Annotated in this window: 46 protein-coding genes and 2 pseudogenes (2 of these 48 only partly in view); 23 read left to right on the top strand and 25 right to left on the bottom strand. The window is 69.8% G+C overall.

Going from position 1 to position 57,020, the window contains the following annotated elements:
• The 4 genes from ABFX55_RS28555 to ABFX55_RS28540 all read left to right on the top strand — a co-directional run.
• Positions 1-1,203 carry the 3' portion of an AAA family ATPase gene (locus tag ABFX55_RS28555; RefSeq protein ID WP_346125850.1) on the top strand. 1,014 nt of this gene lie to the left of the window's left edge, so 1,203 of the gene's 2,217 nt are visible here — the last part of the coding sequence; the start codon falls outside the window, past its left edge; its stop codon occupies positions 1,201-1,203.
• Between the two features lie 201 nt (positions 1,204-1,404).
• Positions 1,405-2,361: a hypothetical protein gene (locus ABFX55_RS28550; protein ID WP_346125849.1), complete on the top strand. Its 957-nt coding sequence runs from the start codon at positions 1,405-1,407 to the stop codon at positions 2,359-2,361.
• 87 nt (positions 2,362-2,448) lie between these two features.
• Positions 2,449-3,636 (top strand): MFS transporter, encoded by a 1,188-nt coding sequence (locus ABFX55_RS28545; RefSeq protein WP_346125848.1) that lies wholly within the window; start codon positions 2,449-2,451, stop codon positions 3,634-3,636.
• Between the two features lie 6 nt (positions 3,637-3,642).
• Positions 3,643-4,461 (top strand): nucleotidyltransferase domain-containing protein, encoded by an 819-nt coding sequence (locus tag ABFX55_RS28540; protein WP_346125847.1) that lies wholly within the window; start codon positions 3,643-3,645, stop codon positions 4,459-4,461.
• Between the two features lie 49 nt (positions 4,462-4,510).
• Here the strand turns inward: ABFX55_RS28540 and ABFX55_RS28535 are convergent, their stop codons facing one another.
• Complete coding sequence (locus ABFX55_RS28535) at positions 4,511-5,392, bottom strand: sugar kinase (RefSeq protein WP_346125846.1); 882 nt, start codon at positions 5,390-5,392, stop codon at positions 4,511-4,513.
• 171 nt (positions 5,393-5,563) lie between these two features.
• On the opposite strand from ABFX55_RS28535, the gene ABFX55_RS28530 reads away from it, so the two are divergent.
• The 3 genes from ABFX55_RS28530 to ABFX55_RS28520 all read left to right on the top strand — a co-directional run bounded on the left by ABFX55_RS28530 (position 5,564) and on the right by ABFX55_RS28520 (position 7,540).
• Positions 5,564-6,283 (top strand): hypothetical protein, encoded by a 720-nt coding sequence (locus tag ABFX55_RS28530; RefSeq protein ID WP_183649414.1) that lies wholly within the window; start codon positions 5,564-5,566, stop codon positions 6,281-6,283.
• A 168-nt stretch (positions 6,284-6,451) separates the two neighbouring features.
• Positions 6,452-7,150, top strand: coding sequence for a maleylpyruvate isomerase family mycothiol-dependent enzyme (locus ABFX55_RS28525; protein WP_346125845.1), 699 nt, complete (start codon positions 6,452-6,454; stop codon positions 7,148-7,150).
• A gap of 153 nt (positions 7,151-7,303) precedes the next feature.
• A complete protein-coding gene (locus ABFX55_RS28520) occupies positions 7,304-7,540 on the top strand; it encodes a DUF6343 family protein (protein ID WP_346125844.1) in 237 nt (78 codons plus the stop codon).
• Positions 7,541-7,610: 70 nt separating this feature from the next.
• Here ABFX55_RS28520 and ABFX55_RS28515 read toward each other — a convergent pair whose 3' ends face one another.
• From ABFX55_RS28515 to ABFX55_RS28505, 3 genes are all read right to left on the bottom strand, one after another.
• Positions 7,611-9,128, bottom strand: a complete 1,518-nt coding sequence (locus tag ABFX55_RS28515; RefSeq protein ID WP_346125843.1) for an FAD-dependent monooxygenase — start codon at positions 9,126-9,128, stop codon at positions 7,611-7,613.
• A complete protein-coding gene (locus ABFX55_RS28510) occupies positions 9,107-10,051 on the bottom strand; it encodes an MBL fold metallo-hydrolase (RefSeq protein ID WP_346125842.1) in 945 nt (314 codons plus the stop codon). Before ABFX55_RS28510 ends, ABFX55_RS28515 begins: the two co-directional genes overlap by 22 nt.
• 117 nt (positions 10,052-10,168) lie before the next feature.
• On the bottom strand, positions 10,169-13,699 hold the full coding sequence (locus ABFX55_RS28505) for a galactose-binding domain-containing protein (RefSeq protein ID WP_346125841.1): 3,531 nt from the start codon (positions 13,697-13,699) through the stop codon (positions 10,169-10,171).
• 185 nt (positions 13,700-13,884) lie between these two features.
• On the opposite strand from ABFX55_RS28505, the gene ABFX55_RS28500 reads away from it, so the two are divergent.
• The 6 genes from ABFX55_RS28500 to ABFX55_RS28475 all read left to right on the top strand — a co-directional run bounded on the left by ABFX55_RS28500 (position 13,885) and on the right by ABFX55_RS28475 (position 20,890).
• Positions 13,885-14,922 (top strand): LacI family DNA-binding transcriptional regulator, encoded by a 1,038-nt coding sequence (locus tag ABFX55_RS28500; protein WP_346125840.1) that lies wholly within the window; start codon positions 13,885-13,887, stop codon positions 14,920-14,922.
• 454 nt (positions 14,923-15,376) lie between these two features.
• Positions 15,377-16,759 carry an ABC transporter substrate-binding protein gene (locus tag ABFX55_RS28495; protein WP_346125839.1) on the top strand — a complete coding sequence of 461 codons (1,383 nt, stop codon included), beginning with the start codon at positions 15,377-15,379 and terminating at the stop codon, positions 16,757-16,759.
• Positions 16,760-16,864: 105 nt separating this feature from the next.
• Positions 16,865-17,770, top strand: coding sequence for a carbohydrate ABC transporter permease (locus tag ABFX55_RS28490; protein WP_346125838.1), 906 nt, complete (start codon positions 16,865-16,867; stop codon positions 17,768-17,770).
• On the top strand, positions 17,767-18,693 hold the full coding sequence (locus tag ABFX55_RS28485; RefSeq protein ID WP_346125837.1) for a carbohydrate ABC transporter permease: 927 nt from the start codon (positions 17,767-17,769) through the stop codon (positions 18,691-18,693). Before ABFX55_RS28490 ends, ABFX55_RS28485 begins: the two co-directional genes overlap by 4 nt.
• Before the next feature lie 7 nt (positions 18,694-18,700).
• A complete protein-coding gene (locus ABFX55_RS28480) occupies positions 18,701-20,218 on the top strand; it encodes a glycoside hydrolase family 13 protein (protein WP_346125836.1) in 1,518 nt (505 codons plus the stop codon).
• A gap of 159 nt (positions 20,219-20,377) precedes the next feature.
• Positions 20,378-20,890 (top strand): carboxymuconolactone decarboxylase family protein, encoded by a 513-nt coding sequence (locus tag ABFX55_RS28475; RefSeq protein WP_346125835.1) that lies wholly within the window; start codon positions 20,378-20,380, stop codon positions 20,888-20,890.
• Between the two features lie 6 nt (positions 20,891-20,896).
• On the opposite strand, the gene ABFX55_RS28470 is transcribed toward ABFX55_RS28475, so the two are convergent.
• The 10 genes from ABFX55_RS28470 to ABFX55_RS28425 all read right to left on the bottom strand — a co-directional run bounded on the left by ABFX55_RS28470 (position 20,897) and on the right by ABFX55_RS28425 (position 32,549).
• Entirely contained in the window at positions 20,897-22,456 is a 1,560-nt protein-coding gene (locus ABFX55_RS28470; protein WP_346125834.1) for a sigma factor-like helix-turn-helix DNA-binding protein, read from the bottom strand.
• Positions 22,457-22,480: 24 nt separating this feature from the next.
• Entirely contained in the window at positions 22,481-23,476 is a 996-nt protein-coding gene (locus ABFX55_RS28465) for a LacI family DNA-binding transcriptional regulator (protein WP_346125833.1), read from the bottom strand.
• Positions 23,473-24,375 (bottom strand): carbohydrate ABC transporter permease, encoded by a 903-nt coding sequence (locus ABFX55_RS28460; RefSeq protein WP_346125832.1) that lies wholly within the window; start codon positions 24,373-24,375, stop codon positions 23,473-23,475. Before ABFX55_RS28460 ends, ABFX55_RS28465 begins: the two co-directional genes overlap by 4 nt.
• The gene (locus tag ABFX55_RS28455; RefSeq protein ID WP_346131274.1) at positions 24,372-25,343 is read right to left on the bottom strand and encodes a carbohydrate ABC transporter permease; all 972 of its coding nucleotides are present in this window, start codon (positions 25,341-25,343) and stop codon (positions 24,372-24,374) included. Before ABFX55_RS28455 ends, ABFX55_RS28460 begins: the two co-directional genes overlap by 4 nt.
• Before the next feature lie 90 nt (positions 25,344-25,433).
• Entirely contained in the window at positions 25,434-26,768 is a 1,335-nt protein-coding gene (locus ABFX55_RS28450; protein WP_346125831.1) for an ABC transporter substrate-binding protein, read from the bottom strand.
• 119 nt (positions 26,769-26,887) lie between these two features.
• On the bottom strand, positions 26,888-28,291 hold the full coding sequence (locus ABFX55_RS28445; protein ID WP_346125830.1) for a GH1 family beta-glucosidase: 1,404 nt from the start codon (positions 28,289-28,291) through the stop codon (positions 26,888-26,890).
• Positions 28,288-29,097: a carbohydrate ABC transporter permease gene (locus ABFX55_RS28440; RefSeq protein ID WP_346125829.1), complete on the bottom strand. Its 810-nt coding sequence runs from the start codon at positions 29,095-29,097 to the stop codon at positions 28,288-28,290. Before ABFX55_RS28440 ends, ABFX55_RS28445 begins: the two co-directional genes overlap by 4 nt.
• A complete protein-coding gene (locus tag ABFX55_RS28435; protein WP_346125828.1) occupies positions 29,094-30,047 on the bottom strand; it encodes a carbohydrate ABC transporter permease in 954 nt (317 codons plus the stop codon). Before ABFX55_RS28435 ends, ABFX55_RS28440 begins: the two co-directional genes overlap by 4 nt.
• Before the next feature lie 61 nt (positions 30,048-30,108).
• Positions 30,109-31,416 (bottom strand): ABC transporter substrate-binding protein, encoded by a 1,308-nt coding sequence (locus ABFX55_RS28430; RefSeq protein WP_346125827.1) that lies wholly within the window; start codon positions 31,414-31,416, stop codon positions 30,109-30,111.
• Positions 31,417-31,649: 233 nt separating this feature from the next.
• Positions 31,650-32,549 (bottom strand): serine/threonine-protein kinase, encoded by a 900-nt coding sequence (locus ABFX55_RS28425; protein WP_346125826.1) that lies wholly within the window; start codon positions 32,547-32,549, stop codon positions 31,650-31,652.
• A gap of 239 nt (positions 32,550-32,788) precedes the next feature.
• On the opposite strand from ABFX55_RS28425, the gene ABFX55_RS28420 reads away from it, so the two are divergent.
• Entirely contained in the window at positions 32,789-33,700 is a 912-nt protein-coding gene (locus ABFX55_RS28420) for a hypothetical protein (RefSeq protein WP_346125825.1), read from the top strand.
• A 157-nt stretch (positions 33,701-33,857) separates the two neighbouring features.
• Here ABFX55_RS28420 and ABFX55_RS28415 read toward each other — a convergent pair whose 3' ends face one another.
• From ABFX55_RS28415 to ABFX55_RS28400, 4 genes are all read right to left on the bottom strand, one after another.
• Complete coding sequence (locus ABFX55_RS28415; RefSeq protein ID WP_346125824.1) at positions 33,858-37,319, bottom strand: methylmalonyl-CoA mutase family protein; 3,462 nt, start codon at positions 37,317-37,319, stop codon at positions 33,858-33,860.
• A gap of 54 nt (positions 37,320-37,373) precedes the next feature.
• Positions 37,374-38,384 (bottom strand): CHAP domain-containing protein, encoded by a 1,011-nt coding sequence (locus ABFX55_RS28410; RefSeq protein ID WP_428834792.1) that lies wholly within the window; start codon positions 38,382-38,384, stop codon positions 37,374-37,376.
• A 233-nt stretch (positions 38,385-38,617) separates the two neighbouring features.
• The gene (locus tag ABFX55_RS28405; protein ID WP_346125823.1) at positions 38,618-39,112 is read right to left on the bottom strand and encodes a hypothetical protein; all 495 of its coding nucleotides are present in this window, start codon (positions 39,110-39,112) and stop codon (positions 38,618-38,620) included.
• 75 nt (positions 39,113-39,187) lie between these two features.
• On the bottom strand, positions 39,188-39,958 hold the full coding sequence (locus tag ABFX55_RS28400; protein WP_346125822.1) for a PP2C family protein-serine/threonine phosphatase: 771 nt from the start codon (positions 39,956-39,958) through the stop codon (positions 39,188-39,190).
• A 75-nt stretch (positions 39,959-40,033) separates the two neighbouring features.
• Here ABFX55_RS28400 and ABFX55_RS28395 point away from each other — a divergent pair, with 75 nt between their 5' ends.
• A complete protein-coding gene (locus tag ABFX55_RS28395; RefSeq protein WP_346125821.1) occupies positions 40,034-41,890 on the top strand; it encodes an N-6 DNA methylase in 1,857 nt (618 codons plus the stop codon).
• Between the two features lie 46 nt (positions 41,891-41,936).
• On the opposite strand, the gene ABFX55_RS28390 is transcribed toward ABFX55_RS28395, so the two are convergent.
• Positions 41,937-43,265 (bottom strand): LCP family protein, encoded by a 1,329-nt coding sequence (locus ABFX55_RS28390; protein ID WP_346125820.1) that lies wholly within the window; start codon positions 43,263-43,265, stop codon positions 41,937-41,939.
• Between the two features lie 219 nt (positions 43,266-43,484).
• On the opposite strand from ABFX55_RS28390, the gene tpx reads away from it, so the two are divergent.
• The 3 genes and pseudogenes from tpx (at position 43,485) to ABFX55_RS28375 (ending at position 45,405) form a co-directional block, all read left to right on the top strand.
• Entirely contained in the window at positions 43,485-43,985 is a 501-nt protein-coding gene (gene tpx / locus ABFX55_RS28385) for a thiol peroxidase (RefSeq protein WP_183649315.1), read from the top strand.
• Positions 43,986-43,993: 8 nt separating this feature from the next.
• A pseudogene (locus ABFX55_RS28380) lies at positions 43,994-44,738 on the top strand (helical backbone metal receptor).
• Positions 44,739-44,754: 16 nt separating this feature from the next.
• A complete protein-coding gene (locus ABFX55_RS28375; protein WP_346125819.1) occupies positions 44,755-45,405 on the top strand; it encodes a phosphatase PAP2 family protein in 651 nt (216 codons plus the stop codon).
• Here the strand turns inward: ABFX55_RS28375 and ABFX55_RS28370 are convergent.
• The 4 genes from ABFX55_RS28370 to ABFX55_RS28355 are packed head-to-tail and all read right to left on the bottom strand — an operon-like array spanning position 45,350 to position 49,623.
• Positions 45,350-46,486, bottom strand: a complete 1,137-nt coding sequence (locus tag ABFX55_RS28370; protein WP_346125818.1) for an ROK family transcriptional regulator — start codon at positions 46,484-46,486, stop codon at positions 45,350-45,352. The genes ABFX55_RS28375 and ABFX55_RS28370 overlap by 56 nt on opposite strands.
• 2 nt (positions 46,487-46,488) lie before the next feature.
• Entirely contained in the window at positions 46,489-47,334 is an 846-nt protein-coding gene (locus ABFX55_RS28365) for a carbohydrate ABC transporter permease (RefSeq protein WP_346125817.1), read from the bottom strand.
• Positions 47,315-48,262, bottom strand: a complete 948-nt coding sequence (locus ABFX55_RS28360) for a carbohydrate ABC transporter permease (protein ID WP_346125816.1) — start codon at positions 48,260-48,262, stop codon at positions 47,315-47,317. Before ABFX55_RS28360 ends, ABFX55_RS28365 begins: the two co-directional genes overlap by 20 nt.
• Positions 48,259-49,623 carry an ABC transporter substrate-binding protein gene (locus tag ABFX55_RS28355; protein WP_346125815.1) on the bottom strand — a complete coding sequence of 455 codons (1,365 nt, stop codon included), beginning with the start codon at positions 49,621-49,623 and terminating at the stop codon, positions 48,259-48,261. Before ABFX55_RS28355 ends, ABFX55_RS28360 begins: the two co-directional genes overlap by 4 nt.
• 288 nt (positions 49,624-49,911) lie before the next feature.
• Here ABFX55_RS28355 and ABFX55_RS28350 point away from each other — a divergent pair, with 288 nt between their 5' ends.
• The 3 genes and pseudogenes from ABFX55_RS28350 to ABFX55_RS28340 form a co-directional block, all read left to right on the top strand.
• A complete protein-coding gene (locus ABFX55_RS28350; RefSeq protein WP_183649298.1) occupies positions 49,912-50,961 on the top strand; it encodes a zinc-binding dehydrogenase in 1,050 nt (349 codons plus the stop codon).
• On the top strand, positions 50,958-51,743 hold the full coding sequence (locus ABFX55_RS28345) for a sugar phosphate isomerase/epimerase family protein (RefSeq protein WP_183649295.1): 786 nt from the start codon (positions 50,958-50,960) through the stop codon (positions 51,741-51,743). The genes ABFX55_RS28350 and ABFX55_RS28345 overlap by 4 nt, the downstream gene beginning before the upstream one ends.
• Positions 51,740-52,918, top strand: a pseudogene (locus ABFX55_RS28340) (MGH1-like glycoside hydrolase domain-containing protein); the annotation flags it as partial. The gene ABFX55_RS28345 and the pseudogene ABFX55_RS28340, both read left to right, overlap by 4 nt.
• An 18-nt stretch (positions 52,919-52,936) precedes the next feature.
• Here ABFX55_RS28340 and ABFX55_RS50000 read toward each other — a convergent pair.
• Both ABFX55_RS50000 and ABFX55_RS28330 read right to left on the bottom strand, forming a co-directional pair.
• A complete protein-coding gene (locus ABFX55_RS50000) occupies positions 52,937-54,028 on the bottom strand; it encodes a zinc-binding dehydrogenase (protein WP_379478945.1) in 1,092 nt (363 codons plus the stop codon).
• Complete coding sequence (locus tag ABFX55_RS28330) at positions 54,007-54,960, bottom strand: Gfo/Idh/MocA family protein (RefSeq protein ID WP_346125813.1); 954 nt, start codon at positions 54,958-54,960, stop codon at positions 54,007-54,009. The genes ABFX55_RS50000 and ABFX55_RS28330 overlap by 22 nt, the downstream gene beginning before the upstream one ends.
• A 108-nt stretch (positions 54,961-55,068) precedes the next feature.
• On the opposite strand from ABFX55_RS28330, the gene ABFX55_RS28325 reads away from it, so the two are divergent.
• Together ABFX55_RS28325 and ABFX55_RS28320 are read left to right on the top strand one after the other, a co-directional pair.
• A complete protein-coding gene (locus tag ABFX55_RS28325; protein WP_346125812.1) occupies positions 55,069-55,974 on the top strand; it encodes a glucosyl-3-phosphoglycerate synthase in 906 nt (301 codons plus the stop codon).
• Positions 55,971-57,020 carry the 5' portion of a glycosyltransferase gene (locus ABFX55_RS28320; protein ID WP_346125811.1) on the top strand. The gene runs 96 nt beyond the window's last position, so 1,050 of the gene's 1,146 nt are visible here — the first part of the coding sequence; the start codon lies at positions 55,971-55,973; the stop codon falls past the right edge of the window. Before ABFX55_RS28325 ends, ABFX55_RS28320 begins: the two co-directional genes overlap by 4 nt.

Below are 57,020 nucleotides of genomic sequence, written 5' to 3'. Positions count from 1 at the left end.
GCCGCTCGGCAGGCCGCCGAAAGAGCCGCCGCCGCGCTGCCCGCCCTCGCCGACGCCGCGAGGCGCGCCGCGGGCGCGCTGTCGGCGGCCGAGGTCGAGCGCGACAGGCTCCGTGACGCGCACACCGCCGCCGACCTGGCCGCCAGGCTGACGGTGGGGGAGCCGTGCCCGGCCTGCCTGCGCCCGCTGACCGAGCTGCCGCACCACCCGGAGCTGGCCGACGTCGGCACGGCCGAGCGCGCCATGGCCGTCGCCAGGGGAGAGGCCGAGCACGCCAGGACCACGCTCGGCAAGGCGGAGACCGAGGCCGCCATGCTCGACTCGCAGGCCACGGCGCTGTCGGCCAGGCTCGCCGAGCTGCCGCCGCCCGTCGATCGGGCCGTCCTGGAGGAGCGCATGGCCGCCATGCGCAAGGCCGACGAGGTGGTGTCGGAGGCGCGCAAGGCCGTACGGGCCTGCCGCGCCAGGATGGAGAGGGCGCAGCGGGCGGCCGAGTCCGCCGCGCGCAAGAGCGAGCAGGGCTGGCGCGACCTGGAGCTGGCCCGCGACCGCGCCCTCACCCTCGGCGTACAGCAGGGCGGCGCGCCGCCGCCCGTCGACCGGGAGGACCTGCACAGGGCGTGGACGGCGCTGCTCGAATGGCGCAACCAGGCAGGGCGCGCCGCGCGGGCCGAGCTGAACGAGCGCGACGCCGAGCTGGCGGAGGTCGAGGCAGGCCGTACGAGGGAGCGGACCAGGCTGGTCGCGCAGCTGGCCGAGCACCAGATCGGTGTGGCCGCGCAGGCCACGCCCGAGCAGATCGGCGGCGCCATCGCCACCGCCGTCGCCCGCGCGGAGAGCAGGCTCGAGCGGGTCAGGGAGGATCGCGAGCGCGCCCGCGCGCTGGAGACGCACGCGGTCGACAAGGAGCAGGAGGCAAGGGTCGCGCACGAGCTGACCCTGCTGCTGAGGGCCAACGCCTTCGAGAGGTGGCTGTGCGCCGAGGCGCTCGAACTCCTCGTCGTCACCGCCTCCGACACGCTGCGTGAGCTGTCCGACGGGCAGTACGAGCTGGCGCTCGGCGGCAAGGGCGACATCGAGGTCATCGACCACGGCGAGGCGGGCCTGCGGCGCAGCGCCCGCACGCTGTCGGGGGGGCGAGACCTTCCAGGCCGCCCTCGCGCTGGCCCTCGCGCTGTCGGGAACCGTCGCGCGCAGCCTTGACTCGATCTTCCTCGACGAGGGGTTCGGCACGCTCGACCCCGCCACGCTCGACACCGTCGCCACCACGCTCGAACGCCTCGCCGCGGGGCAGGACCGCATGGTCGGCGTCGTCACACACGTTCCCGCGCTGGCCGACAGGGTGCCGGTGCGCTTCGAGATCGGGCGCGACGCCAGGGGCTCGCACCTGCGGAAGGTGGGCCCATGACGGCGGCCGTCGCCGAGTTCACCGTCGATCCGTGGGATCCGGGCTACGCGGCCGCGCTGGCCGTCGAGGCGCTGGCCGAGCTGGGCCCCACCAGCGCCGAGCTGGTCCTCGACGTCGAGAGGGACGCCGCCGACTGGAAGCCGATCGACCCGCCGCCCGGCACGGAGACGCCCGAGGTGCTGCTGATCGCCGACGGCGTGCGCAGGATCGACGCCCGCGTGTGGGTCCACGATCCCTCCTCGCCGATGCCGACGCCGGGCATCGCGGCCTCGTTCGCCGCGGGCATCGTCGAGTGCGGCCCGGCGGGCGCCTCGCTGGCCGCTGTGGAGGTGGGCAGGGCGCTGTTCAGCGCCTCGGCGCAGACGCCCGAGGTCAAGACCCCGCACGCCACCTACCGGGCCGAAAGGGCGTCGGGCCCCAGCATGGACGAGCTCTCGCTGGCGCTCCAGCGGCAGGTCACGCAGCTCGAGGTGGATCTCGCGGTGCGGCACCGCTCGCGCGCCGACGACCTCCTGCTCGTGGACGGTCCGCTGCGCGGGCGCACCCACCTGCCGCGCACCGTCGGCTACATCAAGACCCACCACGCCGCCTACCTGCCTGGCCCGCAGAGCTCGGTCGTCTCGGCGCTCTCGCCCGGCCAGCGCACCCCCGTCTTCCTGATGGGCACCAGCTGGCGGCGGCACGCCTGGTACGTCCGCCTGCCGGTCGGCTCGGCCGCCCCGTGGGCGGGCATCGCCAGGTGCGAGGCGGGCGCGGAGCTGCCCGCCGACGAGGTGGTACGGCTGGCCGACGCGCTCACGCTGGTGCTGCCCTCGCTGGCGGGGGTCGACTACAAGGATCCGCGGGCGCCGCAGAACCTCGTGCCGATCGGCGGGCTGGAGAAGCTGCTGCGTCACCGCCTCGGCGACCCCCGGCTGCTCTACCGGGCGTTGCGCGGCGCCGCCGGTTCTTGACCGCCCGGTTTTCGCGTGTTTCGGTGGTGACCGACCCCCACCTCCCGGAATGGATGCCATGCCCGAGTTATCCGCCGGGTCGCTGTGATGAGGGCCGTCCTCGGCAGGCGAGACGTCCGTCCTGTCTTCCTGGGCATGGCCGCCAGCCTGCTGGGTGACGCGTCCCTGCTGCTGATCCCTTCGATCCTGGCCAAGAAGCTGACGGGCTCCGACGGCGCGGCCGGGCTCGCGCTGTTCTTCTTCACCGCGCCGATGTGCCTGGCGCCGCTGTTCGGCATGGTGATCGACAGGGTCGACCGGCGTCGCTTCCTGATCGGCTCCTGTGTCGTCTCCGCCGTCGCGCTGCTGCCCCTGGCGCTGGTGAGCGGGCAGGAGACCTTCTGGCTGGTGTACCCGGTGTCCATGGCGATGGGCTGCTCCTACACCGCGATCTTCGGCGCCCTGAGCGGCCTGTTGAAGACCATGCTTCCCTGCGAGCTCCTCGCCCAGGCCAACAACGCCCTGCAGACCGCCAGGCACGGCGCCCGCCTGATCGGGCCGCTGCTGGGCATGGCCATCTACACCGGCGCGGGGCTGTGGGCGGCCGTGGCCTTCGACATGCTCACCTTCGCCGTCGCCGCGGCCGCCTTCGCGCTGCTGCCCACGACGGCTCCCGTCCCCCGTCCTCCGTTCGGCAGGTGGCGCGACGAGGTCACCGCGGGGCTGCGGCACATCAGGGCCGAGCCCGAGATCAGGTCCGCGGCCCGCGCCTTCGTGCTGATGTTCCTGGCCGCGGGGCTGACCGAGTCGCTCATCTTCGCCGTCATCGAGAGCCTGGGGCGCTCGCCCGAGTTCACCGCGGTCACCTCCACCGCCATGGGCCTGGGCGCCATCGCGGGCGGCTTCGTCGTGGCCCGCGCGGTCGACACGCTGGGCGAGCTGCGCATGGTCGGCGCGGGCATCGTCCTGTACGGCCTGGCGATCGCGATGTGGCTGGTGTCGGCCGAGGCGGTGATGGTCGCCTCGATGGCGCTGGCAGGGGCCAGTCTCACGCTCTCGAGCGTCGCGGTCCGCACGCTGCTGCAGCGCCGCAGCCCCGACGAGGTCGTGGGCCGCGTCTCGACCGCCTTCGACGCGCTGGGCGGCGGCGCGCAGCTGCTGTCCGTCGCGGCGGGCGCCGCCATGGTGACGCTGGTCGACCACCGGCTGCTGCTCGTCACGGTCTCCACGGCGGTCATGCTCGCCGGCTTCCAGGCCGTCCGCGCGTCAGGCGGGCGGCAGCCCGTGCTCGAATAGTCCGTCATGGACGATGTGAAGCTGCGGGAACTGGCAGGACGGTTGTCGGCGGTCGACGGAGTGGCGGGGGTGGTGCTCGGCGGCAGCAGGGCCAGAGGGACGCACAGGCCGGACTCCGACATCGACCTCGGGCTCTACTACAGGGGCTCGCTGGACGTGGAGGCGCTGCGCGAGCTCGCGGCCCAGGTGGGCGGCGAAGGAACGCAGGTGACGGCGCCAGGCGGATGGGGGCCGTGGGTGAACGGCGGCGGCTGGCTGACGATCGGCGGACAGCGGGTCGACTGGATCTACCGCGACCTGGACAGGGTGCGCCGCGTCTGGGCGGACTGCGAGCAGGGCCGTTACGAGGTCGCCACGCAGGCGGGCCATCCGCTCGGCTTCTACTCCCACGCCTACGCGGGGGAGGTGGCGCTGTGCAGGGTGCTGGAGGATCCCACGGGCGAGCTCGGTGAACTGCGGGAGGAGACGCAGGCCTACCCCGAGCGGCTGGGGCGGGCGCTCGCCGAGGGGCTGTGGGAGGCGGAGTTCTCCGTCCAGCTGGCCAGGTACGGAGTGAAGGGCGACGACCCCGCGTACACGGCCGGATGCCTGTTCAAGGCCGTGGGGGTGGCCTGCCACGCGCTGCACGGCAGGGCGGGGCGGTGGCTGATCAACGAGAAGGGGATGGTCGCGTCGGCGGGGCGGCTGGAGATCACGCCGCAGGGGTTCGCCGAACGCGTGGGGGCGGTCTTCGCGGCCTGCTCCGACGACGAGCCCGCCCTCTCGGCCCGAGCGGTGGACGAGGCCGCGACTCTCGTCGAGGAGGTCAGGGCATTGACACGATGACCCTATTCCCCACCTTTGTGTAGGTAATATGCTCGGCAAGCGGGGCTGCCTATCGGTTGAACAGCTCGGCGCGGGTGGGCAGGCCCTGCCAGTCGCTCGCGCTCGTGACGGCGGCCGCGCCGAGCAGGGTGCCTCTGGTCAGGCGCTCCTGCGGGGTCAGGCCGTCGAGCACGGCGCTGAGGTAGCCCGCCACGAACGCCTCCTGCGCGCCCGTCGGGTCGACCACCGGTACGGACACGCTCGCCGCGTCGTGGCGCATGCCCGCCGAGCGCACGCTGGCGCCCTTCTCCCCGCGCGTCACGACGACCTCCCTGTCGGGGGTGAGAGCGGGCTTGACCAAATCGAGCTCGTCCTGCCTGACGAAGAGCAGAGCCGCCTTGCGCGCCAGGTCACCGAGCACCTGCTCCGCCTCCGCCAGCGAAGGCCACAGCTCCGGCCGGTAGTCGACCGAAACCGACACAGGGACGCCTGCCGTCAGCGCCGCGCCCACGGCCGACTCGACGGCGTCGCGGGGGTCGCGGCCGAGCGCGGGCGTCACGCCGGTGACGTGCAGGAGGCGGGAGGCGGCGATCCTGTCGATCGGCACGTGCCCTGGCGAGAGCCTGGAACCGGCCGAGCGGTGCCGGTAGTGGACGACGTGCGGGCTCTGCCCGACCCTCGACTCCTTCAGCAGCAGCCCGGTGGGCGCCGTCTCGTCCTCGCGCAGGTCGGACAGGTCGACGCCCTCGCCGCGCAGCACCGTGACGATCCTGGCGCCGAGCTCGTCCGCGCCCACCTTGCCGAGGTAGCTCACCCGGTGGCCGAGCCTGGCCAGGGCGATCGCCAGAGTCAGCTCGGCACCGCCCACGTCGAGCCTGGCCTCGCTGTCGTGACGGACCCTTCCACTGGCCACCACGCCCAGGGGCTCACCCAACGTATAGACATCGCTCATGTCACAATTTTTCACATAAGAACCCCAGGTCACACCTATGTCGAGTTTGTGATCAAAACTTTTCCGCATCTTGAGCCAACCTTTTCTGGCTAAGGTGCCTCTAAGTGATAGAGGGGGTCGGGCAATCCCGAGCCTGACCCCATCGACACGGGGAGAGGAATCAGCACCCTCATGAAGAAGATCGCAGCAGGACTCATCGCCGCCACCATGGGTGGCGCTCTGCTTGTCACCGGCGGAGCGGCCGCGCAGGCCACCGCTCTGGACGTGCAGATCGAGGACATCAACCCTGACCCGGTAGTCGTCGCCAAGGGCGGCGAGGCCACCGCGAGCTTCTACGTCGACGTCACCAAGGGCGCCAACGTCGAGCTCAAGGTCGAGCCGGTCGGCGATGTGCGCACGTTCGCGGCCAAGAACGTCACCGCCATCCCTGACGGCGACCACTGGAAGTTCACGGTGCCGTTCAACTCCGGCGACGCGGGCAAGTGGCGGGCCACCGCCACCGCCAAGAAGGACGGCGAGACCGACCGCGACAAGGCCTACTTCGAGGTCGAGATCCAGGCCGGCAAGGCCGACACCCGCATCTCCAGCTTCAAGGCCAGCCCCGACCCCGTGAAGAAGGGGCGCACCATCTGGTTCTCCGGTCGCCTCCAGGCGGACGAGGACGGCTGGGAGGGCGTGCGCGGGGGCGACGTCGAGATCTACTTCCGCGCCAGCGGCTCCAGCGGCTGGAAGTACGTCACCCGCACCGAGAGCCGGTGGGGCGGCAAGTTCTCCGCGAAGACCCGCGCCTGGAAGAGCGGCACGTTCAAGGCCGTGTACGAGGGTGACGACGAGACCAACGGCTCCGAGAGCCGCAGCGACTGGGTGCGCGTCTACCGCTACCACCGCTAAGCACCACCACTGGTTCTCACCGAGAACTGGGTCTCTGTGAGAACTGGGTCTCACTGAGAACGCCGGTCCGCTCTCCAGCGGGCCGGCGTTCTCGCGTTCGCGGCAGCGTTCGCCTTCGCGGGCTGCGGGGCGATGAGTGACGGCGGACACCCTGGGTAACGGGTTCATATGAAGCAGTTGGAGGATTTCGACCCCTTCGACCTCTTTGACGCCGAGGCGGCCAGGCTCGACCGGCACTTCGCCTCGCTCGACGAGGAGGGGTGGAACCGGCCCTCGCGCTGCGACGGCTGGTCCGTGCGCGACGTGCTGGGGCACCTGGCGGGCGAGGAGCTCTACAACCACGCCTGCCTCGACGGCGACCTGAAGGGCTTCTTCGCCATGCTCGAGGGCGAGGGTGTCACGGGGTTCGACGGGTTCAACGAGTGGTGCGTGCGGCAGCGCCGCGCCTTCCCCGTCGAGCAGGTGCTGGAGGAGTGGCGGACCAAGAACGGCTGGACGCGTGAGCGGATGAGGGCGCTCGGCCGCGAAGGGACACTGCAGACCTCCGCCGGACCCTACCCCGCCGGCCTGCAGACCTTCCACTACGACTCGGAGTACGCCACCCACGCCGACGACGTGGGCGCGCCCGTCTCGGACGCCGAGCTCGACGACCGCACCTGGTGGCGGCTGATGCTGGCCAGGCACGTGCTGGCCGAGCAGGGGTCCAAGGCGCAGGTGGAGCCGACGGCCGAACAGGTCTGGGTCCACGCCGACGGGGTGAGCAAGTCGATGTCCTTCCCCGAGTTCGTCGACGCGACGGTCGGCAGGACCCTGCCCGAGCATGAGCTCGACCCGCGCCTCGCCACGGCGCTGAGGTGCCTCGCCTGAGGTGCCTCGCCTGAGGTGCCTCGTCTGGGGTGCCTCGTCTGGGGTGCCTCGTCTGGGGTGCCTCGTCTGGGGTGCCTCGTCTGGGGTGCCTCGTCTGGGGTGCCTCGTCTGGGGTGCCTCGTCTGGGGTGCCTCGCCCGAAAGGAGGCCGAGCATGTGGCTGCGCGACCGCGCGGGAACCGAGCCGGCCACCGCGCGCAGCCCGACGCGGGCCAGGAAGATCCTGTCCGCCATCGCGCTGCCGGTGGCGCTGGTCGCCGCGGTCTTCTTCACCGTGCGGGCGGTGAGCACGGGCGCGGAGGTCTGGTGGTGGGAGGCGGCCATCGCGTACGCGGTCGCGCTTCTCGCCGCCGTCGACCTGGCCGTGCTGCTGCGCCGCTCGGGCCGCTGAGACGTCAGCGCCCGAGGGCCCTGACGTCAGCGCCCGACGGCCCTGACGTCAGCACCCGACGGCCCTGACGTCAGCACCCCAAGGCCCTGTGGAGCGCGGCCGTGAGCGCCTCGGCCGAGAACGAGGGCAGGACCGCGGCCAGGTGACCGTCGGGCCTGACCAGGTGGACGCTGTCGGGCCCGGCCCCTTCGCCGAGCACCGCCGCGTCGAGCCCGAGCTCGGAGCCCGCGAGCACCTCGACAGGCACGTCCACCCCCAGCTCGGCCCCCAGGGCCTTCGCGGGCGCGATCCTGTCGGGCCGCGCGACCAGCACGACGAAGCCCGCGCCGAAGCGCTGCCTCAACCGCCCGCCCCGCACCGGCGTGTCAGGGCAGATCACGCCCGGCACCGGCGGCCGCGCCGCGCCGGGCTCCTCCGGCACGGGGCCCGTGGAGGTGGTCAGCGGGGAGTCGACATACCAGTACGGCTCGGCCAGCTTCCCCGAGTCGATCAGCCTCCTGGCCCCCGGATCGGCGACGGCCCGCTCCAGCACCGTGCGCCGCCACTCCCACTGCGGCGGGCTCTGCGGCACGAGGAACTCCATCGTCCTCGCCGTCACCGCCAGGTTGACCAGCGCCGCCGCCCGCCGCTCGGCGTCGTAGGAGTCCAGCAGCCGATCGGGCGCGCCCCGCCGTACCAGGGCCAGCTTCCAGGCGAGGTTCTCCGCGTCCTGCAGCCCCGAGTTCAGGCCGCGCGCCCCGAAGGGGGCGAACAGGTGCGCGGCGTCGCCCGCGAGGAAGACCCGCCCGCGCCCGAGCGAGGTGGCCACCCGCGAGTGGAACCGGTAGACCGTCAGCCAGACGATCTCGTACGGCAGGCTCCCCGTGATGCGCCTGACCATGGCGTCGAGGTCGGCCGTCGCCAGGTCGAAGCCAGGAGGCACCTGCCAGTCGATCCGCCACACCGAGTCGGGGCACTGGTGGACCAGCACCTGCCGTCCGGGATTCCACGGCGGGTCGAAGTAGAAGCGCCGCTCTTTGGGGAACGGCAGCGACGCCTTGATGTCGCAGATCAGGAACAGGTCCTCGAACGAGCGGCCGGGGAAGGCGATGTCCGCCAGCCTCCTGACGGCGCTGCGCGGGCCGTCCGCCCCGGCCAGGTGCGAGCCGCGCACGGGGCCGTCGGGCGTGAGGACGTCGACCCCCTCGGCGTCCTCGCGATAGCCGATCACCGGGCTGCCGTGCCTGAGGTCGATCAGCGGCTCGGCGGCGACCCTGGCGCACAGCAGCTCCTCCACCCTGGCCTGCGAGATGTTGATCCACGGCGGAACCTCCGCCTCGGGGAAGGTCACCGAGTAGAGCTCGTGCTCGCGGAAGTAGGTGCGGCCCGTGGTCCAGGTGACCCCTTCGGCCACCATGGCGCCCGCCACGCCCACGCGGTCGAGGATGTCGAGCACGTCGCGCTGGAAGCAGATCGCCTTCGAGCCGGGGCAGGCGCGCTGCGCCGCCGCCTCCAGCAGCACGGTCGGCACCCGCCAGCGGGCCAGGAGCAGCGCGGTGGCGAGCCCGACGGGGCCCGCCCCCGCGATCACGACTGGAGCAGGTCCCATACCGCCCTGTCCCGTTCCGCCGTCCAGATGACCGGCCGCTCGACGCCGTCCAGTTCGTCCCAGAGGCGGGAGACGTTGAACGGCAGGCAGTGCTCGAAGATCGGCCACCCGCCGTACCGCGGCGCGAGAGCGGCGTGGGCGGCGTCGAAGGCCTCCTTCAGCGTGCCGCCTCGGCCGTGCGCCGCGCCGACCTCGCGCAGCATCACCTCGAGGAAGTCGCGCGTCTGCCCGATCGCCGCGCCGACCTCGCGCGTGACCGCACCCCGCCCGCCGATCAGCGTGCGGGCGCCGAGCGCGGCGACGCGGTCGAGCGTGGTGGTCGACCACTCGCGGTGGAAGGCGTCGCCGGTGTAGAGGGCGGCTCTCGCCTCGACCAGGTCGCCGGCGAACAGGATCCGCTCGTCGGGCAGCCACGCCACGATGTCGCCCTCGGTGTGCCCCCTGCCCAGGTGGTGCAGTTCGAGGAAGCGGCCACCGCCGAGGTCGATGGCGAGGCGGTCGGTGAAGGTGAGCGTGGGCAGGGTGAGGCCGGGGATCGAGCCGGGGTCCTTGAACAGCCTGGGCATCCTGCCGTACTCCGACTCCCAGTCCTGCTGCCCGCGCTCCTCGATGAGGGCCCTGGTGTTGGCGTGCGAGACGATCACGTCGGCGCCGAACGCGGACGCGCCCAGCACCCTGACGGCGTGGTAGTGCGAGAGCACGAGGTAGCGGATCGGCTTGTCGGTGTGCTCTCGCAGCCTGGCCAGCCACTGCCTCGCGGCGGTGGGGGTGGCCATGGCCTCGAAGCAGACGAGGAAGTCGTCGGCCTCGATCGCGCCGACGTTGGGATCGCCCTCGGCGGTGAGCGCGTAGACGCCGTCGCCGACGATCTCCAGGGTCTGTTGCTTCTCCTCCAGATCACCGGAGGACGCGAAGGCGGGCATACTCCGCTGCTTACCCCGATATCCGTTCACCGTCACGGCGAGCGGCCCGGCCGGCCTGGGGAAGACCCGGGGGGAGAGGCGCGGGATCGGGAGCACACCGAGCCCGCGCCTCCCGGTCTAGTTGACGGTGATGGTGAAGGTGGACGTCGTGTTGCGCACGTCGGTGTGGTTGTCGCTCATCCGCAGCCCGTTGAACGTGGCCGAACCGACCGCAGGTCCCTGCCCGTCCTCGGGCAGTTCGTTGGCCCAGATCCCGAACCCGGACTTCGCGTCGAACGCGTCACCGCTCTTCCGCGCTCCCGTGATCGAGACGTTCGTCAGCACGGTGTCGGTGATCGGGTTCACCGGCCGGCCGCCGAGGTACTGCGTCTGGAACATGATCCCCGAGTACGTCGGGTCCACGATGTCCACGTTGCTGATCCTGATCCCCTGGAACACCTTCGAGGCGGAGAACAGCCAGATCGCAGGGAAGGTCTGGTTGCCCCAGAAGTGCCCGCCCGCCCTGACGAGCGAGATGTTCTCGAACCGGGTCGGCGTGGTGCCGAAGCCCCTCATCGGATACCCGAAGTCGAGCGAGCTGATCGTGATCCCGGAGTAGACGAGCATGTCGGCGATGTAGATGTTGCGGAAGACGTTGTCCGAACCGCCGTACACCGCCAGCCCCGCCGCCCGCCACGTCAGCGTCGCGGTCAGGTTCTCGTAGACGTTGCCCGTCTGGTCGGCGTTGTTGGAGTCGGTGGCGGCGAACAGCGCGAAGCTGTCGTCGCCGGTGGAGCGCGCCTCCACGTTCCTGACGGTGTTGTTCGTGCTGCCGTTGGTCATGTTGACCCCGTCGGCGAACGTGTCGCGGATGCGGGAGTTCGTGATCGTGATGTTGTGGACGTTGGCTCCCCAGAACATGCACATCTGGTGCTCCACCCAGATGTTGTCCATGGTCACGTTCGAGACGCCGGCCAGGTCCCAGACCTTGCCGGGGCCGTCGTTCCTGGTGGTGTAGTTGCCGAAGGAGGCGAACCCGCCGAACGACGAGCCGTTCGCCGAACTCTCCACCCTGAAGCCGACGTCGGTGTTCTCCTGCGTGACAGGGGAGACGAACCGGGTGAACCACGGCCCCGCGCCGGCCACCTTGACGGCCTTGCCGTACACCTGGAACTTCTGAGCCGTCGGGTAGTCGCCCGGGGGCAGGTAGACGCCGACCAGGTTGGCGTCCTGGCGCGCCCTGTCGAGCGCGTTCTGCACGTCCTGGTGGGTGAACCCGGCCGGTACGGCGTAGCGCGCCGGATCGGGGTTGGGCAGGGCGGTGGCCAGCTCCAGGTTGATGAAGTCGATCGCGAACGTGCCGCTGTTGGCGGCGTCCTTCTGCAGTCTGATCCTGCTGCCCTTGGCCACGGTCGTGCCGAGCACGAGGTTGGCCTCGTCGTAGATGTGACGAGGAGCCCCCGCGCCCGGCGAGTTGCTCGGGCTGTCCTCCTTGCCGTACAGCCAGGCGTGCTTGGAGGTCAGGTTGATCGCCTTGAGGAAGGTGCCGTCGACGTAGACGTTCAGCGTGGAGGTGGTGCCGTCGGGGATGGAGAAGCGCGTGACCAGCGTGTTGGCCGCCGCCTTGGTGGTGAACTCGACCGAGGCGCCTGTCGTGTCGAGCGTGACCGCCCTGCGTCCCGACGCCTCGCCCGCCAGGTCGCCGATGGTCCTGTTCGGGCCGACGAGCTGGGCGCCGCCACCCAGCGCGCCGTCCTCCGCCTCGTACATGTCGTACGGCAGGCTCGCGCCGCGTCCCACGAACAGCGGCTGGGTCGTGGTGTTGTTGGCCCGCTTGACGGGCAGCTCGTTGGCGTCGTCGGCGACGACGGTCTTGACCGTGTACTTGCCGTCGGCCGCGGTCCAGGTGCCGAGGGTGACGGGCGCGGTGGTCGCCCCCGCGTTGACGACCCCGTTGTGCGCGCCGGTGAGGGTCTTCACCACGGTGCCCGCCTCGTTGGCCACGGTCAGCGTGATGCCGTGCGCGCCGGAGGCCGAGGCCACGTTGCCCTGGTTCTTGATCGCGACGGTGAAGGTGACGGTGTCGCCCCTCGCCGGGTTGCCCGGGGTCCAGCCGACGGGTGAGGCGACGAGGTCGGCGCTGTCGACGGGTTTGACGACCAGCTGGGCGGGGTGGGTGTGGGCGTTGTTGGTCTCGTTCTGCTCGACGACGGAGTCGGCCTCGTCGACCTTGGCCGAGACGGCGTACGTTCCGGCCGTACGGGTGCCGATGTTCGACGAGACGGTGGCGGAGGCGCCCGCGGCGAGCGCGCCCACGTTGGCGGTGCCGACCTTGGTGGTGCCGAGGTAGAAGGTGACGTTCGTGGCGGTGGAGGCCTGGGTGCCGGCGTTCCTGACCGTGGCCGACAGGGTGATGGCGTCGCTCTCGACGGGCGCGCCAGGCGACACCGTCATGCCGGTGATCGTCAGGTCGGGGTTGGGCGCGGGGACTCCGACGACCTGGAACTCGGCCACCTGCCCGTTCGGGGCGCCGGTGTTGGCGGTGAAGGACAGGCGCACGTCGGCGACCCTCCCACTGACCGGGATCGAGACCGTGTTGCCGCTGGAGGGGCTGAAGGCGTAGGAGGCCGAGGACTTCAGCGAGGTGAAGGCCGAGGAGCCCTGTTCCCTGCCGAGCACCTGGAGGGTCTGGGTGCGGGCGCCCCACGCGCTGTCGGGGTTGAGCTTCAGCACGACCGAGCTGACGTCGGCGTTCGAGCCGAGCTGCACGGTCAGCGTGTTCGGGTAGCCGCCGCCGCCCTCCCAGTAGGTGGTGAGGTCGCCGTCGTTGGCGTTGCCCGGGGTGTAGACCCAGGTGGAGCCCGAGGCGGTGACGGGCTTGCCCTGGGCGAGGTTGGCGCCGCCGCCTCCGGAGCCCTGCCGGGTGACGGTGTTGCTGTCAGGCGACCGGTTGCCGGCCGCGTCCTTCGCTCTGACGTGGTACGACACGGTGGCGCCTGCAGGCTGGCTGTCGGTGTAGGTCACGGTGTTTTCGGCGACCGTGCCACGAAGGGCGTTGTTGGCGTAGACGTCGTAGCCGGTCACGCCGACGTTGTCGGTCGAGGCCTGCCAGGCGAGCCTGATCTGCCCGGCGGACGGCTCGGTGTAGGTCAGGTCGCCGGGGGCGGTCGGGGCCTGCGTGTCGGGTCCTGTGACCGGGCCGTAGACCTCGAACTCGCTCAGCTGCCCCGCGGGCCAGCCGGTGTTGGCGGTGATCGTGACCCGCACGTAGCGGGCGCCGGCCTGCGCGAAGGTGATCGTCGCGGTCGGGGCGAAGGTACGGGCCGCCGAGGCGGACAGCGTGGTGAAGGTCGATCCGTCGGTGCTGCCCTGGACGGTCAGCGTCTGCGTACGGCTCTGCCAGCTGGACGGCAGCTTGAGCACGACCTCGTTGACGCTGACGGCCGAGCCGAGGTCGACCTGGATCCACTGGGGGAAGGCGTTGTTGGCGCTCTCCCAGTAGGTGGCCTGGTCGCCGTCGTTGGCGCGGCCCGCGGGGTAGACGTCGGTGTGGCTGCTCGCGGACACCTGCTTGCCCGCGGCGAGGTTGGGCCCCGCCGACCAGGCGGGTGGCGCGTGGCCCAGGACTGCGAGCGCTAAGGCGGCGAGTAACGCGAGGGTACGTCTCATGGGCAGACCCTTCGTGATGGGGAGTGGCTGCACCATAAGATGGCGAACAATCACCTGCAATATTTCGACGCAGTTTCGCAAATACGTGATTGCCTCGATGGAGCGCTCCCGGCAGCGACCGCCGCAGGTAGCCCCCTCGGCGTGCGGCTCAGAACGAAAAACGCCGCCGCAAGCGGCGATGCCGGATGAGCGCAAGTGGTTGCAAGCACTTACGGCGAGCGGCGTATAGTTTGCGCATGACGCGACGACTTGCCGAGGTGGCCAAGAAGGTCGGGGTGAGCGAGGCCACGGTCAGCCGCGTGCTGAACGGGAAGCCCGGAGTCTCCGAGGCCACTCGCGAGGCCGTGCTGACCGCGCTCGACGTGCTCGGCTACGAGCGGCCCACCCAGCTGCGCGGCGATCGCGCCCGCCTGGTCGGGCTGGTCCTGCCCGAGCTGCAGAACCCGATCTTCCCGGCCTTCGCCGAGGTGGTCGGCGGCGCGCTGGCGCAGCAGGGGTTCACCAGCGTCCTGTGCACCAGGACCGTCGGGGGCGTCTCCGAGGCCGACTACGTCGATCTGCTGCTGCAGCAGCAGGTGTCGGGCGTCGTGTTCGCGGGCGGGCTCTACGCCCAGGCCGACGCCTCCCACGATCACTACGAGCTCATCCTCGAGCGCAAACTCCCGACCGTCCTGGTGAACGCCGCCGTCGAGCACCTCGGCTTCCCCCAGGTCTCCTCCGACGACGCGGTCGCGGCCGAGATGGCGGTGGGCCACCTGCGCGCGCTCGGCCACGAGCGCATCGGCATGGTCCTCGGCCCCAAGGACCACATGCCCTCCCGCCGCAAGCTCGAGGCCTTCCTGTCACTCGGCGGCGACGCCGACCTGGTGGAGTACACGATGTTCTCCCTGGAGGGCGGCCACGCCGCCGCGACCAGGCTGGTGCGCAAGGGCGCGACCGGTGTCATCTGCGCCAGCGACATGCTGGCCCTGGGCACGATCAGGGCGGCGAGGCGGGCGGGGCTCAAGGTCCCCGACGACCTGTCGGTGATCGGGTACGACGACTCGGCCCTCATGACCTGCACCGACCCGCCGCTCACCACGGTCCGCCAGCCCATCGACGCCATGGGCCGCGCCGCCGTGGACCTGCTGGTCGCGCTGATCGACAAGGCGGTGGTCCCGGCCGACGAACTGCTCTTCGAACCCGAGCTCGTCGTCAGGGCCTCCACCGCCCGCGTCCACTGACCCGCCACCCCGACCTGTCACACTGACCTGCGAGGCCGGAGGGCGCCCGCACCGCAGAGATCGGCGTCCACCCGCGCCACTCGGCCAGGACGTCGAGCCGCCCACGTAGAGGATCTTCCCCGCCCTCACGGCGTCGTCCAGCGCGCGTGTCCGCGCGCTCGGTGAAAGGCATCGCCCGAGCAGAATCTCCGAGACGCGTGGCCTGTCCCGTCCAGCGGCGCGCATGGCCCTTCGCCTGTCATGCGCTGGGGGCCGTCGCTCCCGCCGGCGAGGAGATCGCCGACATGGTCACCTCTGGCGTCCGGGTTTTCCTGCACGGCTACCTGCGGGGAGGCGACGGTGGCGCTCGTCACTTAGTCGTTATATTTCAATCCGCTGTCAAAATATTGCAGAAATGTGTCGGCGCTGCTTATGGTGTGGATCCTCCCCATCCCCATCAGAAGGGTCCAGACCGATGAGCAGCTCCCGCAGAGCACTCGGCCTGCTGATCGTCACCGGCCTCGGCCTGTCGGTCGCGGCATGCGGTTCCACGGCCGAACAGCCCGCCCCCGCCGCCACGGCGGCCGGCGGGTCGGCCCAGGCCGCCGCGCCCGTCACGATCTCCGTCGGCTGCCAGCCGCCCAAGACCAACCCTCTCCAGCGCAAGGACTGGGACGACGACGTCGCCGCCTTCCAGAAGCTGCACCCGCACATCACGATCGACAGCAAGGACGGCTTCCCCTGCCATGACGTGAAGACGTACGACGCCAAGCTGGCGGGTGGCCAGATGGAGGACGTCTTCTACGGCTACTTCGGCGACGTGCAGACCGCGATCAAGGCGGGTCAGGCCGCCGATATCACCGCCTACGCGGACACGATCACCACGCTCAAGGACATCGACCCCAGCGTGATGGCCGCGTACACGGTCGACGGCAAGATTTACGGCGTTCCACGCGGAAATTACAAGGTCGGTCTGGTCTACAACCGCAAGCTCTTCACCCAGGCCGGGCTCGACCCGAACACCCCGCCCAAGACCTGGGCGGAGATCCGCGAGGCGGCCAAGAAGATCAGCGCGCTCGGCCCCGGCTACATCGGCTACGGCGAGTACAGCGCGGGCAACACCGGCGGCTGGCACTTCACCCAGTCCATCTACGGCAGGGGCGGGGCGGTCGTCGACGAGACCGGCAAGAAGGCGGCCTTCAACACCCCCGAGGGCAAGGCGGTCCTGCAGAACCTGAAGGACATGCGCTGGACCGACAACAGCATGGGCACCAAGCAGCTCTACCAGTGGGACGACCTCATGCGGCTCATGGGCGCGGGCAAGATGGGCATGATCCTCGGCGCGCCCGACGTCATCACCGAACTGCACGACAACCGCAAGGCCAAGTACGAGGACTTCGGTCTGGCCGCCTTCCCCGAGGCCAAGGCCACGCTGGGCGGCGGCGACGGGTACATGTTCAACCCCAAGGCCACCCCCGAGCAGATCAAGGCAGGACTGCTCTGGCTCGACTACTACGTGCTCACGCCCGGCAGGGGCCAGTTCGACTACGCGCGTCAGAAGGCGACGGGGCGGGCCGTCGGCCTGCCTGACAACAACGTGTGGGGCAACAGCCCGACAGGCCAGAAGCTCCTCGAGCTGCGCAAGACGAACTCGACGCTGCCGACGGAGAACTTCGCGGCGTACGTGGAGGGGTCGGCCGACATCCCGCTCAGGCTCGAGCCGCCCATGAACCAGCAGATCTTCCAGATCCTCGACACCCCGATGTCCGCGGTGCTGACCCGTCAGGACGCCGACATCGACAAGCTGCTCGCCGAGGCGGAGACCAAGGTCAACGGCGTGCTGAGCAAGGCGAGCTAGCCTCCTCCGCGCCGGTCCGCCCGATCCCGACCATCGTCTCCCGGAGGGTCGTCACCCACACGACCCTCCGGACGGCGGCCGGTCGCCGAATCACTGGAGTAACCGTTGAACGTAGCAAGCGTGGGGAGAAGGCCGCCGTCACGAAGGGGACGCGAGGCCAGACGCAACCTCACCGCCTACGGCTTCCTGCTCGCCGCCCTGATCTGTTTCGGCGTCTTCTCGTGGTACCCGATGGTCAGGGAAGTCCTCCTGAGCCTCCAGGAGAACAACTTCGTCGACGCCCCCACGTGGGTGGGTCTCGACAACTTCGAGACGGTGGTCGAGGACCCTGCCTTCGCCCAGGCCTGGATCAACACCGCCGCCTTCACCGGGCTCGCCCTCCTGATCGGCTACGTGATCCCGTTCTGTGCGGCGATCATCCTCAACGAGCTGCGGCACGCCAAGGCGTACCTGCGGTTCGTGGTCTACCTGCCCGTCATGCTCCCGCCGGCCGTCTCCGTGCTGCTGTTCAAGTGGTTCTACGACCCGGGGCCCGGCCTGTTCAACCAGATTCTCGGCTTCTTCCACCTGCCGGGCCTGGCCTGGCTCGACTCTACCGACACCGCGCTCATCTCCCTGGTCATCGTCTCCACCTGGATGAACCTCGGCAGCGGCACGCTCATCTACCTGGCGGCCCTGCAGACCATCCCGAGCGAGCTCTACGAGGCCGCCGAGCTCGACGGCGCGGGCATGTTCAAGCGCATCAGGCACGTCACGATCCCGCAGACCAAGCTGATCCTGCTGGTGATGCTGCTGCTGCAGATCATCGCGACCATGCAGGTGTTCATCGAGCCGTTCATGCTCACCGGCGGCGGACCGGAGAACGCCACCGTGACCGTGGCCTACCTGATGTACCAGTACGCCTTCAACTTCGGGAACTTCGGCGGCGGCAGCGCGATGGGCCTCATGCTCATGGTCGTCCTTATCGTCTTCTCCGCCGTGTACCTGCGCGTCTCGCGGGAGAACACATGATCGCCACCGCCGTACGGCACCGCAGGACCAGGCCACGCAGGCTCGCGCAGCGCAGGATCGAGACGCGGTTCCGCACCCTGGTCTCCCCTCACCAGCTCAACACCCGCAGGGGCAGGACGATCTACTGGATCGTGCTGGTGGGAATGGTCGTCGCCTTCACCGCGATCTTCATGTTCCCGCTCTACTGGATGGTCACCGGAGCGCTCAAGGCGCCGGAGGAGCTCGACCAGATCCCGCCGACGCTCGTCCCTCAGGATCCGAGCTTCGACGCCTACATCGAGGCGTGGAACCTGCTCGACCTCGGCCTGCTGCTGAAGAACACCGCGATCTACGCCGTGGGCGCGTGGCTGTTCACGCTGGCCGTCGACGTCTCGGCCGCCTTCGCGCTGTCGAAGCTGCGGCCGATGTTCGGCAAGCTGATCACCGGGATGATGCTCGCGACCCTGATGATCCCGCCCATGGTGCTGATGCTGCCGCTGTTCGTGACGATCGTCGACCTCGACCTGCTCAACAGCCCGTGGGCGATCTGGCTGCCCGCCGCGGCGAACGGCTTCAACATCTTCCTGCTCAAGCGCTTCTTCGACTCCATCCCGAGGGAGCTCATCGAGGCGGCGGAGATGGACGGGGCCTCGCCCGCGCGCATCCTGTGGTCGATCGTGCTGCCGGTCTCGCGGCCCATCCTCGGCGTGGTGTCGATCTTCACGGTGGTCGCCGTGTGGAAGGACTTCCTCTATCCGCTCCTGGTCCTGCCCGACACCGACAGCATGACCGTGAGCGTCGCCATCAACTCGCTGTCGCAGACGATGCCGACCAACGCGCTCACCGCCGCCCTGGTGATCGCCAGCATCCCGACGATCGTCATCTTCCTGTTCTTCCAACGGCACATCATGGCGGGGCTCACCGCCGGAAGCCTCAAGGGTTAGGAGCGCAATGTCCGACACGTGGTGGCGGGGAGCCGCGATCTACCAGGTCTACCTGCGTAGTTTCGCCGACGGGAACGGCGACGGCGTCGGTGACCTGGCCGGGCTGCGCTCGCGCCTGCCGTACCTCTCGGATCTCGGGGTCAACGCGATCTGGCTCAACCCCTGGTATCCCTCGCCGATGGCCGACGGCGGCTACGACGTCGCCGACTACCGTGACGTGGAGCCGGTCTTCGGCACACTCCAAGAGGCGGAGACGTTCATCGAGGAGGCCCACGAGCTGGGCATCAAGATCATCATCGACGTCGTGCCCAACCACAGCTCCACCGCGAGCGCCTGGTTCCAGGAGGCGCTGAAGGACAGGTCCAAGCGCGACCGCTTCTGGTTCCGCGACGAGCCGAACGGCTGGCGCTCGATCTTCGGCGGACCCGCCTGGACACAGGTCGAGGACGGCCAGTGGTACCTCCACCTGTTCGACCCAGGTCAGCCCGACTTCAACTGGGACAACCCCGACGTGCACCAGGAGTTCCACGACGTGCTGCGCTTCTGGTTCGACAGGGGCGCCGACGGCATCCGCATCGACTCGGCGGCGCTGCTGGTCAAGTCGGCGACCTCGTTCGAGGACCTCGACGGCGTGCACGACATCTACAGAAGCTGGCGGCGGGTGGCCGACGAGTACGACGAGCGGATCCTCGTCGGCGAGGTGTGGCTGCCCGACCAGGAGCGCTTCGCCCGCTACCTGCGCCCCGACGAGCTGCACACCGCCTTCAACTTCGACTTCCTCGCCTGCCCGTGGGAGCCCGCCGCGCTGCGGGCCAGCATCTCGCTGACCCTGGCCACCCATGCCTCCGTGGGAGCGCCGCCGACGTGGGTGCTGTCCAACCACGACGTCGCCCGCGTGGTCACCAGGTATGGCAGAGCCGACACCTCGTGGGACCACGGCGCCCGCAGGGACGGCGCCCCCTCCGACCTGGAGCTCGGCCACCGCAGGGCCAGGGCGGCCGCGCTGCTGGCGATGGCGCTGCCCGGCGGGGTCTACGTCTACCAGGGCGAGGAGCTCGGCCTGCCCGAGGTCGACGACCTCCCTGACCACCTGCGCCAGGACCCCATGTGGACCAGGTCAGGGCACACGGTGCCCGGGCGCGACGGGTGCAGGGTGCCGCTGCCGTGGGCGGGCGACGCCCCGCCGTTCGGGTTCGGGCCCGGCGCAGGGGAGCCGTGGCTGCCGCAGCCGCCGGAGTGGAAGGAACTGACCGTCGAGGCGCAGGCGGGTGATCCCGGCTCCATGCTGACCCTCTATCGCACCGCCCTCCGCCTGCGCAGGGACAGATTGGGCGACGGGTCGCTGACCTGGCTCGACCTGGGGCCCGAGGTGTTGGCGTTCACCCGGGACTCGGGGCTGACGTGCGTGGTCAACCTGGGCGCCGAGCCGGTACGGCTGCCGCCGCACGAGGCGGTGCTGCTGCAAAGCGGATCGCTGGTGGACGGCTCGTTGCCGAGTGACACGGCGGTGTGGCTGACGGCATAGGGCTCCCGTCGGACCGCGACCCCGTCCCGCTCCGCTCCGCGGCCTGTCTCCGAGGAGCGGAGCGGGGTTCTTCGCGAGCGACGCCGCGGGCGGCACTGTGCCCGATGATCAAGGCGTACACGCCGGCGAGCCCAGGACGGGCGGGGCTAGGGTGGGCGGATGGCGAGACTGCCCAGGCGGGCTCCAGACGAGCTGGACGGCGAGGCTCTCGAACTGCACGAGAAGATAACCTCGGGCCCTCGCGGCGCGTCGATGATCGACGAGCGGGGCGCCCTGGTCGGCCCCTTCACCGCGATGCTGCTCAGCCCGCCCGTCGGCGACGCCCTCCAGGAGCTCGGTGCGGCGATCCGCTACCGCTCCACCCTGCCGCCGCGCGCCCGTGAGCTGGCCATCCTCACCGTCGCCGACCACTGGGGCAGCGCCTTCGAACGCAGGGCCCATGAGAGCGCCGGCCGCGCCGCGGGGCTCACCGAGGAGGAACTCGCCACCCTCCACAGCGACGACCCCTTCGAGGCGGCCGTGCTCAGCACGACGCGTAGGCTGCTCGAATCCGGCGACCTCACCGACGACGAGTACGCCGCGCTCGACGAGCGAACCCTCTTCGAGCTCACCACCCTCGTCGGCTACTACGCCACCCTGGCCATGCAACTGCGCGTCTACCGCGTCACCTGAACGCCTTCACCTGACCGCCTTGAGGTTGAGTATCCACAGATCGCGGCCCTCGGAGTCGCTCCAGGCCAGCAGCGTGCCCTGCACGGTCCTGTCGCCCAGGCTGGTGGCCAGGGCGGGCTCGGCGGGGTCGAAGGTGGCCAGCGTGCCGGCCCGCAGATCCTTGATCACCTTGAGCCCGGCCCGCAGCCGCAGCACCACGAACCTGTTCAGGATCGGTCCCTCGGTCGTCGTCCCCGGCAGCTCGACGCTCCCAGACCCGTCGGTACGGCGGGCCGTCATCAGCCCCGAGATCGCGTTCCGCTCCACGCACCAGTCGGGCGAACACCGCGCGAGCCCCCGCTCCCCCGTGACGAACTCGCGCGACCTACCGGTCTCCAGGTCGGTCAGCGTGCGCGCGGAGGGGTCGGCGGCCCACGGCCACTCCAGCAGCCTCAGCCCCTCGCGTACCTTCTCCCTTCGTCCCCTGCCCGACAGCGGCAGCCGGTAGATCGCCTTGTCGGTGTTCCACAGCAGGTAGCCGCCGCCGAGCTGGAAGTGCGTCTGCGAGGGAGCCAGCGCGTCACCCTGCGCCGCCTTCGTCACCAGCCTGGGCCTGCCGCCCTTGACCGGCACCCTCCAGAACCGCGTCTCCAGCGTGTCGTCCTCGCGCAGGCTCAGCGCGCTCCACACGACGAACCGCCCGTCCGTGGCGAACCTGCGAGTCTCGTCGTCACCCGGTAGCTTGGCGAACCTGGTGAGGCGGCCGGTGCCGGCGTCGTAGACGTCCAGCCGTACGTCGTCGTAGCCGAGCCGTCGCTGTGCGAGCAGCACCACGCGGCGGTCGTCGATCGCGACGGCGGGCTGGTAGACCAGCCCGTCGGCGGAGCGGGCGGGCAGCATGGAGACCGCGCCAGGCCACACCTCCTGCGCCGCCCTGGCCAGGCCGACCGTGGAGGGCTCGGGGCGCGCGGTGGCCGAGCGGGGCGCGGCGGGGGCCGCGATCGTGGGCCTGACCAGCACGGCCACCCCTGCGACCGTGACCAGGGCGAGCCCCGCGACCGCCGCCGAGCGCAGCCGCCTCCTGCCCCTGCGGCGGCGCAGCCGCGCCAGGTCCGACAGCAGGTCGGCGGGTTGGGCCGTGGCCGCGGCGGCGTCGAGGGTCCTGAGAAGGTCGTCCTGGCGAAAGGGGACGGTCTGGTCGCGCACCGTGGACAGGGGCAGGTCGAGGACCTTCGCGATCTCCTCGTTGGACAGCCCGCCGTACGAGCGCAGGATGATCACCGCGCGGGGGAGCGCGGGCAGCTCCTTGAGCTGCCGCCACACCTCGGGGTCGCCGCCGTGGGCGGTGATGTCCGACGCGGGGATGCTCGGCGGACGTCTGCGCCGCCTGGAGCTGACGTACAGGCGGGTCATCGTGGTGCCGATGAAGCTGTCGGCGTTGCCGGTCCTCGGACCCTCGAGGCAGGACAGCGCCTCCTTGGCGAGGTCGGCCCCCTCGCGCTGGTCACCGGTGAGCACGACGCCGTAGCGCACGAACCCCATGCCCTTGATGAGGACGAAATCGGTGAAGTCGCCCGGAGGACCCATGCAGCCACCCCCGTGGCCAGCATCTCAGGAGGATTCGCGGATGACCAGTTCGGTCGGCAGGATCACCGGCTCGGCCGAGCCGCCTTCGAACAGCCCGATCAGCAGCCTCGTCATGGCCGCGGCCTGCTCGAAGATGTGGTGGCGGACCGTGGTCAGCGGCGGGTCGGTGTACTTGGCCGCCTCGATGTCGTCGAAGCCGACCACCGCGACGTCGTCGGGCACCCTGCGGCCCGCCTGCCGCAGCGCCTGCAGCGCCCCCACGGCCATCAGGTCGTTGGCGCAGAAGACGGCGTCGAGCGCGGGGTCGTCCTCCAGCAGCTGCCGCATCGCGATGGCGCCGGACTCGCGGGTGAAGTCGCCGACCGCGACGATCGAGCGACGGTCGGAGCCGCGCAGCACGTCGCGGTAGCCCGCGAGCCGGTCGATCCCGGCGATCATGTCCTGCGGCCCCGCGATGGTGGCGATCCTGCGCCGCCCCGACTCCACCAGGTGCGTGACGGCCTCGGCCGCGCCACCGACGTTGTCGTTGTCGACGTAGGGGATGTCTATGGGGACGGCCGGCCTGCCGTATGAGACGACGGGCACCCGCATGCGCGCGATGGCGGCCGGCAGCGGGTCAGCCCCGTGCATCGAGATGAGCATGACCCCGTCGACGTGCCCGCTGGCGATGTAGCGCTCGATCCTGGCCTGGCTCTTGGCCGAGCTGGTCAGCATGAGCACGATCTGCTTGTCGGCCGCCTCCAGCTCGACGCTCGCCGAGCGGATGACGGTGGAGAACATCGGGTCCTCGGAGAACACCCTGGTCGGCGGCTCGGAGAAGACCAGCGCGATGGAGTCGGTGCGCTGGGTCACCAGGCTGCGCGCGGCCGAGTTGGGCACGTAGCCCAGCTCGTCGACAGCGCGCAGCACCGCGTCACGGATGTCGGGCGCCACCGTGGCCTGCCCGTTGACCACCCGGGAGACCGTGGCACGCGAAACCCCAGCCCTGGCGGCGACCGCCTCCAGCGTGGGGCGCCTCATCCCTTGACGCTTCCGGCCAGGAGCCCTCGGACGAAATACCGCTGCATCGACAGAAAGACCACGAGAGGAATGATGACAGAGACGAACGCCCCGGCGGTCAGGCGCTGCCACTCGTTGCCGCGCGTGCCCGCCATCTGGGCCAGCCGTACGGTCATGGGCGCGCTCTCGGCGGTGCCGCCCGCGAAGATCAGCCCCACCAGCAGGTCGTTCCACACCCACAGGAACTGGAAGATCGCCAAGCTGGCCAGGGCGGGCGCGACCAGCGGCAGCACGATCCTGCGGAAGATCATGCCGTGCGTGGCCCCGTCTGCGCGGGCGGCCTCCATCAGCTCGCCGGGCAGCTCGGACATGAAGTTGTGCAGCAGGAAGACGCTCAGCGGCAGCCCGAAACAGGTGTGGGCGAACCAGACCTGGACGAACCTGCCGGTGCCCTCCAGGTTCCAGGCGGGAAGCAGCTGCAGTCCGAAGACCTCGATGCCCTGGGAGAAGAACGACAGCAGCGGCACCAGCGCCATCTGCAGCGGCACCACCTGGAGCGCGAAGATGCCGATGTAGATCCAGTCGCGGCCCCTGAACGGCAGCCAGGCCAGCGCGTAGGCGGCGAACGAGCCGAAGGCCAGCGGGAACAGCACCGAGGGCACGGTGATGACGATCGAGTTGATGAGGAAGCTGGCCAGCTGTCCAGAGGAGGAGGACGCGCCGAACAGCACCTCCTGGTAGTTCTCCAGGGTGAGCTCGGGGGCGGAGAAGAAGGTCCACCAGCCGGTGGACTTGATCTGGTCCTCCTGCCTGAAGGACGACAGCAGCAGGCCGAAGGTCGGCGTCGTCCACAGCAGCGCGATCAGCATCGCGACAAGGGAGGCCGTCCTGCTGGACAGGCTCGCGCGCACGCTCGTCATCGGACGGCCTTCCTGGTCCTGAGCTGGTAGACGACGACCGGGGTGACCAGAACGAACAGGAAGACCGCCAGCGCGGAGCCCCTGCCGGTCTCGCCGTAGCGGAAGGCCTGGTTGTACATCTCGTTGGCCAGGACGCTCGTGTCGAACTGGCCGCCGGTCATCGTGCGGACGATGTCGAAGAGCTTCAGCATGCCGAACGACTGGGTGACCAGCACGACGATGATCGCCGGCCTGATCGACGGCAACGTCACCCTGAAGAACATCTGCGACGGACCCGCGCCGTCGAGTTTCGCCGCCTCCACGATGTCGGAGGGGATGCTCTTGATGGCCGCCGACAGCACGACCGTGGCGAAGCCCGCCTGGATCCACACCATCACCACGATCAGGAAGAGCGTGTTGAGCGGCGAGTCGAGCAGCCACTGCCGGGGCTCGCCGCCGAACCACACGACGACCTGGTTGAGCAGGCCGATCTGGTCGGCGCCCTCGGGGCGGTAGGCGTAGACGAACTTCCAGATGATGCCCGCCCCGACGAACGAGATGGCCATCGGCAGGAAGACCAGCGTCTTGGCCAGCGACTCGAACCTGCTGTGGTCCACGATCACCGCGTAGACCAGCCCGATCGCGGTCACCAGCAACGGCACGAGCACGACCCATGCGAGGGTGTTGCGCAGCACGGTGACGGCCTCGGGCTGGGTGAACATCCAGGCGTAGTTGGCCAGGCCGACGAAGTCCGTGCCGTCACCGCTCATGAACGACAGCAGCGTCGTGCGCACGGCGGGGACGATCAGGCCGATGGTCAGCAGCGTGACGGCGGGCGCTAGCAGGATCGCCGCGTGCAGCCTGGCCCGCTGCCGCATCGGCGTCCGGTCGAGGAGCAGCAGGACGAGGCCGACCACGGCCAGGAAGGCCACGACGCCGATCGCCAACTGCACGAACTTCGGCGACTCGGCGCTCAGGTCGAAGTCCAGGTCCAAGGATCCTCCTGGTGGTCCTTCCGGGGAGAGGCGGTACGGCGGGCGCCGGTGCCCGCCGTACCGCGACGTGTCACGACGGGGCTGTCAGGACGGGGGCCAGGAGGCGTCGATGTAGTCGAGCACCGTCCTGGTGTCCTTGCCGTTGATCCAGTCCGTCATGCCCTTCCAGAAGGAGCCCGACCCGACGGCGGCGGGCATCAGGTCGGAGCCGTCGAACCTGAACACGGTCGCGGGGTCCCCGAGCATCTCCATCGACAGCTTGTCGATCGGGTTCTGCGCGTTGGCCAGGTCCACGCCCTTGCGCGCGGAGACGTAGGTGCCCAGCTTCATCCTGGCGTTGGCGTGCTCGGCGGTGGCCAGGTAGCGCTGGAACGCCTTGACCTCGGGCCTGTCGGTGAAGGCGGCGACGAACTCGCCCGCGCCGAGCACGGGCTTGCTGGAGGCGTCCTTTCCCGGCAGGTAGAAGGCGAAGACGTCACCGTCCTGGGCGACCTTCGTGCCCTCGGGCCAGAAGTTGGCGTAGAAGGAGGCCTGGCGGTGCATCGCGCACTTGCCCGTCGTGATCGGCACGCCGCCCTCCTGGAAGGCGGTGCTCGCGATCGACTTGACGGGGCCGTAGCCGCCGTTGACGTACTTGTCGTTCTTGAGGATCGCGCCGACCTTGTCCACGGCGGCGAGGACCTTGGGGTCGTTGAACTTCAGCTCGTGCGCGACCCACCTGTCGTACTCCTCGGGGCCGAGCTCGCGCAGGATGACGTCCTCGATCCAGTCGGTGGCGGGCCAGCCGGTGGCCTCGCCCGACTCGATGCCCGCGCACCAGGGCTTGACGCCGCCCGCCGCGATCGTCTCGGTGAGCGTCATCAGCTCGTCCCAGGTCGTCGGGACCTTCCAGCCCTTCTCCTGGAAGGTCTTGGGCGAGTACCAGACGAAGGACTTCACGCTGGCGCCCAGCGGCGCGGCGTAGAAGGCGCCGTCGACGGTGCCGTAGTTCAGCCAGTCCTTGGACCAGCCCTCCTCGGCCAGCGTCTTGACCTCGGCGGGAGCGGGCTTCAGCTTGCCCGCCTTGGCGAAGCGCGCCAGGAGACCGGGCTGGGGGAAGAAGGCCAGGTCGGGAGGGGTGCCGCCGTCGGAGCGGACCTGGATCTGCGCCTCGAACTCGCCGGTGCCCTCGTAGGTGATCTTCATGCCGGTGCACTTCTCGAACGGCTTCCAGTTCTGCTGGAAGAGGTCGGCCTCGGCGTCACGGATGGGGGAGTAGACGCTGACCTTCTTGCCGTCGTGCTTGCCGTACGCGGAGAAGGCGGCGCAGTCGGCCGATGTGCTCCCCTCGGCCTCTGGTTCGGTGGGAGTGGAGCCGCAGCCGGTGGCGACCAGTGCCAGACCGACGGCCCCGACGAGTAGTCGGGAGGCAAACGCCATGTGCATCCTCCTAGGCCGTGAGAGCGTTCTCTGAGGATTGTTTGCGCACATAACGAGGTCAATATCTGTGATGTCACGGTTCGTTGGGAGCCCAGGAAATCACCCGGGCTCCCCCCGGCTCACAGACCGTTGCGGCTGATCACGTCCCGGTACCAGAGCGCGCTGTCCTTGAGGGTGCGCGCCTGGGTGGTGTAGTCGACGTGGACGACGCCGAACCTGCGGCCGTAGCCCTCGGCCCACTCGAAGTTGTCCAGCAGCGACCACACCAGGTAACCGCGCAGGTCGGCGCCCGCCTCGATGGCCTCGTGCGCCGCGCGCAGGTGTCCCTCCAGGTAGCCGAGCCTGGCGTCGTCGTGGACCCTGCCGTCCTCCACCACGTCGTCGAAGGCGGCGCCGTTCTCGGTGACCATGAGGCCGACCCGCGGGTAGTCCTGCGACAGCCGTACGAGCAGGCGGGACAGGCCGCTGGGCACGATCGGCCAGCCCATCGCGGTGACGGGAGCCTCGACGGTGGCGAACCGCACGCCCTCGGAGCCAGGCCACGCCGCGTCCGCGGGCAGTCCAGGGCCGTCCTCGACCACGCAGGGGTTGTAGTAGTTGACCCCCACCAGGTCGATCGGGGCGTTGATGATCTCCAGGTCGCCGTCGAGGACGTGCGCGGTGCCGCCGTTGCGTTCCGCGGCCTCCAGCACCTCCTCGGGGTAGCGGCCGAGCAGCGCCGGGTCGAGGAACTGGCGCGTCAGCAGTGCGTGGACACGGTGCGCGGCCGCCGCGTCGGCCTCCGACACCGCCGCGGAGGGATCGTTCACCTGGGCGGGTGTCAGCACGGGAGCCGAGTTGACCACCAGCATGATCTCCTCGGCGCCCGCCGAGCGCAGCGCGCTCGCCGCGAGCCCGTGGCCGAGCAGCAGGTGGTGCGCGGCCCTGAGCGCGTCATGGGCGGAGGTACGGCCAGGCGCGTGCACGCCGTTGCCGTAGCCGAGGAAGGCCGAGACCCATGGCTCGTTGAGCGTGGTCCAGTGGCTCACCCTGTCGCCGAGGCGGTCGTACATGATCGCGGCGTAGTCGGCGAAGCGGTAGGAGGTGTCGCGGGAGGTCCAGCCCCCCAGGTCCTCGAGCGCCTGGGGCAGGTCCCAGTGATAGAGCGTGACATAGGGCGCGATGCCCGCTTCGAGTAGCGTGTCCACCAGCCTGTCGTAGAAGGCCAGACCCGCCTGGTTGGCCGCCCCCGAGCCGGTGGGCTGGATCCTCGGCCAGGCGACGGAGAACCGGTAGGCGTTCAGGCCCAGGTCCTTCATCAGCGCCACGTCGTCGCGATAGCGGTGGTAATGGTCGCAGGCCACCTCGCCGGTGTCGCCCTCGCGCACCTTGCCGGGCGTGGCGGAGAAGGTGTCCCAGATCGAAGGGCCCCGCCCGTCCGCCTTGGCCGCGCCCTCGATCTGGTAGGAGGCGGTCGCCGCGCCCCAGACGAAGTTCTCAGGGAAGACCACGGTCCCCCGCGTCTCCATGGTCGTGATCGTCATCCCTTGACAGCTCCTTGCATGATTCCTCCGATGATCTGCTTGCCGAGCAGGATGAAGACGAGGATCAGCGGCAGGGTCCCCACCGCCGTCCCCGCCAGCCCGAGCACGTAGTCGTTGACATAGCCGCTGGCGAGTGTCGAGAGCGCCACCTGCACCGTCGGGTTCTCCGGGGTCAGGACCACCAGCGGCCAGAAGTAGTCGTTCCACGCCGACATGAACGTCAGCATTCCGAGCACGGCCGCCGCGGGCCTGGCCGTGGGCAGCACCACGTGCCAGAACAGGCGCCAGGTCGTCGCGCCGTCGACCCGCCCCGCCTCCAGGAGCTCGGTGGGCAGCGCCCGCGAGAGGTACTGCGTCATGAAGAACACCCCGAAGGCGTTCACCAGCGCCGGCACCACCAGGGCGTACATCGAGCCCGTCCACTCGATCTTCACCATGAGCATGTAGAGCGGGATGATGCCCAGCTGCGCGGGGACCATCATGGTCGCCACCGTGATGAGCAGCAGGATGTTCTTGCCCCTGAAACTGAGCTTGGCGAAGGCGAACCCCGCCAGAGTCGAGAAGAACATCACCGCCACCGCGATCGACCCCGCCACCAGGAAGGAGTTGAGCAGCGCCATGGCGAAGGGCACCGTGTCGAAGACGCGCGCCACGTTGGCGAAGAAGTTGCCGCCGGGCAGCAGCGGCGGCGGCACCTCGGCCAGCGCCGAGTTGTGCCGCGAGGCCACCACCACGCTGTAGTAGAGCGGGAAGACCGAGAAGAACGCCACCGCCAGCAGCGTCAGATAGGTGAGGCGTCGTCTCACTTGAAGGCACCTCCCATGCGGCGGGTCAGCAGGTAGTTCACCCCGGCGGCCAGTACCACGAACAGGAACATCACCCACGAGGCGGCCGAGGCGTAGCCGAAGTCGAACTTGTTGAAGCCCAGGTCGTAGACGTAGAGGGCGAGGGTCTGGAACTGGTGGTCGGGGCCGCCGCTGGTGATGCCGCCCGCGCCGCTGCCCGCGCCGAACAGCAGGGGCTCGGCCAGGATCTGCATCGCGCCGATCGTCGAGACGGTGACCACGAAGACGATGGTCGGCCTGATCATCGGGATGGTGATCTTCCGTAGCTGCGTCAGGTTGGACGCGCCGTCGAGCGTGGCCGCCTCGTACAACTCCTTGGGCACGGCCTGCATGGCGGCCAGGAAGATCAGCGCGTTGTAGCCCGTCCACCTCCACATGATCATCGCCGAGATGGCCACGTGCGAGGTGGCGGTGCCCTCCGCCCACGCGACACCGTCGATCCCGAACCACGACAGCATCCAGTTGATCAGCCCGTAGTCGCGGCCGAAGAGCTGGCTGAAGATGACCACGACCGCGACCACGCTGGTCACGTTCGGCACCAGCAGAGTGATACGGAAGAACGTCTGCGCCCGCAGCGGGCGGTTGAGCAGGTGCGCCAGCCAGATCGCCAGCACCAGCTGCGGGACCGTCGAGATGATCCCGATCGAGAAGGTGTTGAACGTGGCGTTCCAGAAGTAGCCGTCACCGAGCAGGGTGGTGAAGTTCTCCGCCCCGATGAAGGTGTGCACGTCGGAGGTGAGCGTCCACTCGTGCAGGCTCACCCAGGCGGTGAAGATCAGCGGGAAGACGCCGAAGGCGCAGAACAGCAGGAAGAAGGGGGCGATGTAGGCGTAGGGCGACAGCTTGAGGTCGAGCGTGTGCCTGACCAGCCGCCGGTGCCTGCGCCTCGCCGTGGCTTGGAGCGTGGCCATGCGGGGTCCTCTGGTGTCATGCGGTACGGCGGAGCGGGCGGCCGCCCCGCCGTACCGGCCGCTACTTGATCTTCTGGACGTCCGAGATGACCTGCGCCCACGCCTCGTCGGGTGTCTGCTTGCCCTGCTCGACGCGGCCGAGGCCGTCGCCGATGGCCACGCGCACGTCGCCCTCCTTGGGGCCGAGGTGCTGCGGCTTGAGGCTGCGCGCCGCGTCGGAGTAGATCTTGCCGATCGGCGCGTCACCGAAGAACGGCTTGGTGAAGCTCTGGATCGACGGGTCGTCGTAGAGCGCGGGGATCGAGGGGAACGTGCCCTCCTCCTTGAACACCCTCGCCTGGTTGTCCTTCGAGGTGAGGAAGTCGATCAGTTCGGCGGCCTCCTTGGGGTGCTTGCCCTGCTTGGGCAGGAGCAGGTGGGAGCCGCCGCTGTTGCCCGAACCGCCGGGGACCTTCGCGATGTCCCACTTGCCCGTGGCGTCCTTGGCCTGCTCCTGGATGTAGCCGGTCATCCAGGCGGGGCAGATGATCGTGGCGAACGAGCCCTTGGCGAAGCCGGTGTTCCACGGCGGGGAGAAGGCGGCGAGCTTGGCCGTCAGGTCGTTCTGGGTGAGCTGGTTGGACAGGTCCCACGCCTTCTTGACCTCGGGGTTGGTGCCCACGACGATCTGGTCCTGCGCGTCGTAGAGGCCGACGGGAGCCTGGTTGACGATCGCGCGGAAGATCTCGCCGGGCGAGTCGACGAACTTGGCGTCCTTGACGCTGCCGGCGAACTTCCTGCCCGTCTCGATGTACTGCTCCCACGTGGGCCAGAGCTCGGCCACCTTCTCGCGGTCGGTCGGCAGCCCCGCCTTCTCGAACAGGTCCTTGCGGTAGCACATGGCCAGGCCGCCGACGTCGGTGCCGAGGCCGAGCAGCTTCGAGCCGTCCTTCGACAGGCCCTGCTGCCACTTCCAGTCGAGGTAGTCGCTCTGGCGCTTGTCCAGGCCGTACTGCTTGAGGTCGTGGAACTTGTCGGCCTGCGCGGTGAACGAGCTGATGTAGCCGACCTCCACGGCCTCGATGTCGGCGGCGCCCGCGTTCGTGGCCAGCCGCTTGACGAGGTTGTTGTGGTGGTCGTTGAACTGCGTGACCCGCTCGACGACCTCCACGTTGGGGTGCGTCTTCTTGTACTCCTCGTACAACGGTTTGAAGCCGAAGTCGCCGAAGAGGGCGATGCTGAGCGTCACCTTCTCCGCGGGCGTGCCTGCGGTGGTGCCGCTGGGAGCCTCGCCGCCACAGGCGGCGAGAGCGAGGGCGAGCGCGGACGCGGTGAGCACCGGTACGGCGAGCCGCCCGAAGCGGCGGGCCTGGGAGTACGGCGTGGCCATGGAACCCTCCCTGAGGGCAAGGTGGTGATGAGGTAGGTGAGAGAGCGCTCTCTCAGAGAGATTGCTGGCCGGGCCGCCCCCTGTCAACGGATCGTTTCGGTAACCATTCAGAGAGCGCTCTCTCGTTTTTCGCCGTGTTTGCCCAGGTCACAGCGATGATTAGACAGCACTGGGAGCGCTCCCAGCAAGAGGGTGCGTTTCCAGAGTGTTATCTGGAACGGGAGAGCGTTCTCTCAGCCGAGGACGCGACCGGCCATCCTGGCGTACATCCTGCCCGGACTCGGCACCACGGGGGAGGTGAGGAAGCCGGGCAGCATCGGCAGATCCACCGCGAAAGGCTCCAGCCGCCCGTACAGCTCGTTGGCGTCCTTCGGCCGGTCCTCCACGGACTTCTCCAGCACGTCCGACAGCACCCTCTCCAGCGCGGAGGGAAGCCCGGGAACCGTCGGCGGGCGCTCCTTGACCTGCTTCTCGAAGACCACGTACTCCGTCGGCCCGGTGAACAGCTGGCGGCCCGTCAGCATCTCGTGCAGCACGCAGCCCAGCGAGTACAGGTCGCTGCGCGGCTCGGCGACGCCGCGCTGGATCTGCTCGGGCGCCATGTAGGCGGGCGTGCCGAGGATCTGCCCGATCCTGGTGAACTGCGAGCCGTCGGTCTCGCGCCGCATCGCCAGCCCGAAGTCGAGCACCTTCAGGCTGCCGTCGGGACACAGCATGAGGTTCGTCGGCTTCAGATCGCGATGGCAGATCTCCAGCGCGTGGGCGGCCGACAGCACCGCGCACGCCTGGGCCGCGATGGCCACCGCCCAAGGGACGGGCAGCGGACCGTGCTCGCTGACCAGGTCGGCGACGGTGACGCCGTCGATGAACTGCATCACCTGGTAGAGGCGCTGCTCGTGGGTGCCGAAGTCGTACAGGACGGGCGCGCCGGGGTGTTCGAGACGGGCCAGGATGCGCGCTTCCCTGATGAACCTGCGCTCGAGTTCCTCGTCGGGGCCCTTGCCGGGGAGGGGGTGGAGCAGCTTGACGGCCACCCTGCGATCGAGATGCCGATCGTGACCCCGGTAGACGGCGCCCATGGCGCCACGGCCCAGGGGGAGGTCGTCGAGCTCATACCGGTCGCCGATGACCATTCGCCCTCCCTGCGCCTCTCGGAAAAAGCTACACCAACCACCCCGGCCCCCGATCATCACGCGATTCGGGGACTCGCGGGCCCTGTGGCTCTGGGAAAGGCATCATCCTCACCTCCGGCCCGCCGCCGCTCTCCCCGTCCCCGTTGACCACCGCCTCGGTGTCCCGGATGACTGTATGGCGCTTGGCGCGCCCCTGGTGGGGTGGAGGGCCCGGCCTTCCCCATGAGATGCCGCTGGAAATGATCCAGCGGCGTCCCGGATTCGCGCTGGAGCTTCTCGCGCTCGCGACCGACGGCGATCCGACCGGCTACGGCGATGTGCGCCTGGAGTCGGTGGACATGAACGTCCGTCTCCCTGTCGAATACCGAGCCGACTCCGTGGTCTCGCTGACCGCGCCCGACGGCGAACGCGTCTTCGTCATCATCGAGATCCAGAACAGGCACATCAAGGAGAAGATCTGGGCCTGGCTCTCTTATGTCGGCTGCCTGATGGGCACGCGCAAGTGCCCCGTGATGCTGGTCGTCGTCTGCCCTGACAAGAGCGTCGCCGCCCACTACGACCAGCCCATCCAGATCGAGCACTCCTGCGTCGTCCTGAGGCCGACGGTGGTCGGGCCTGACAAGTTGCCCGTTCTCAGTGAGCCGGAGGACATCGCCGCCTCACCTGAGCTGGCGACGCTCGGCGCCATCGGGCATCCCACTCTTGACACGGCCGTCGCTGTCGCGACCCGGCTCGTCGCTCTTCGTGACGACCGCGGAGCTCACTATTACTCTTACCTGAAGACACACCTTCCTGATTCGATCGGGCCTGTCTTGGAGGAAATCGTGGTCACCACCGTTCCACTGGTCAGTGACTCATTCACCCGCATCTTCGAGGCCCGAGGCGAGGCCCGAGGCGAGGCCCGAGGCGAGGCCCGAGGCGAGGCCCGAGGCGAGGCCCGAGGCGAGGCCCGAGGCGAGGCCCGAGGCGAGGCCCGAGGCGAAGCTCGGATGCTTCTCACGATGCTGGAGGCGCGGGGACTGCGCCTGGACGACGATCAGCGGCGGATCGTCGACGCTTGCGAGGATCCCGAGCAGCTTCTGCGGTGGGGTGCGCGGGCGGCGACGGCGGGCACCGTGGACGAGGTGTTCTCGGAGGACTCGGAGTCGTAGACGGGGCGGCGTGGGATCTGCTCGTCGCCCAGAGGTCGCCGTGTTCCGGCTGAACACGGCGACCGTCTGCGGTGGCTTCGGTGGGTCGGCTTGGAGCTTTCGTGGTCACCACCTCGGCGCCGGTCAGCGCCGAGGTGTTCGCCGGCGGCCCCGAGAGTTAGACGTTGCGGCGATACTGGCCGCCCGCCTCGAAGAGGGCTTCGGTGATCTGGCCGAGCGAGCACACCCTGGCCGCCTCCATCAGCACCTCGAACGCGTTCTCCTCCGACATCGCCACCTCCCGCAGCCGCCGTAGCGCCGCCGCCGACTCCGAGCGGTGCCTGGCGTGGAAGTCGTGCAGGCGGTCCAGCTGCGAACGCTTCTCCTCCTCGGTTCCGCGAGCCAGCTCCAACGGCCCGTGGTGCTCCTCGCCGCGAGGGTTGCGGAAGGTGTTCACGCCGATGATGGGCAGCGAGCCGTCGTGCTTGCGGGTCTCGTACAGCATCGACTCGTCCTGGATCTTGCCGCGCTGGTAGCCGGTCTCCATCGCGCCCAGTACGCCACCCCGGTCGGACAGGCGCTCGAACTCGCCCAGGACGGCCTCCTCCACCAGGTCCGTCAGCTCGTCGATGATGAACGAGCCCTGCAGCGGGTTCTCGTTGCGGGCCAGGCCCCACTCCCTGTTGATGATGAGCTGGATGGCCATCGCCCGCCGTACGGACTCGGCCGAGGGGGTGGTGACGGCCTCGTCGAAGGCGTTGGTGTGCAGGCTGTTGCAGTTGTCGTAGATCGCGATGAGGGCCTGCAGCGTGGTGCGGATGTCGTTGAAGTCCATCTCCTGGGCGTGCAGCGACCGTCCGGAGGTCTGGATGTGGTACTTCAGCTTCTGCGAGCGCTCCGCCGCGCCGTACCTCTCTCTCATGGCGACGGCCCAGATGCGGCGCGCCACGCGCCCGAGCACCGAGTACTCGGGGTCCATGCCGTTGGAGAAGAAGAACGACAGGTTGGGTGCGAAGTCGTCGATGCGCATGCCGCGCGCGAGGTACGCCTCGACGTAGGTGAAGCCGTTGGCCAGCGTGAAGGCCAGCTGGCTGATGGGGTTCGCGCCCGCCTCGGCGATGTGGTACCCGGAGATGGACACCGAGTAGAAGTTGCGCACCTGGTTGCGGATGAACCATTCCTGGATGTCGGCCATCATCCGCAGGGAGAACTCTGTGGAGAAGATGCAGGTGTTCTGGCCTTGGTCCTCTTTGAGGATGTCCGCCTGCACGGTGCCGCGCACCGTGGCCAGTGTCCTGGCCCGCAGCTCCTGCTCCTCCTGCGGGGACGGCTCGCGGCCCTCCTTGGCGCGGAAGCGTTCGAGCGCCTGGTCGACGGCGGCGTTGAGGAAGAAGGCCAGGATCGTGGGGGCGGGGCCGTTGATGGTCATCGAGACCGAGGTGTTCGGGGCCGACAGGTCGAAGCCGTCGTAGAGCACTTTCATGTCGTCGAGCGTCGCGATCGACACCCCCGAAGTGCCGACTTTTCCGTAGATGTCGGGACGGAGGTCGGGGTCGTTGCCGTACAACGTCACGGAGTCGAAGGCGGTCGACAGCCTGGTCGCGGGCTGGCCCTCGGACAGCAGCTTGAAGCGGCGGTTGGTGCGGAACGGGTCGCCTTCGCCGGCGAACATCCTGGTCGGGTCCTCGTCGTCCCGCTTGAAGGAGAAGACTCCGGCGGTGAACGGGAAGCGGCCCGGCAGGTTCTCCGAGCGCAGGAAGCGCAGCAGGTCGCCGTGGTCCTCGAAGCGGGGGAGCGCCACGCGGGGGATGCGGTTGCCCGAGAGGGTCTCGCGCCAGAGCGGGGTGTGGATCTCCCTGTCGCGCACCTTCACGACCAGCTCGTCGGCGGTGTACTGCGCCTTGATCGCGGGCCACTGCGTCAGCAGCGTCCTGCTCTCCTCGCTCAGCTCCCTCTCAGCCTGCCGGGCCAGCTCCTCCAGCCGCGCGTCGGTCCCCGAGGCGCCCGCTCCCGCCTCCGAGGCGCCCGCCCCCGGTTCCGAGGGGAAGGCTCCCGCCTCCGAGGCGGCCGGACCGACCTCAGCGGTGTAAGCGGTCGTCGCGCCCGCTCCGGTGCGTTCCGCCGGGTCGTCGGCCGGAGCTCCCGGTGAACGCGGGGTGAGGGCGGGGTTCAGGAGGGCGCGAACAGCGGCGAGCTGCTGACGCCGCCTGGCCACGGCCGCCTGGGCCATCGTCTCGGCGTGGTAGCCGCGCACGGTCTCGGCGATCTCCGCGAGATAGCGGACCCTGGCGGGCGGCACGACCGCCGCGGCCGTCTGGGAGGTACGTCCCCGCACCTTCGGCAGCAGGCCGGGACCCGCCGGCATGCCCCGCTCCACCAGCAGGTCACGCAGGTGGTGGTAGAGCGCGGTGACGCCCGCGTCGTTGTAGCGGGCCGCGATCGTGCCGAAGACCGGCATCTCGTCGGGCGAGACCCCGAAGGCCGCCCTGTTGCGCACCATCTGCCTGCGGACGTCGCGCAGCGCGTCCTCGGCGCCCCTGCGCTCGTACTTGTTGATCACCACGGCCTCGGCGAAGTCGAGCATGTCGATCTTCTCCAGCTGCGAGGCCGCGCCGAACTCGGGGGTCATGACGTAGATCGGCACGTCCACGTGCGGGACGATCCCCGCGTCGCCCTGCCCGATGCCGGGGGTCTCGACGACCACGAGGTCGTACCCTGCCGCTCTGCAGGCGGCGATCACGTCGTCGAGGCAGGCGGGCACCTCGCTGGACGCGCCGCGGGTGGCGAGGGAGCGGAAGTAGGTCTGCCCGCCGAGACTGTTCATCCTGATCCGGTCCCCGAGCAGCGCCCCGCCGCCGCGCCGCCTGGTCGGGTCGATGGCGATGACGGCGATGCGCAGCTTGTCGTCGTTGTCGACGCGGACCCGCCGCAACAGCTCGTCGGTCAACGACGACTTCCCCGAGCCGCCCGTCCCGGTGATCCCGAGCACGGGCGCCCTGCGTCCGGCGGACACGGGCGCGCCGGCGGGGGCCTCGGCGGCAGGGGTCTCCGCCGGAGCGGGGCCTCCGAGTGCGGGGGGTGTGGGGGAGGCGCCTCGGGCGCGGATGCCCTCCACCAGCTCGGCGGGGGCGCGGCCCGACTCGATGAGGGTGATGGCGCGGGCCAGCGCGGCCTGGTCGCCCGAGACGACGGCCTCGACGGACGGCGCGCCGCCCAGCTCGACGTCGCACTCCTCGATCAGCTTGTTGATCATTCCGGGCAGGCCGAGCCGCTGGCCGTCCTGGGGGGAGAAGATGCGGGCGACGCCACGGGAGTGCAGCAGCTCGATCTCCTCGGGGACGATCACGCCGCCGCCCCCGCCGTACACCCTGATGTGTCCCGCGCCGCGCTCGCGCAGCAGCTCGACGAGGTAGCTGAAGAACTCGACGTGCCCGCCCTGGTACGAGCTGATCGCCACGCCCTGCACGTCCTCCTGGATGGCGGCGGTGACGATCTCCTCGACGGACCGGTTGTGTCCGAGATGGACCACCTCGGCCCCTTGCACCTGCAAAATTCGCCGCATGATGTTGATCGCGGCGTCATGGCCGTCGAACAGCGCTGCGGCGGTCACGAATCGGACGGGATGGACCGGTGCGTGCACGCCAGATCACTCCTTTGTGAGGGGCCTCCCTTCCGAAGATACTAGGACGTCCTACTATTTCCCAGTGGCCGCCTCATAAGGCCTGCGTCGCTTGGCCGTACCCCCCGAAGCGGTGGAGGTGGGCTGGCGCCCGCTTCCGGGGGTACGGCCGGCCTGCGCGAGCTCGGCGGAACGGTCCACCGGGCCACGCAGGCGGTCTCCTTGCCCTGGACCCGCGCCGCGTCCGGGCGTGGGCTCTCGCGGGGAGGACTCGGGGGCCCGCACCCCTGCCGCGGCGGGCACGCGGGCCCTGTTCGCGGGGGCCGCGGCGCGTGGGCGGGGCACGCCGGTCATCGAGGGCACAGGAGCGCGGCGTCCGGCTCCAGCGGCACCGGTGGCGCGAGAGCTCCCTGACGCGCCCGTGGCACGAGGGGGCCTGACAGGTCCCGCTTCTGCGGAGGTGGTGAGGGCGGCTCCGGCCTGGGAGGCGCCGCTGGCCAGCCATGACACGAGCCCTCTGCGGTGACGGCCCGAGCCGCGGGAGCGTCCCGCCACCCTGAACGACACGACCACCGTGGTCAGCACCATCGCCGCCAGCAGCGCCTGTGGCGTGCCGAGCACGTCGAAGGGAGAGCCCTGCTGCTCGACCGTCACCCCCGGCAGAGCGGCCTGGACCGCGAAAGGCTCGGCCGGCTTCTCGGAAGGGCGCACCTCGATCAGCCCTGGACGCTCCTTGACCATGCGCGGCAGCCCGTATCCGACGACCTTCTCGGTGTCGCGCACCTTGCGCTTGAGCCAGACCCTGTCGACGTTCGCCTCGATCGTGTGGATCTTCGATCCGACGACCTTCTCGACGATGCCGACATGGTCGATGCCCTTGTAGCTCTTGCCGCCCTTCCAGTCGTAGAAGACCAGGGCTCCGGGCTCGGGTCGCTGCGACCACGCGCCCTGCTTGATGAACCAGGCCGCGTGCGACGGCGTCCACGCGAACTGCCCGACGAACTCCTGGACGCCCGCCTTCTGCGCCGCCCAGGAGATGAACATGTCGCACCAGGGCGCGTTGCGGTACTGGGAATCCTCGACCAGATCCGCGTACCACGTGCCGAACTTCGTGTACTGGCCGCCGTTCTCGCGATATCCGAGCTCAGGGCGAGCCGCCTCCAGTAGTCCTTCAGCGATCGGGTCCAGGACGACTCCTCCCCAGATGACCGGCGACTAACGAGGGACTGTAGTAGCGCCTCGGTTGTCGCGCTCCAGACATCCAGAAAGTGTCTAGATATGAGCCGAAATATTGGCTATGTGGCTGGTGGGACGCACTACTACAGGGAGGAGTAGAGGATCTTCCATGTGCCGGCGTAGAGGCAGACGTCGGACGGCTTGGAAGCGCGGCCCTCACTGCACACCTTGAGCTCGACGAGGGCCACGTTCCTGTCGGTGAACGCGAACGCCCGGGGCGTGCCCCTGGAGCAGTCGAGGTAGCTGCGGTGCTTGAAGGGCACGTTGCCGTCGTTCGTGCGGTAGGAGATGCGGAAGACCGCCCACCCGCAGCCCGGGCCCTTGGTCAGGTCGGTGACCCTGCCCTTGACGGCGACCGTGGAGGTGGCGGGGATGTGCGCCTTGTTCAGGCCCGAGGACGTCAGGGTCCCCTTGGCGACGGCCCTCTTGCCGGGCGCGTACCTGGGTCCCCAGTTCAGCTCTCCACCGGTCGCGGGCGCGACGGTGTCGGCGGAGGCAGAAGCGGAGGCGACGGTGACGGGGGCCGCCGTCAGCAGTCCGGCGGCGACGGCGATCATGATGGTACGGCTGGCTCTCATCGGATTCCCTTTCTCGTCTGCCGCGAGTGTGGAATCCGGCGCTTGCAACCCGCTGGAGAACCGCCGTACCCCGGCTCAGGACCCGACGCCCACCCTGTACATCGAGCTGGTGCTCTCCTCAGGAGGCACCACGTCGGCCACGATGACGGTCACGTTGTCGGGGCCGCCTCCCTCGTTGGCCAGCTCGATCAGTTTGCCGACCGCCGCGTCGGGCTCGGCGTAGGTCGTCAGGATCTCGTGCAGCGTCTCGGGCCCGAGCACGTCGGTCAGCCCGTCGGAGCACAACATGTAGCGGTCGCCCAGTTCCGCCTCGCGCAGCGACATGTCGGGCTCCGACCTGCCCTCGCTGCCCAGCACGCGCAACACCATCGACCGGCGCGGGTGAACCGCCGCCTGGTCCTCCGTGATGCGGCCTTCGTCCACCATCGACTGCACCAACGTGTGATCCTTGGTGATCTGGTAGAGCGCGCCTGCGCGCAGCAAGTAAGCACGGGAGTCGCCGAGATGGGCCAATGCGAACTTCGTGCCGTCCCACAACATGGCGGTCACGGTCGTGCCCATGCCCCTGCGCGCGGGGTCGATCTCGACCAGCTCCGCCAGCCTGCGCCCCGCCTCGAGCACGGCGGCCTCCAGGGCCGTTTCGAGGTCGGCGCCCGCCTCTGGCAAGCTGGCGTCGAGCTCGCGCAGCACCGCGATCGTGGCGGAGCTGGCAAGCTCGCCGGCCGCGTGGCCGCCCATCCCGTCCGCGATCGCCAGCATGCGGGCGCTCACGTAGCCCGAATCCTCGTTCTGCTCCCTTCGTCGGCCCACGTCCGACCCGGCGGCATAGCGGATGTTGTGCGTCATAGTATGCAGTAAATCATTGGTTGAAACACTTCACAAGCAGATGCGCTGAAGAGTGTTGTGAACTAATGTGGCCTCATGAGCCACGACCCGACCGTCAACGCCGGCGACATCGCCAGGCTCGCCGGTGTCGGGCGGGCCGCGGTGAGCAACTGGCGCCGCCGCCACGACGACTTCCCCAAACCGGTCGACGGAACCTCCGCCCAACCGTTGTTCGCGTTGCGCGAGGTCGAGGCATGGCTGAGTCGCTATGGGAAGTCCTACCAGGTCTCGCTGGCAGATCGCGCGTGGCAACGCCTGAAAGCTTCCGGAGATCTTCAGCTTGGCCGGCTCGTGGCCGCCGCGGGAGGCTTTCTCGCCTCGCTCGGGGAGCAGGGCGCCGCCGTGCGGAGCGACGACGGGAAGGCGCGCACCCTCGAGGAGGGGCACGGGCTCGACGCGGGTCTGACCACTCTGCTGGCCGAGCTGGCCGCCGAACGGGGCGCCAGGGCCGCCTATGAGTTCCTCTGCGCCCGCTACCTGGAGGCCCACTCCCGCAAGCTCTCCGTCACGCGCGAGGACGTCGCGGCCCTGATGGTACGGCTGGCCGCCCCCGAAGGCGGCACCGTCCTCGACCCCGCCTGCGGCCTCGCCACGCTCCCGCTGTCCCTGCCCACAGCCGACGACCCCGCCCAGGGAGAGCCCGCAGGAAACCCCGGCTCGGGCAGGGCCGTCAGGGTGCTCGGGCAGGAGCTGGAGGAGACCTCGGCCCGCATCGCCGCCGCCAGGCTCGCCCTGCGCGGCATCGAGGCCGAGATCGTCGCGGGCGACGCGCTCAGGCACGACGCCTTCCCCGGTGCCAGGGCCGACGCCGTCGTCTGCGACCCGCCCTTCAACGAGCGCTCGTGGGGCTACGACGAGCTCAGCGGCGACCCGAGGTGGGAGTACGGCCTGCCGCCGAGGGGCGAGTCCGAGCTGGCCTGGGTCCAGCACTGCCTCACCCACGTCAAGCCGGGCGGGCTGGTCGCCATCCTCATGCCTGCCGCCGCCGCCAGCCGCAGGGCTGGCCGCCGCATCAGGGGCAACCTGCTGCGCGCGGGCGCGCTGCGGGCCGTGGTGACGCTCTGGCAGGGCGGTCCCGACCTGTGGCTGCTGCGCAGGCCCGAGAGCGGTGAGCGCCCGCCGTCCGAGATCATGATCATGGACGCCGAAGGCGACCTCGCCAGGGTGGAGCCCGCCCTGAGCGAGGAGGGCCGCCGGGTGCGCATCATCGGCCTGCTCGACGACGAGGTCGACCTCAGCCCCGCGCGGCACGCGCCGCGTGGGGGCGCCGACCTCGGCAGGGCCTTCGCCGCCGCGCGCGAGCGCTTCCTCGCCGCCTCCGTCGACGCTCCCGACCTGCGGGTCCTCGACCAGCCGCTCGACCAGCCCGCCACCACGATCGGGGAGCTGGTCAAGGCGGGGCTGGTGACGATCCTGCAGGCGCCGCCGAGAATGGCGCTCGACGGCGGTGAGGTGCCCGTGCTGACCGCCGACGACGTGGAGCGCGGTGCCGGCGCCTCGGGCGCGACGAATCCCGAGGCCGGTCTGGTCACGGTCGAGCCCGGCGACGTCGTGGCCACCTACGCCACGGCCAGGGTCATCACGGCGGCAGGCGCGGTTCTGGGGCCTCAGCTCACCCTCTACCGGGCCGACCAGCGCCGCGTGGACCCGCACTTCCTCGCCGGGTTCCTGCGCTCGGCGGGTGCGCGCGTGCCCGCCGGTTCGAGCAGGGTGGACGCCCGCCGTACGCGCCTGCCGAGATTGTCGCTGGCCGAGCAGCGGGCCTACGGGGAGGCGTTCAGGCGGCTGGCCACGATGGAGGACGCGCTGAGGGAGGCGACCGCCCTGGGGGAGACGCTGATCAGGCTCGGGCACGAGGGCCTGGCCGACGGCCGGCTCCACCCCGAGCCCTGATCTGCGGCGGGACGCCTGGTGCTCGCCACCGCCGCCGTCGTGCCGCTCATGAGGCGCAGGTGTCGTGGGTGGCGTCGAAGCCCTTTAGAGCCTCCGAGTCATCCGCTCGCAGCGCCTTGAGCCCCTTCCAGTCGTCGCCGATCGTCAGGACCAGCCTGGAGGTCGTCGCCCCCGGCACAGGCCGTGCCGTGCCGGAGAGAAGGTCAGCGGTCAGCGTGGGCACGCGGCTCGCCCCGTTGGGCGAGTAGTGGACGGTCGTGCGGGGAACCGGCTTGCGCGGCGCGTCGCCGATCTTGGTGATGTGGTAGCCGCGCTGCTCCAGGGCGACCGCCACCGTCGTGGCCAGGCCGGAGCGGAGCGTGCCGTTGCGCACCTCGATGTTGATCTTCGATCGCGGCGCCTTGGCCTGGCCGCCCTTGATGCCCGCCACGCTCTTGTCCTTGGCCACGATCTGGAACAGAGTCCTGGCCTGCGGCTGCACCCATTCCACGCGGCCGGGGTGGGTGACGGAGTAGTGCCAGGGGGTGGTGATGAAGCGGATCTGGCCCGCGGTCATGCCCTGGGCGCTCGTGGCGAGGTCCTTCATGACGCCGGGGGTGAGCTGAGGGTCGGTGGTGACGGCCTTGGTCGCCGCGTCGAGGAAGCCGAGCAGCCTGGCGGGGTCGGTGAGCGTCTCGCCGCTCATCACCTTCTTGAGCATGGAGGAGATGAACATCTGCTGCCGCTGGATGCGCCCGATGTCGGAGCCGTCGCCCATGCTGTAGCGGGCGCGGACGTAGCCGAGCGCCTGCTCGCCGTTGAGCGACTGGCGCCCGGCGGGCAGGTGCAGCAGCGCCTTCGTGTCGTCGACGCGCTGGGGCAGGCACACGTCCACCCCGCCGACCGCGTCGACCATGCTCTTGAACCCGGTGAAGTCGACCTTCACGAAGTGGTCGATGTGGATACCGGTCAGCGACTCGATCGTCTTCCACGTGCAGCCGATGCCGCCCGAGTTGAACGACTCGTTGATCATGCCGAGATGCGGCTGCTGCCCAGGCAGCCCGCCCTTGGCGTGGCAGGCGGGCAGCTGGACCAGCGAGTCGCGGGGGAAGCTGATCACCATCGCGCCGTCCCGCTTGGACGACAGGTGGGCCAGCATGATCGTGTCGGTACGCTCGCCCTCGACGCTGCGGCCGTAGCGGGCGTTCTTGCCGTCACGCTGGTCGGAGCCCACGATCAGCACGTTGAGCGAGGTGGTGGCGACCTTGGGCGGACGTGTGGCGCCCAGGTCGTCGCCGGTCACCTCGATGTGCTTGACGTTGCCCGTCAGTTTCACGTAGACGCCGATCACCACGCCCACCGCCGCCAGCACCACGGTCGCCACGACCGCGGCCACCCAACGCAGCCAGCGACGCGCGCGTGGCCGCGGACCCTGGGCGGGCGCAGGGGAAGGAGGGGCGTCAACGAGCCCGCTGCTCACATGTCACTCCGGATGGGGGGCCCAGTCGAACGTCGCCGAGTGTACTGAGTCACGGTCCGCCCGGCGCGGGGGATTGCGAGCTCAGTGGATAAGATCGTGGCTCTGTTTGCCATACTTTCCTCGCCGGAGGCACTGATGTCCGAAGTCACCTTCAAGGGCAACCCGATCACCGTGGGCGGCACCTTCCTGCAGCCCGGCGACGCGGCTCCCGCGTTCAGCCTCGTCGGCAGCGACCTGTCGGACGTCACGCTCGCCGACTTCGGTGGCAGGACCAAGGTGCTCAACATCTTCCCGAGCGTCGACACCGGCGTCTGCGCCGCCTCGGTGCGCCGCTTCAACGAGGTGGCGGCCGAGCACCCCGACGTGGCCGTGCTGTGCGTCTCCGCGGACCTGCCCTTCGCCCAGAAGCGCTTCTGCGGCGCGGAGGGCCTGGACCAGGTGGTCATGCTGTCGCTGATGCGCGGCAGGGAGTTCCTGTCGGACTACGGCGTGGTCCAGGAGGGCGGCCCGCTGGCCGGTCTCGCCGCCCGCGCGGTGGTGGTCCTCGACGGTGACAACAACGTCGTCCACTCCGAACTGGTCTCCGAGATCACGCAGGAGCCCGACTACGACAGCGCGCTCAAGGCCCTGAAGTAGGCCGTGCCGTGCCGTCCGACGACACGGGGGCCGAGGCGCGGGTGCCCGCGGAGGTCGGCAGGATCGTCTCCCTCGTTCCCTCCCTGACCGAGTCGGTGGCCGCCACGGGCAAGCTCGTCGGCGCCACCGACTGGTGCACCCATCCCGCGGGCCTCGACGTGGTCAGGGTGCGCGGCACCAAGAACCCCGACCTCGATCGGATCAGGGAGCTGCGCCCCGATGTGGTGCTGGCCAACGAGGAGGAGAACAGGGAGCCCGACCTCCGGGCACTCAGGGAGTCGGGGATCGCGGTCTGGGTGACGCGGATCCGGACGGTCGAGGAGGCGTTCACCTCGCTGGCCAGGATGTTCGAGCTGGCCTGCCGTACGCCCTCGCCCGCGTGGCTGGAGCGGGCGAGGGCGGCATGGGACCTGCCCGAGCCCGAGGCGCGCAGGACGGTGGTGATCCCGATCTGGCGCAGGCCGTGGATGGTGGTGGGGACGCGACACCTTCACAGGGGACGTGCTTCGGCGGCTGGGCTTCGACAACCTCTACGCCGGCCACGCGGAGCGCTATCCCAAGATCCCTCTCGCGGAGATCGTGGCGAAGGACCCGGATCTGGTGGTGCTGCCGGACGAGCCCTACGCCTTTCACGCGCAGGACGGTCCCGAGTGTTTCGCCAGGAGCGCGCTGGTGAGCGGCAGGGCGCTGACCTGGTACGGACCTTCGATGGTCGAGGCTCCCACGCTGTTGAAGGGCTGGCTCGGCGTTTAGCGGGCAGACTGGTGTGATGATCGCCAGGCTCGCGTTCGCTCTTACCGTGGTCCCTTTCGGGTTGCTCCTCCACGTCGCCCGCCAGCCGCTCAACGGCCTCGACATGGCCGTCGCGCACGATCTGCACGCCCACGCGGTCGCCAACCCCGCATGGACCCGTTTCATGGCCTTCTGGACCGACGCGCTGGGTCCCGCCACGTGGCGGGTGCTGGTGGTCGGGGTCGCGGCGTGGCTGGCGTGGCGGGGCGCGCCGCTGGCAGCGGGCTGGGCGCTGATCACGACCGTGGCGGGCGGCCTGCTGGGCGAGGGACTGAAACTTCTGATCGACAGGGCACGACCGATCTTCCCCGACCCGGTGTCCAGCGCTCCCGGCCTGTCCTTCCCTTCGGGGCACGCGCTGGCCGCCACGCTGGGCGCGGGCGTGCTCGTGCTGCTGGCGCGGCCCGCTCTGCGCGGCAGGCCCCTGCTCGTGGCGCTCGCCTGGACGGCCGCCGCCCTCCTCGCGCTCTCGGTCTCCTACACGCGGGTCGCGCTGGGCGTCCACTGGGTCAGCGACGTGGTGGGCGGCATGCTGCTCGGTGTTGCCGTGCTCGCCGTCAGCGTCCTGGCCTTCAAGCCAGTGAGGCGTCGACGCTCGCGGGCGACAGCACGTGCTCTGTCACCATGACGGCGGTGCCGACGATGCCCGCCCTGCCTCCGAGCGTGCTGGTCACGATCTCCAGGTTCCTGGTCGTGAACGGCAGACTGCGCCGGTAGACGCTCTCCCTGATGCCGGTGAGGTAGTGCTCCCTGGTCTCGGCCATGTCGCCGGCCAGCACCAGCACGCCCGGGTTGAGCAGGCTGACCGCCGTGGCCAGCACCAGGCCGAGCGTGCGGCCTGCCTCCTGGGTGCGCGCGATGGCCTCGGGGTCGCCCGCCTGCACCAGGCGGACGACGTCCTGGCTGGTCTCCTGGCCGAGGTCGACGGCCAGGGCGTGCCCGCTGGCCAGCGAGGCGACGCAGCCCTTCGAGCCGCAGGTGCACACGCGGTCGTCGCTCTCGCGCAGCCGTACGTGGCCGATGTTGCCCGCGGCCTCCTCCACGCCCCTGTAGATGCGCCCGTCGAGCACGATGCCCGCGCCGATGCCGGTGGAGACCTTCACCAGCAGCAGCGAGGGCGAGGTGCGGAAGGAGGCCCACCACTCGCCGAGCGCCATCGCCTTCGCGTCGTTCTCGACCAGGATGGGCACGTCGAACCGGTCGCCGAAGGCCGCCTTGATCGGCAGGTCGTCCCAGCCAGGCATGAGGAAGGACCTCAGCACCTTGCCCGAGGTGTGGTCGACCGAGCCCGGCAGGTCGAGGCCGATGCTGCAGACCCGCTCCCGCGGGCTGCCGGTGCGGTCGAGCAGCCGCTCGAAGGCCTCCCGCACCCAGGTCAGGACGGGCTCGGGCCCCCTGTCGATGCGCATCCGGGTGGACTCCTCCGCCAGCGGGCGCGCGGCCAGGTCGGTCAGCGCGACGCGGGCGTGGCTGGCGCCGAGGTCGGCGACGAGCGCCACCTTGCTGGCCGGGTCGATGGCCAGCACCGAGGGAGGGCGCCCGCCCCCTGACGCCCCTCGCTCGGCCTCATGGATGTAGCCGGCCTCGATCAGCCTGTCGACCCTGTCGGTGATGGTGGATCGGGACAGGCCGGTGTACTCGATCAGCTCTTTGCGGGTACGGCAAGTGCCCTGCCTGATCAACTGGAGGACGTGTCCTGCCGTCAGCATCTCTAGCCCTTCTCAGCGCCTGCCGTGAGGCCCTCCGTCAGCAATCGCTCACTGGCGAAGAACACCACCACGATGGGGAGCGTCAGAACCACCGATCCTGCCATGAGAACGGTCGTCGGGATCTCGATACTGCCCGCCAGTTGCGACAGACCCAGCGAGACGGTCCAGCTCTCCCTGCGCTCCACGAGGAAGAGCAGGGCGAAGAGGAACTCGTTCCAGGCGATCATGAAGGCGTAGAGACCCGTGGCCATGAGCGCGGGCTTCGACAGCGGCAGCACCACCCGCCAGATCGTCTCCATCCGGCCGCAGCCGTCGATGGCGGCCGCCTCCTCCACGCTCTGCGGCACGGTCTCGAAGTAGTTGCGCAGCATGTAGACCGTCACGGGCACCGTCTGGGCGATGTAGACCAGGATCAGCCCCGGCAGCGACCCGCGCAGGCCGAGCATGGTGAACAGCACGAACAGCGGGATCGCCAGCACGATCGCGGGGAAGAGGTAGACGGCCAGGAACAGGAAGTGCACCTGACGGCGGCCGAAGAAGCGCAGTCTTGCCACCGCGTACGCGCCGGGGATCGAGATCAGCAGCGTCACCAGGACCGAGGCGACCGCGACGATCGCGCTGTTGCCCATGAAGGTGACGAAGCCCTGCCTGCCCAGCACGTCCGCGTACGTCGACAGCGTGAAGCTCTGCGGCCACAGCGATCCAGGATCGAGGATCAGCTCCTGGATGTCGCGGACCGACAGCATCACCATGTAGAAGAAGGGGAACGCGGTGATCACCGTCAGGAACGCGATCACCAGCGGCCTGAGCACCCTGAGCAGCGCCCGCTCAAAGCGATCTCTGGTCACGCTCACCTCCGGCGAAGAACCTCAGGTAGACGGCCAGGAACACCACCAGCACCACGGCCAGCACGATCGCCTGCGCCGCCGAGGCGCCGATGTCGTCGCGCGCGGTGAGGAAGTTGTAGACCCGCACGCTGACCACCTCCGTGCCGGCGCCGCCTCCCGTGAGCAGGTAGACGTCGTCGAACTTGGTGAAGGTGAACACGAACCTCAGCACCGCCAGCAGCGCGACCACCCGCCAGAGCTGCGGCATGATCACGTAGCGGAAGCGCTGGGTGGGCGTCGCGCCGTCCACCACCGCCGCCTCCTCCAGCTCGCCGGGCAGCGCCTGGAGTCTGGCGAGGATGAACAGGAAGGCGAAAGGGAAGTAGCGCCACGCCTCGAAGGCGATGACCGTGAGCAGCGCCACCGGCACCTGAAGGCCGAGGAAGCTGCCCCTGGCCTGGGTGAGGAAGGCGATCGGCTCGCCCAGCCAGGTGTTGACGATGCCGAACTGCGGGTTCAGCATCACCTCCCACAGGAAGGCGACCGCCACGACAGGGGCGACGTAGGGGACCAGGATGGAGGCCCTCACCAGCGTGCGGCCCTTGAAGGCGCCCCGCAGCGCGAGCGCCGCGACCAGGCCGATGACGATCGAGAGCGCGGTCCCCGCGATCGTGTAGAGGAGCGTGTTGAGGAGCGCGGACCAGAAGCCGGGCTCGGAGATGACGTAGGAGAAGTTCTCGAGCGTGTAGTTGCCGAACAGGCCCGTCCTGCGGATGTTGATCAGCCGGGCGTCCTGGAAGGCGAGCATGATCGCCCACAGCAGGGGAGCGACGACGACCACCAGCGTGATGAGCAGTGTCGGCGAGATGAGGACCAGTCCCGCCCTCGCCTCCTGTTGCTGAAGCGTCCTTCCCCTGCGTGTGAGTCGTCCACCGTCCGCGGTGGTCATTCCCTGATCCCACGCTTGATCGTCTCGACGTCGGACTTGGCCTGAGTGGCCGCGGCCTGCGGGGTGAGTGAGCCGTCGACGATCGCGCTGAGCGCCTTGGGCACGGGCAGCTCGCCCATCGTGGCGCCGACCAGCTTGCCCTGACCCTGCGGGATGCCCCACCTGGCGAAGGTGTCGGGGCTCTTGCGCAGCGAGTCGAGGATCTCGGCGGGGTAGACCTCCGACAGCGGCTTCTTGCTGTCGACCCCGGCAGGCAGCGCCGTCCACTTGTCCTCGAAGCCCTTGCGGGTGGGGAACTTGCCCTCGGGGGCCATCCCGATCCACCGCTCGTAGCCCTCGTTCATCATGAACGAGACGAACTGCTGCGCGCCGGAGGTGTTGGCGTCCCTGGTGACCGCCCAGGAGACGATCTCGCCGTACTGCGCGGGCTCGGCGCCCTCGGGGCCCTTCAACGCGGTGACCACGCCGGTGTTCTTGGCCAGCCACTCCTTGTCCTGCCTGCACGCGGGGCAGGAGGGAAGGGCGTCGTTCCGCAGCCCCGCCATCTCGTCGAGGATGAACGACGACCAGATCGTCATCGCCGCCTTGCCCGAGAAGTAGGTCGCCCTGGTGGAGTCGACGTCCTGCTTGCCCTTCACGGAGTACTGCGAGGCCAGCCGCGAGTAGAAGTCGAAGGCCCGCACGCACGGCGGCTGGTCCAGTGGGACGTTGCCCGCGTTGTCGACCAGCTGGCAGCCGTTGGCCAGCGCCACGTGCTCGAAGCTCTGCGCGGTGAAGGAGTCCTTGGGCGCGATGGCCAGCGTGATGCCCGCCACGCCGCCCGTGTTGAGCTTCTTGGCCGCCGCCTCCAGCCGCTCATAGGTGTCGGGCGGTTCCAGGCCCGCCTTCTCGAACAGGTCCTTGCGGTAGAGGATCAACTGCGCCCAGCCGTCGCTGGGGACGGCCAGCAGCTTGCCCGAGGCGCTGTCGAGCTCCAGCGCCCTGGCGGAGAAGGTGTCCCGGCCGAGCTGGTCCACGATCTTGCCAGGGGTCTCGGTGTCGAGCAGGTCGTTGGCCTCCAGCTCGCGCACCGCCGCGAGAGGGAGCGCGCCGATGACGTCGGGTAGTTTGCCCGCCGCGGCGGCCGAGGTGACGATCTGGCTGAACTGGTCCTCCGCGACGCCGACCAGGTTGACCTTGATCCCGGTCTTCTTGGTGAAGTCGGCGACGATCTGCTGCTGCACGGCCATCCGGTCGGCGAGGTTCTCCTCGGTCCACACGGTGATCGCGTCGGCGCTCCGCTCTTCCGTCCCACCACCGCACGCTGCCACGGTGATGGCCAGCAACGCGGCGGAGAGGACGGCGGTTACCTTCTGAGGCATGGCACGCTCCTCCAGGGGTGATGTGCCTGGGCGTACCCCTTGAGCAGGGCAAGCAACGCAGAGGGCAATTTCGGGCATCCGTTGAGAAACCCGCATGGCGTGATCTGCCTGGTCAGCCCCCGGATCGCGGATCATGGGAAAGGTCGCTTTCCGGAAGACGCGCGGAATTTCGTTTACGCAATGCCCAGCTAAAGTCGTAGACTTAAGTGTGTTACGGGCGCAACTATCGCATGCCAACATGCGCTAAATCGCTACCTTTTGTTTGATCAAAAAGCGTAAGTGTGGGGAATGCACGTCATCACTATCGAAGAGCCGGGTCTCGTGCGCGTGCGCGCGGAAGAGCCCGGCGACTTGGCGTCCGGCACCGTGCGGGTTCGCACCCTCTACTCGGGCGTCTCGGCGGGCACGGAGCTGACCGCCTACAGGGGAACCAACCCCTACCTCAACCGCAAGTGGGACACCGAGCGACGCCTGTTCGTCGAGGGTCAGAGCCACACCTATCCGCTGAGCGGATGGGGCTACCAGGAGGTCGGCGAGGTCGTCGAGGCCGCTCCCGACGTCAGCGACCCGCCCGTCGGGTCGCTGGTGTGGGGCATCTGGGGCCACCGCGACGAGGCGATCGTGCCCGCGGAGAAGCTGGTGGGTCACATGATCCCGCCGGGCGTCGACCCGCTGGCCGGCGTCTTCGCCAGGGTCGGCGCGATCGCGCTCAACGCCGTCCACGCCGCCGACATCCATCTCGGCGACCAGGTGGCGATCTTCGGGCAGGGCGTGATCGGGCTGCTCGCCACCAGGCTCGCCGTGCTCAACGGCGCCAGGGTGGTCGCCGCCGACGCCCTTCCCGCCCGCCTCGAGCTGGCCAAGCGCTTCGGCGCCGCCGAGGCCTTCGACGTGGGGGCGGGCTCGGTGGCCGAGTTCGTCCGCAAACGCATCGAGGGCGCCGACACCGCGATCGAGCTCAGCGGCAGCCACCAGGGGCTCCACGAGGCGATCAGGACCGTCCGCAAGGGCGGCAGGGTCGTCGCGGCCGGCTTCTACCAGGGCGAGGGCGTCGGGCTGCGGCTGGGAGAGGAGTTCCACCACAACCAGGTGCAGCTCGTCTCCTCCCAGATCGGCGGCGTCGCCTCGTGGATGTCCCACAGGTGGGACGTCGAGCGGCTGCAGCGCACGTTCATGGAGCTCGTCTACCGGGGCGAGGTCGACGCCGAGCGCCTGATCAGCCACGTCATGCCCGTCGAGTCGGCGGCCGAGGCGTTCGACCTGCTCGACCGCCACCCCGCGGACGTACTGCAACTCGTCTTCGCCTTCGACCGGAGTCTTGAGGAAACAACAGGATGAAGCTCGCCGTACAGGAGCAGCTGCTGCCAGGGCGCACGCTGCAGGAGAAGTTCACGTTCGCGGTCGAGGCGGGGTTCGACGCGATCGAGCTGCGTGGCAAGGGCGACTTCCACTTCGCCAGCAGGCTGACCGAGCTCAAGCGCGCGCTGGCCGACGGCGTGGTGATGCCGACGGTCTGTGTGGACATGCCGCACTTCATCGGTGACTTCGACCCCGCCAAGCGCAAGGACGCCATCCAGCAGCTGCGCTCGCAGCTCACGGTGATCGCCGAGCTCGGCGGCATCGGCGTGATGACGCCTGCCTCGTGGGGGCAGTTCTCGCGCAGGCTGCCGCCGTTCGAGCCGCCGCGCGGCCCCGACGACGACCGCGAGGTGCTGGCCGAGGCGCTCGGCACGCTGGGCGAGCACGCGCAGCGCAACGGCGTGAAGATCATGCTCGAGCCGCTCAACCGCTACGAGAACCACATGGTCAACACCCTCGCCGAGGCGGTGTCCTACTGCGCCATGGACTCCATCAGGGTCGTCGGCGACACCTACCACATGAACATCGAGGAGGACGACCCCTGCCGCTCGCTGGTGGAGGCCGGGCCGTACCTCGCGCACATGCAGATCAGCGAGTCCAACCGCAACCAGCCGGGGACGGGCCACCTGGACTGGGCGGCGCAGCTGGCCACCCTGGACGCCATCGGCTACGACGGCTACCTTGCCCTCGAGTGCCGGCTGCGCGGTGAACCCGAGATCGTCCTGCCGCAGACCGCGGCCTTCATCAGGAAGTTCATATGATCGCGCGTGAAGCCGTGCGTGTCCTGGTCGCCAACTGGGACGGTAGCTACACCGTCCCGTCCAGGCGGCTCTACCCCCACCAATGGAGCTGGGACTCCGCCTTCATCGCGATCGGCAACGCGCGATGGTCGCCGCGCAGGGCCCGCGTCGAGCTGCTGTCGCTGTTCGGCGCCCAGTGGCGCGACGGCAGGGTGCCGCACATCGTCTTCAACCCCGATGTGCCCGAGGGCGCCTACTTCCCCGGACCCGAGTTCTGGGAGGCGCGCGCCCCCTCGGGCAGCGCGACCTCCGGCATCGTGCAGCCGCCCGTGCACGCCATGGCCGCATGGCAGGTCCACCTGGCCGAGCCGGATCCCGCCTTCCTGCGCCGCATCTACCCGCGCCTGGTCGCCCAGCAGCAGTTCCTCCGTACGGCGAGGCAGTCGCCCGAGGGCCTGATGTCGATCGTGCACCCGTGGGAGTCGGGCATGGACAACAGCCCCGCGTGGGACATCCCCCTCGCGGCGGTCGTGGCGGGCCCGATGGGTGTGCACCGCCGCGACCTGGCCCACGTCAGCCCCGACGAGCGGCCCACCGACCGCGACTACGAGCGCTACACCGCCCTCGCCCGCGCCTACCGCGACACCGGCTACCGCAGAGCGGGCGCGTTCGCGGTGGAGGACCCGCTGTTCAACGCCGCGTACGGCGCCGCGGAGTCGGCCCTCGCCAAGATCGCCTCCGCTGTCGGCCTCGACCCCGCCCCGCACCACGCCGAGGCCGCCAGAATCACCGCCGCGATGGTCGAGCACCTCTACGACGACGGCCTCTTCCACGGTCGCGACGCCGGCAGCGGCATCCTGCTGCGCTCCAGCAGCGCCGCGGGCCTCGTGCCGCTGATCCTGCCCGACCTGCCCCGCGAGATCGTCAACGCGCTGATCGGCACCGCGCTCGACCGCTTCGAGATCAAGCGAGGGCTGCTGCCCAGCTTCGCCCCCGGCACCGCCGAGTTCGACCCCGCCCGCTACTGGCGCGGCCCCAGCTGGATCAACCTCACCTGGCTGGTCTGGCAGGGCCTGAGGCACCGCAGGGCCGATCTCGCGGAGCTGCTGGCCGACGGCATGGTCAGGGCGGTCACGACCTCGGGGTTCAGGGAGTACTTCGACCCCTTCACCCTCGAAGGCCACGGCTGCCGCGACTTCAGCTGGTCGGCCGCGCTAGTCCTCGACCTCCTGTGCCAGCACGGCCTGGACGGCGTGCCTGCGTCCCTCCGCGAGGTCGGCGAGGAGCTTGGGAGCGTCGTCGAAACGCACGAGGTCGGTGACCACGTGCCGGCGTAGGTCCCGGCGATCGTGGAGCAGCTCGATCGTCTCGTGAGAGAGCCGCTCCCTGTCCCACGCGTGGGCGAGACCGCGCGGCACCCTGCCGATCTGGGCGCACCTGATCGACAGCCCGTTGTGGTGGAACTCCTCGCCCAGGCGCACCTCGTCGGCGCCGCTGGGGTAGAAGGCCAGGTCGATCACCGTGCCCTGGGGCCTGAGCAGCTTCAACGCCAGGGCGAGGTAGCGGGTCTGCCCCCTGCACTGGAACACCACGTCCGCGCCGCGGTCGCCTGGGGCGTGGCGCCAGCGCTCCTTGAGCGTGACGGCAGGATCCTCCTGGACGGTCTTCGCGCCGAGCGCCTCGGCGATGCGCAGCCGTTCGGCGGTCTCGTCCACGACGACGACCTCCGCCGCGCCGTGCCTGAGGGCGAAGCAGGCGGTCAGCAGGCCGACCACGCCCGCGCCCGTTACGGCCACGCGCCGCCCCCGCACCCCGTCGCCCAGGCCGTGGACGGCGGGCCCGTGCAGGTCGGCGGCGGCGTGCAGCAGGCCGTTGGCGCAGATCGGGCCCATGTGGGCGACGTAGATGCCGAGCAGCGGGTCGAGGTCGTCGGGCAGTTCGACGAAGCGGTCCTTGAGCGGGTCGGCGACGTAGCCCGTGCGGTGACCGTAGGCCATCGCCAGCAGCGTCCCCTCACGGACGGCGGCGGTCCTGGTCTCGGTGACCATGCCGACCTGCATGTAGCCGATGCCGCGCACCGGGTACTCGATAGAAGGCACGCCCTCGGTGAACAGGCCGAGCGCTGAGTCCCACGAGGAGTGCAGGTAGGGGTTGGTGCCCTTCACGTAGGTCAGCTCGGTGCCCGCCGAGACGCCGCTGTAGACGGTCTCGACCCTGAACGTCCCAGGTTCGAGGGTGGGGCTCTTCTCCTCGACGAAGGTGATCTCGCCGGGCGCCTCGATGCTCAGGGTGCGGATGTCATCCATACGGGGCCTCCCTCCACAGCCGAACGCGCGACCGCGTGGGCCAGCCGGTGGGTGCGCAGCGCCTCCTCGTACGGCACGCGCACGTCACTCGCCCTGCCCTGCACGGCGTTGACGAACTCCCTGTCCACGCGCGTCTTGGCCTTGCCAGGATCCTCCATGATGCTCGACCCGTCGGCCGCGAGACGCGTTTCGCTCAGATCCAGCGAGATTCCGTCGGCGCACAGCTCCAGCCCGATCCTGTTCTTGCCCGGCAGCAGGCAGGTGGCCGCGAGCAGTCCCGCCGCCCCGTTGGAGAACCGCAGCACGGCCGCGGTCGCCTTGGCGATCTCCCCGTCCGTCTCGGCCGCGGGCACGGTGTGCGCCATCGTCACCTCGCCGACCAGGACCCTTGCCAGGTCGAGCACGTGCACGGCCTGTTCGAGCACCTGGCCGCCGGACATCTCAGGGTTGGTCCACCAGGGGACCGGCGGGATCTTGTCCAGCCAGTAGCCCATCGCGAGCTGTACCGGCCGGTCGGCCAGCAGCTCGCGGGCCCGGTCGAGGATGTCGAGGTAGCGCCAGTGGTGCCCGACCGCCGACGGCAGCCCCCTGCGCTTGATCTCCGCGGCTATCTTCTCGGCCGTGGCGAGGTCCAGAGACAGCGGTTTTTCAACAAATATCGGTAGATCGCACTCCAGGGCGTCAAGCTCTGGCGTACCGTGCGCAAAAGGAGGGACGCACACATAAACCGCATCCAGTCCGCCGGCAGCCAGTAGGTCGGCATGGTCGCCGTAGGCGGGGGAGCCGTGCCGTGAGGCCAGAGCCTCGGCCTTGTGGGGATCGGTGTCGGCGATTCCAGCAATCGTCACGTCGGAGAAGCCGGAGAGAACGTCAGCGTGGCGCGCGGCGACATTTCCGGCGCCGATGAGGCCGATACGGGTGAATGGAGTCACGGTTCGGCATATGCCTCATCTGCGGTCGAGCAAACAATGATGTTCGAATCGCTATAACCAGGGCAGAGCTGCCTTCCCGGCGAACTCCTTCAGATCGGGGCAGACTGCATGGAAACGAATACCAGTACCGCCGCCGACTGGCCGCTCGACGCGCTCCGCCTGGCCAAGGGCACGACCACGGTCAGTGTGGTCCTGCCGGCGCGGGACGAGGAGCGCACAGTGGGCGCGATCGTCTCGACGATCCGCAGGGATCTGGCAGAGCTGGTCGACGAGGTCCTGGTCGTCGACTCGCGTTCCACTGACGCCACGGCCGCGCGAGCGGCCGAGGCAGGAGCCCGCGTGGTCCGTCAGGACGACGTGCTTCCCGAGCTCCCACCGCTGTCGGGCAAGGGCGAGGCCCTCTGGAAGGGCCTGGCCGCCAGCCATGGCGATGTGGTCGTCTACATAGATTCCGACCTGCGCAACTTCGGAGCCCACTTCGTCTCCGGGCTGCTCGGGCCGCTACTCACCGATCCGCGCATCCAGTTCGTGAAGGGCGCCTACGAGCGGCCCCTGCGAGGACGGCGCGGCGAGGGCGGAAGGGTCACCGAGCTGGTCGCCAGACCGCTGCTCAACCTCTTCTGGCCCGAGCTGGCCGGATTCGTGCAACCGCTCGGCGGCGAGTACGCGGGCAGGCGCTCGGCGCTCGAGAGCGTGCCGTACGTCACCGAGTACGGGGTCGAGTTCGGCCTCCTCGTCGACCTGCTGGAGCAGGTCGGCCTGGACGCCATGGCCCAGGTGGACCTCGGCAGCCGCGAGCACTCCCACCAGAGCACCGCAGCGCTCGGCAGGATGTCCGGGCAGATCATGCTCACCGCCTGGTCACGCCTGGAACGCCAGGGCAGGATCGTCGCCTCGGAGCCGCCCGCGACCCTGCTGCGCCAGTTCAACCCCGACACGTTCACCAACGTGTCCGTCGCCGAGCGGCCTCCGCTCGCGTCCTTGAGCGCCGTCATGGAGGAGGACGTGGCATGAAGATCCTCATGAACGCGGGACCGTGGCTTCCCGTCCCGCCCGACGGCTACGGCGGTATCGAGAACGTCGTGGCCACGCTGATCCCGCCGCTGCGCGCCCGGGGCGTCAAGGTCGTGCTCGCCTCCGTGGGCTCGAGCTCGATCGAGGTGGACGAGCTGATCACGGCCTTCCCCGACGGGCAGTTCGGGCATCTGCAGAAGCCGTACAACCAGGTGATGGGCCTGGCCCACGCCCATCAGGCGCGGGTGATCGAGGAGCTGCGCAGCCGCGACGACATCGACCTGGTGCACGACCATCTGGAGGTCGTCGGGCCCGCCATGCTGTCGGCCTTCGGCGGGCCGCCGGTCCTGCACACGCTCCACTGGGACCTGCGCAAGCACGCGAGCTTCTACGGCAGCTTCCCGCCCGGCATCTCCGTCAACGGCGTGTCGGCCTCGCAACTGGCCCGCGCCCCCTCGGCGCTGCAGGCCGCCTCCCTGGGCCCGGTCCATCTGGCCACGCCGCTGGCAGGACAGCCCTCCGAGGGCGGGCGGGGCGAGCACGTGATCGTCATGGGCCGGATCTGCGGGCTCAAGGGGCAGCACCTGGCCGCGAGGGTCTGCCAGAAGCTCGGCCTGCCTCTCGTGCTGGCGGGGCCGGTCAGCGGCATGGACACTCCAGCCGAGCTCGAGGCCGTTCTGCAGGATCCCGAGCATCCGCTGCACGGCCACCCCGACGTGCGCTACTTCCATGACCAGCTCGCCCCCTACCTCGACGGCGACCTGGTGCGCTGGATCGGCGGCGTGGGCGGCCCCTCCCGGGACGCGCTCTACGCCTCGGCGCGGGCCGCGCTCTTCCCCATCCAGTGGGACGAGCCGGGCGGCACGGCAGTGGTCGAGGCCATGGCGCTCGGGGTGCCGCCGGTCGGTCTGCGCAGAGGCTGCCTGCCCGAGCTCATCGACCACGGCCGCACGGGCTGGCTGGCGGACACGGAGGAGCAGCTGGCCGAGCTGCTCCTGCGCGTGGAGGAGATCGATCCCGAGGAGTGCCGCCGCGAGGCGGAGCAG

The organism is Nonomuraea roseola (genome assembly GCF_039535395.1).
Classification (GTDB): Bacteria; Actinomycetota; Actinomycetes; order Streptosporangiales; family Streptosporangiaceae; genus Nonomuraea; species Nonomuraea roseola.
The sequence above is the reverse complement of the archived record's forward strand: the minus strand, read 5'-3'. Positions and strand labels throughout refer to the sequence as shown.

What these genes read in the sequence shown, in the direction of transcription:
- ABFX55_RS28550 (WP_346125849.1), top strand. Translation starts at nt 1,405, where the DNA reads ATGACGGCGGCCGTCGCCGAGTTCACCGTCGATCCGTGGGATCCGGGC.
- ABFX55_RS28525 (WP_346125845.1), top strand. Translation starts at nt 6,452, where the DNA reads ATGAAGCAGTTGGAGGATTTCGACCCCTTCGACCTCTTTGACGCCGAG.
- ABFX55_RS28450 (WP_346125831.1), bottom strand. Translation starts at nt 26,768, where the DNA reads ATGGCGTTTGCCTCCCGACTACTCGTCGGGGCCGTCGGTCTGGCACTG.
- ABFX55_RS28460 (WP_346125832.1), bottom strand. Translation starts at nt 24,375, where the DNA reads ATGACGAGCGTGCGCGCGAGCCTGTCCAGCAGGACGGCCTCCCTTGTC.
- tpx (WP_183649315.1), top strand. Translation starts at nt 43,485, where the DNA reads ATGTCCGAAGTCACCTTCAAGGGCAACCCGATCACCGTGGGCGGCACC.
- ABFX55_RS28355 (WP_346125815.1), bottom strand. Translation starts at nt 49,623, where the DNA reads ATGCCTCAGAAGGTAACCGCCGTCCTCTCCGCCGCGTTGCTGGCCATC.
- ABFX55_RS28515 (WP_346125843.1), bottom strand. Translation starts at nt 9,128, where the DNA reads ATGGGACCTGCTCCAGTCGTGATCGCGGGGGCGGGCCCCGTCGGGCTC.
- ABFX55_RS28375 (WP_346125819.1), top strand. Translation starts at nt 44,755, where the DNA reads ATGATCGCCAGGCTCGCGTTCGCTCTTACCGTGGTCCCTTTCGGGTTG.
- ABFX55_RS28345 (WP_183649295.1), top strand. Translation starts at nt 50,958, where the DNA reads ATGAAGCTCGCCGTACAGGAGCAGCTGCTGCCAGGGCGCACGCTGCAG.
- ABFX55_RS28480 (WP_346125836.1), top strand. Translation starts at nt 18,701, where the DNA reads ATGTCCGACACGTGGTGGCGGGGAGCCGCGATCTACCAGGTCTACCTG.
- ABFX55_RS28505 (WP_346125841.1), bottom strand. Translation starts at nt 13,699, where the DNA reads ATGAGACGTACCCTCGCGTTACTCGCCGCCTTAGCGCTCGCAGTCCTG.
- ABFX55_RS28465 (WP_346125833.1), bottom strand. Translation starts at nt 23,476, where the DNA reads ATGAGGCGCCCCACGCTGGAGGCGGTCGCCGCCAGGGCTGGGGTTTCG.
- ABFX55_RS28400 (WP_346125822.1), bottom strand. Translation starts at nt 39,958, where the DNA reads ATGACGCACAACATCCGCTATGCCGCCGGGTCGGACGTGGGCCGACGA.
- ABFX55_RS28325 (WP_346125812.1), top strand. Translation starts at nt 55,069, where the DNA reads ATGGAAACGAATACCAGTACCGCCGCCGACTGGCCGCTCGACGCGCTC.
- ABFX55_RS28475 (WP_346125835.1), top strand. Translation starts at nt 20,378, where the DNA reads ATGGCGAGACTGCCCAGGCGGGCTCCAGACGAGCTGGACGGCGAGGCT.
- ABFX55_RS28435 (WP_346125828.1), bottom strand. Translation starts at nt 30,047, where the DNA reads ATGGCCACGCTCCAAGCCACGGCGAGGCGCAGGCACCGGCGGCTGGTC.
- ABFX55_RS28520 (WP_346125844.1), top strand. Translation starts at nt 7,304, where the DNA reads ATGTGGCTGCGCGACCGCGCGGGAACCGAGCCGGCCACCGCGCGCAGC.
- ABFX55_RS28500 (WP_346125840.1), top strand. Translation starts at nt 13,885, where the DNA reads ATGAGCGCAAGTGGTTGCAAGCACTTACGGCGAGCGGCGTATAGTTTG.
- ABFX55_RS28430 (WP_346125827.1), bottom strand. Translation starts at nt 31,416, where the DNA reads ATGGCCACGCCGTACTCCCAGGCCCGCCGCTTCGGGCGGCTCGCCGTA.
- ABFX55_RS28470 (WP_346125834.1), bottom strand. Translation starts at nt 22,456, where the DNA reads ATGGGTCCTCCGGGCGACTTCACCGATTTCGTCCTCATCAAGGGCATG.
- ABFX55_RS28445 (WP_346125830.1), bottom strand. Translation starts at nt 28,291, where the DNA reads ATGACGATCACGACCATGGAGACGCGGGGGACCGTGGTCTTCCCTGAG.
- ABFX55_RS28420 (WP_346125825.1), top strand. Translation starts at nt 32,789, where the DNA reads ATGATCCAGCGGCGTCCCGGATTCGCGCTGGAGCTTCTCGCGCTCGCG.
- ABFX55_RS28360 (WP_346125816.1), bottom strand. Translation starts at nt 48,262, where the DNA reads ATGACCACCGCGGACGGTGGACGACTCACACGCAGGGGAAGGACGCTT.
- ABFX55_RS28535 (WP_346125846.1), bottom strand. Translation starts at nt 5,392, where the DNA reads ATGAGCGATGTCTATACGTTGGGTGAGCCCCTGGGCGTGGTGGCCAGT.
- ABFX55_RS28510 (WP_346125842.1), bottom strand. Translation starts at nt 10,051, where the DNA reads ATGCCCGCCTTCGCGTCCTCCGGTGATCTGGAGGAGAAGCAACAGACC.
- ABFX55_RS28370 (WP_346125818.1), bottom strand. Translation starts at nt 46,486, where the DNA reads ATGCTGACGGCAGGACACGTCCTCCAGTTGATCAGGCAGGGCACTTGC.
- ABFX55_RS50000 (WP_379478945.1), bottom strand. Translation starts at nt 54,028, where the DNA reads ATGGATGACATCCGCACCCTGAGCATCGAGGCGCCCGGCGAGATCACC.
- ABFX55_RS28545 (WP_346125848.1), top strand. Translation starts at nt 2,449, where the DNA reads ATGAGGGCCGTCCTCGGCAGGCGAGACGTCCGTCCTGTCTTCCTGGGC.
- ABFX55_RS28530 (WP_183649414.1), top strand. Translation starts at nt 5,564, where the DNA reads ATGAAGAAGATCGCAGCAGGACTCATCGCCGCCACCATGGGTGGCGCT.
- ABFX55_RS28540 (WP_346125847.1), top strand. Translation starts at nt 3,643, where the DNA reads ATGGACGATGTGAAGCTGCGGGAACTGGCAGGACGGTTGTCGGCGGTC.
- ABFX55_RS28395 (WP_346125821.1), top strand. Translation starts at nt 40,034, where the DNA reads ATGAGCCACGACCCGACCGTCAACGCCGGCGACATCGCCAGGCTCGCC.
- ABFX55_RS28405 (WP_346125823.1), bottom strand. Translation starts at nt 39,112, where the DNA reads ATGAGAGCCAGCCGTACCATCATGATCGCCGTCGCCGCCGGACTGCTG.
- ABFX55_RS28425 (WP_346125826.1), bottom strand. Translation starts at nt 32,549, where the DNA reads ATGGTCATCGGCGACCGGTATGAGCTCGACGACCTCCCCCTGGGCCGT.
- ABFX55_RS28495 (WP_346125839.1), top strand. Translation starts at nt 15,377, where the DNA reads ATGAGCAGCTCCCGCAGAGCACTCGGCCTGCTGATCGTCACCGGCCTC.
- ABFX55_RS28485 (WP_346125837.1), top strand. Translation starts at nt 17,767, where the DNA reads ATGATCGCCACCGCCGTACGGCACCGCAGGACCAGGCCACGCAGGCTC.
- ABFX55_RS28350 (WP_183649298.1), top strand. Translation starts at nt 49,912, where the DNA reads ATGCACGTCATCACTATCGAAGAGCCGGGTCTCGTGCGCGTGCGCGCG.